Source organism: Streptomyces sp. NPDC092952 (assembly GCF_044754785.1).
GTDB lineage: Bacteria > Actinomycetota > Actinomycetes > Streptomycetales > Streptomycetaceae > Streptomyces.
On sequence record NZ_JBIVPT010000001.1, the window covers coordinates 366,816 to 422,391 of the forward strand.

At 72.1% G+C, this 55,576-nt stretch carries 52 protein-coding genes and 1 CRISPR repeat array (2 of these 53 only partly in view); of the genes, 21 read left to right on the forward strand and 31 right to left on the reverse strand.

Annotated elements, in window-relative coordinates; all coding sequences use genetic code 11:
• Positions 1-190, forward strand: the 3' end of a protein-coding gene (locus tag ACIQGQ_RS01645) for a uridine kinase (RefSeq protein ID WP_402389339.1). The gene continues 524 nt to the left of window position 1, outside the view; only the last 190 of its 714 coding nucleotides appear in the window; its start codon lies off the left edge, out of view; the stop codon is at positions 188-190.
• Between the two features lie 195 nt (positions 191-385).
• Here the strand turns inward: ACIQGQ_RS01645 and ACIQGQ_RS01650 are convergent, their stop codons facing one another.
• The gene (locus tag ACIQGQ_RS01650) at positions 386-1,147 is read right to left on the reverse strand and encodes a SigE family RNA polymerase sigma factor (protein ID WP_402389341.1); all 762 of its coding nucleotides are present in this window, start codon (positions 1,145-1,147) and stop codon (positions 386-388) included.
• A gap of 202 nt (positions 1,148-1,349) precedes the next feature.
• Here ACIQGQ_RS01650 and afsQ1 point away from each other — a divergent pair, with 202 nt between their 5' ends.
• From afsQ1 to ACIQGQ_RS01675, 5 genes are all read left to right on the forward strand, one after another.
• Positions 1,350-2,027 carry a two-component system response regulator AfsQ1 gene (gene afsQ1 / locus ACIQGQ_RS01655; RefSeq protein ID WP_352273629.1) on the forward strand — a complete coding sequence of 226 codons (678 nt, stop codon included), beginning with the start codon at positions 1,350-1,352 and terminating at the stop codon, positions 2,025-2,027.
• Positions 2,024-3,577 (forward strand): sensor histidine kinase, encoded by a 1,554-nt coding sequence (locus tag ACIQGQ_RS01660; protein WP_402389344.1) that lies wholly within the window; start codon positions 2,024-2,026, stop codon positions 3,575-3,577. Before afsQ1 ends, ACIQGQ_RS01660 begins: the two co-directional genes overlap by 4 nt.
• Positions 3,574-4,233 (forward strand): hypothetical protein, encoded by a 660-nt coding sequence (locus ACIQGQ_RS01665; protein WP_402389347.1) that lies wholly within the window; start codon positions 3,574-3,576, stop codon positions 4,231-4,233. Before ACIQGQ_RS01660 ends, ACIQGQ_RS01665 begins: the two co-directional genes overlap by 4 nt.
• Before the next feature lie 184 nt (positions 4,234-4,417).
• Positions 4,418-4,966: a VanZ family protein gene (locus ACIQGQ_RS01670; protein ID WP_402389350.1), complete on the forward strand. Its 549-nt coding sequence runs from the start codon at positions 4,418-4,420 to the stop codon at positions 4,964-4,966.
• A 135-nt stretch (positions 4,967-5,101) separates the two neighbouring features.
• Positions 5,102-5,305, forward strand: a complete 204-nt coding sequence (locus ACIQGQ_RS01675; protein ID WP_385208595.1) for a PspC domain-containing protein — start codon at positions 5,102-5,104, stop codon at positions 5,303-5,305.
• A gap of 178 nt (positions 5,306-5,483) precedes the next feature.
• Here the strand turns inward: ACIQGQ_RS01675 and ACIQGQ_RS01680 are convergent, their stop codons facing one another.
• Together ACIQGQ_RS01680 and ACIQGQ_RS01685 are read right to left on the reverse strand one after the other, a co-directional pair.
• The gene (locus ACIQGQ_RS01680) at positions 5,484-5,801 is read right to left on the reverse strand and encodes a hypothetical protein (RefSeq protein ID WP_366298903.1); all 318 of its coding nucleotides are present in this window, start codon (positions 5,799-5,801) and stop codon (positions 5,484-5,486) included.
• A 137-nt stretch (positions 5,802-5,938) separates the two neighbouring features.
• Positions 5,939-7,093 (reverse strand): adenosine deaminase, encoded by a 1,155-nt coding sequence (locus ACIQGQ_RS01685; protein ID WP_366298904.1) that lies wholly within the window; start codon positions 7,091-7,093, stop codon positions 5,939-5,941.
• Positions 7,094-7,196: 103 nt separating this feature from the next.
• Here ACIQGQ_RS01685 and ACIQGQ_RS01690 point away from each other — a divergent pair, with 103 nt between their 5' ends.
• A complete protein-coding gene (locus ACIQGQ_RS01690; RefSeq protein ID WP_402389355.1) occupies positions 7,197-7,976 on the forward strand; it encodes an alpha/beta hydrolase in 780 nt (259 codons plus the stop codon).
• 37 nt (positions 7,977-8,013) lie between these two features.
• Here ACIQGQ_RS01690 and ACIQGQ_RS01695 read toward each other — a convergent pair whose 3' ends face one another.
• The gene (locus tag ACIQGQ_RS01695; protein WP_402389358.1) at positions 8,014-8,595 is read right to left on the reverse strand and encodes a hypothetical protein; all 582 of its coding nucleotides are present in this window, start codon (positions 8,593-8,595) and stop codon (positions 8,014-8,016) included.
• Between the two features lie 335 nt (positions 8,596-8,930).
• Positions 8,931-10,970: direct repeats of the CRISPR family, unit length 29 nt; unit sequence GTGGTCCCCGCGCGTGCGGGGGTGGTCCC.
• Between the two features lie 62 nt (positions 10,971-11,032).
• Complete coding sequence (locus ACIQGQ_RS01700; protein ID WP_402389360.1) at positions 11,033-11,986, reverse strand: LysR family transcriptional regulator; 954 nt, start codon at positions 11,984-11,986, stop codon at positions 11,033-11,035.
• A 62-nt stretch (positions 11,987-12,048) separates the two neighbouring features.
• Between ACIQGQ_RS01700 and ACIQGQ_RS01705 the strand changes: the two genes are divergently transcribed.
• From ACIQGQ_RS01705 to ACIQGQ_RS01715, 3 genes are all read left to right on the forward strand, one after another.
• Positions 12,049-13,398 (forward strand): MFS transporter, encoded by a 1,350-nt coding sequence (locus ACIQGQ_RS01705; protein WP_402389363.1) that lies wholly within the window; start codon positions 12,049-12,051, stop codon positions 13,396-13,398.
• Positions 13,399-13,510: 112 nt separating this feature from the next.
• Positions 13,511-14,206, forward strand: coding sequence for a L,D-transpeptidase family protein (locus ACIQGQ_RS01710; protein WP_402389366.1), 696 nt, complete (start codon positions 13,511-13,513; stop codon positions 14,204-14,206).
• Between the two features lie 175 nt (positions 14,207-14,381).
• Positions 14,382-15,371, forward strand: a complete 990-nt coding sequence (locus ACIQGQ_RS01715; protein ID WP_402389369.1) for a sigma-70 family RNA polymerase sigma factor — start codon at positions 14,382-14,384, stop codon at positions 15,369-15,371.
• A 78-nt stretch (positions 15,372-15,449) separates the two neighbouring features.
• Here the strand turns inward: ACIQGQ_RS01715 and ACIQGQ_RS01720 are convergent, their stop codons facing one another.
• Entirely contained in the window at positions 15,450-15,836 is a 387-nt protein-coding gene (locus ACIQGQ_RS01720) for an STAS domain-containing protein (protein WP_402389372.1), read from the reverse strand.
• Between the two features lie 299 nt (positions 15,837-16,135).
• Between ACIQGQ_RS01720 and ACIQGQ_RS01725 the strand changes: the two genes are divergently transcribed.
• Positions 16,136-19,420 carry a S8 family peptidase gene (locus tag ACIQGQ_RS01725; RefSeq protein WP_402389375.1) on the forward strand — a complete coding sequence of 1,095 codons (3,285 nt, stop codon included), beginning with the start codon at positions 16,136-16,138 and terminating at the stop codon, positions 19,418-19,420.
• A 122-nt stretch (positions 19,421-19,542) separates the two neighbouring features.
• On the opposite strand, the gene ACIQGQ_RS01730 is transcribed toward ACIQGQ_RS01725, so the two are convergent.
• The 8 genes from ACIQGQ_RS01730 to ACIQGQ_RS01765 form a co-directional block, all read right to left on the reverse strand.
• Positions 19,543-20,133: a Uma2 family endonuclease gene (locus tag ACIQGQ_RS01730; protein ID WP_402389378.1), complete on the reverse strand. Its 591-nt coding sequence runs from the start codon at positions 20,131-20,133 to the stop codon at positions 19,543-19,545.
• Positions 20,134-20,230: 97 nt separating this feature from the next.
• Entirely contained in the window at positions 20,231-21,508 is a 1,278-nt protein-coding gene (locus tag ACIQGQ_RS01735) for a thymidine phosphorylase (protein ID WP_402389381.1), read from the reverse strand.
• A 148-nt stretch (positions 21,509-21,656) separates the two neighbouring features.
• Entirely contained in the window at positions 21,657-22,079 is a 423-nt protein-coding gene (locus tag ACIQGQ_RS01740) for a cytidine deaminase (RefSeq protein ID WP_402389384.1), read from the reverse strand.
• On the reverse strand, positions 22,076-23,338 hold the full coding sequence (locus ACIQGQ_RS01745; protein WP_402389387.1) for an ABC transporter permease: 1,263 nt from the start codon (positions 23,336-23,338) through the stop codon (positions 22,076-22,078). Before ACIQGQ_RS01745 ends, ACIQGQ_RS01740 begins: the two co-directional genes overlap by 4 nt.
• Positions 23,335-24,453 (reverse strand): ABC transporter permease, encoded by a 1,119-nt coding sequence (locus tag ACIQGQ_RS01750; protein WP_402390284.1) that lies wholly within the window; start codon positions 24,451-24,453, stop codon positions 23,335-23,337. Before ACIQGQ_RS01750 ends, ACIQGQ_RS01745 begins: the two co-directional genes overlap by 4 nt.
• Positions 24,453-25,985: an ABC transporter ATP-binding protein gene (locus tag ACIQGQ_RS01755; protein WP_402389389.1), complete on the reverse strand. Its 1,533-nt coding sequence runs from the start codon at positions 25,983-25,985 to the stop codon at positions 24,453-24,455. Before ACIQGQ_RS01755 ends, ACIQGQ_RS01750 begins: the two co-directional genes overlap by 1 nt.
• 364 nt (positions 25,986-26,349) lie before the next feature.
• Complete coding sequence (locus ACIQGQ_RS01760; protein ID WP_402389391.1) at positions 26,350-27,405, reverse strand: BMP family protein; 1,056 nt, start codon at positions 27,403-27,405, stop codon at positions 26,350-26,352.
• A 138-nt stretch (positions 27,406-27,543) separates the two neighbouring features.
• Positions 27,544-28,773 (reverse strand): amidohydrolase, encoded by a 1,230-nt coding sequence (locus ACIQGQ_RS01765; RefSeq protein ID WP_402390287.1) that lies wholly within the window; start codon positions 28,771-28,773, stop codon positions 27,544-27,546.
• Between the two features lie 537 nt (positions 28,774-29,310).
• Here ACIQGQ_RS01765 and ACIQGQ_RS01770 point away from each other — a divergent pair.
• Together ACIQGQ_RS01770 and ACIQGQ_RS01775 are read left to right on the forward strand one after the other, a co-directional pair.
• Positions 29,311-30,294 (forward strand): ArsR/SmtB family transcription factor, encoded by a 984-nt coding sequence (locus tag ACIQGQ_RS01770; protein WP_402389394.1) that lies wholly within the window; start codon positions 29,311-29,313, stop codon positions 30,292-30,294.
• A 147-nt stretch (positions 30,295-30,441) separates the two neighbouring features.
• Complete coding sequence (locus ACIQGQ_RS01775; RefSeq protein ID WP_402389396.1) at positions 30,442-30,825, forward strand: peptidase inhibitor family I36 protein; 384 nt, start codon at positions 30,442-30,444, stop codon at positions 30,823-30,825.
• A 15-nt stretch (positions 30,826-30,840) separates the two neighbouring features.
• On the opposite strand, the gene ACIQGQ_RS01780 is transcribed toward ACIQGQ_RS01775, so the two are convergent.
• Positions 30,841-31,311 carry an SgcJ/EcaC family oxidoreductase gene (locus ACIQGQ_RS01780; protein ID WP_402389399.1) on the reverse strand — a complete coding sequence of 157 codons (471 nt, stop codon included), beginning with the start codon at positions 31,309-31,311 and terminating at the stop codon, positions 30,841-30,843.
• Positions 31,312-31,405: 94 nt separating this feature from the next.
• Between ACIQGQ_RS01780 and ACIQGQ_RS01785 the strand changes: the two genes are divergently transcribed.
• Both ACIQGQ_RS01785 and ACIQGQ_RS01790 read left to right on the forward strand, forming a co-directional pair.
• Positions 31,406-31,870, forward strand: coding sequence for a MarR family winged helix-turn-helix transcriptional regulator (locus ACIQGQ_RS01785; protein WP_402389402.1), 465 nt, complete (start codon positions 31,406-31,408; stop codon positions 31,868-31,870).
• A gap of 196 nt (positions 31,871-32,066) precedes the next feature.
• Positions 32,067-32,285, forward strand: a complete 219-nt coding sequence (locus ACIQGQ_RS01790) for a hypothetical protein (protein WP_402389404.1) — start codon at positions 32,067-32,069, stop codon at positions 32,283-32,285.
• Positions 32,286-32,352: 67 nt separating this feature from the next.
• Here ACIQGQ_RS01790 and ACIQGQ_RS01795 read toward each other — a convergent pair whose 3' ends face one another.
• Positions 32,353-33,051 (reverse strand): nucleotidyltransferase domain-containing protein, encoded by a 699-nt coding sequence (locus ACIQGQ_RS01795; RefSeq protein ID WP_402389406.1) that lies wholly within the window; start codon positions 33,049-33,051, stop codon positions 32,353-32,355.
• Between the two features lie 100 nt (positions 33,052-33,151).
• Positions 33,152-33,352: a hypothetical protein gene (locus ACIQGQ_RS01800; protein WP_402389408.1), complete on the reverse strand. Its 201-nt coding sequence runs from the start codon at positions 33,350-33,352 to the stop codon at positions 33,152-33,154.
• Between the two features lie 293 nt (positions 33,353-33,645).
• On the opposite strand from ACIQGQ_RS01800, the gene ACIQGQ_RS01805 reads away from it, so the two are divergent.
• On the forward strand, positions 33,646-33,987 hold the full coding sequence (locus ACIQGQ_RS01805) for a hypothetical protein (protein WP_402389411.1): 342 nt from the start codon (positions 33,646-33,648) through the stop codon (positions 33,985-33,987).
• A gap of 97 nt (positions 33,988-34,084) precedes the next feature.
• Here the strand turns inward: ACIQGQ_RS01805 and ACIQGQ_RS01810 are convergent, their stop codons facing one another.
• The 5 genes from ACIQGQ_RS01810 to ACIQGQ_RS01830 all read right to left on the reverse strand — a co-directional run bounded on the left by ACIQGQ_RS01810 (position 34,085) and on the right by ACIQGQ_RS01830 (position 39,187).
• On the reverse strand, positions 34,085-34,408 hold the full coding sequence (locus ACIQGQ_RS01810) for a hypothetical protein (protein ID WP_402389414.1): 324 nt from the start codon (positions 34,406-34,408) through the stop codon (positions 34,085-34,087).
• 120 nt (positions 34,409-34,528) lie between these two features.
• On the reverse strand, positions 34,529-35,584 hold the full coding sequence (locus ACIQGQ_RS01815; RefSeq protein WP_402389417.1) for a hypothetical protein: 1,056 nt from the start codon (positions 35,582-35,584) through the stop codon (positions 34,529-34,531).
• Positions 35,585-35,595: 11 nt separating this feature from the next.
• On the reverse strand, positions 35,596-36,528 hold the full coding sequence (locus ACIQGQ_RS01820; RefSeq protein WP_352273507.1) for an N-acetylneuraminate synthase family protein: 933 nt from the start codon (positions 36,526-36,528) through the stop codon (positions 35,596-35,598).
• 50 nt (positions 36,529-36,578) lie between these two features.
• Complete coding sequence (locus ACIQGQ_RS01825) at positions 36,579-37,814, reverse strand: cytidylyltransferase domain-containing protein (RefSeq protein ID WP_402389421.1); 1,236 nt, start codon at positions 37,812-37,814, stop codon at positions 36,579-36,581.
• Positions 37,815-37,834: 20 nt separating this feature from the next.
• The gene (locus ACIQGQ_RS01830) at positions 37,835-39,187 is read right to left on the reverse strand and encodes a DUF6716 putative glycosyltransferase (RefSeq protein WP_402389423.1); all 1,353 of its coding nucleotides are present in this window, start codon (positions 39,185-39,187) and stop codon (positions 37,835-37,837) included.
• A 208-nt stretch (positions 39,188-39,395) separates the two neighbouring features.
• Between ACIQGQ_RS01830 and ACIQGQ_RS01835 the strand changes: the two genes are divergently transcribed.
• The 3 genes from ACIQGQ_RS01835 to ACIQGQ_RS01845 all read left to right on the forward strand — a co-directional run bounded on the left by ACIQGQ_RS01835 (position 39,396) and on the right by ACIQGQ_RS01845 (position 42,450).
• Positions 39,396-40,376 (forward strand): glycosyltransferase family 2 protein, encoded by a 981-nt coding sequence (locus ACIQGQ_RS01835; protein ID WP_402389425.1) that lies wholly within the window; start codon positions 39,396-39,398, stop codon positions 40,374-40,376.
• Positions 40,373-41,770: a polysialyltransferase family glycosyltransferase gene (locus ACIQGQ_RS01840; protein ID WP_402389427.1), complete on the forward strand. Its 1,398-nt coding sequence runs from the start codon at positions 40,373-40,375 to the stop codon at positions 41,768-41,770. The genes ACIQGQ_RS01835 and ACIQGQ_RS01840 overlap by 4 nt, the downstream gene beginning before the upstream one ends.
• Before the next feature lie 92 nt (positions 41,771-41,862).
• On the forward strand, positions 41,863-42,450 hold the full coding sequence (locus tag ACIQGQ_RS01845; RefSeq protein ID WP_402389429.1) for a TlpA family protein disulfide reductase: 588 nt from the start codon (positions 41,863-41,865) through the stop codon (positions 42,448-42,450).
• A 71-nt stretch (positions 42,451-42,521) separates the two neighbouring features.
• Here the strand turns inward: ACIQGQ_RS01845 and ACIQGQ_RS01850 are convergent, their stop codons facing one another.
• The 4 genes from ACIQGQ_RS01850 to ACIQGQ_RS01865 form a co-directional block, all read right to left on the reverse strand.
• On the reverse strand, positions 42,522-42,980 hold the full coding sequence (locus ACIQGQ_RS01850; RefSeq protein WP_402389431.1) for an NUDIX hydrolase: 459 nt from the start codon (positions 42,978-42,980) through the stop codon (positions 42,522-42,524).
• A 256-nt stretch (positions 42,981-43,236) separates the two neighbouring features.
• Positions 43,237-45,588 carry a glycosyltransferase gene (locus ACIQGQ_RS01855; RefSeq protein WP_402389434.1) on the reverse strand — a complete coding sequence of 784 codons (2,352 nt, stop codon included), beginning with the start codon at positions 45,586-45,588 and terminating at the stop codon, positions 43,237-43,239.
• A complete protein-coding gene (locus ACIQGQ_RS01860) occupies positions 45,585-47,102 on the reverse strand; it encodes a hypothetical protein (RefSeq protein ID WP_402389436.1) in 1,518 nt (505 codons plus the stop codon). Before ACIQGQ_RS01860 ends, ACIQGQ_RS01855 begins: the two co-directional genes overlap by 4 nt.
• Before the next feature lie 270 nt (positions 47,103-47,372).
• A complete protein-coding gene (locus ACIQGQ_RS01865; RefSeq protein WP_402389438.1) occupies positions 47,373-48,017 on the reverse strand; it encodes a TetR/AcrR family transcriptional regulator C-terminal domain-containing protein in 645 nt (214 codons plus the stop codon).
• A gap of 38 nt (positions 48,018-48,055) precedes the next feature.
• Between ACIQGQ_RS01865 and ACIQGQ_RS01870 the strand changes: the two genes are divergently transcribed.
• Positions 48,056-49,483, forward strand: a complete 1,428-nt coding sequence (locus ACIQGQ_RS01870; protein ID WP_402389440.1) for an FAD-dependent monooxygenase — start codon at positions 48,056-48,058, stop codon at positions 49,481-49,483.
• Here ACIQGQ_RS01870 and leuE read toward each other — a convergent pair.
• From leuE to ACIQGQ_RS01885, 3 genes are all read right to left on the reverse strand, one after another.
• Entirely contained in the window at positions 49,470-50,129 is a 660-nt protein-coding gene (gene leuE / locus ACIQGQ_RS01875; protein WP_402389442.1) for a leucine efflux protein LeuE, read from the reverse strand. The genes ACIQGQ_RS01870 and leuE overlap by 14 nt on opposite strands.
• A 111-nt stretch (positions 50,130-50,240) precedes the next feature.
• Entirely contained in the window at positions 50,241-50,939 is a 699-nt protein-coding gene (locus ACIQGQ_RS01880; RefSeq protein WP_402389445.1) for a class I SAM-dependent methyltransferase, read from the reverse strand.
• A 96-nt stretch (positions 50,940-51,035) separates the two neighbouring features.
• Positions 51,036-52,616, reverse strand: a complete 1,581-nt coding sequence (locus ACIQGQ_RS01885) for a methylmalonyl-CoA mutase (protein ID WP_402389447.1) — start codon at positions 52,614-52,616, stop codon at positions 51,036-51,038.
• A 220-nt stretch (positions 52,617-52,836) separates the two neighbouring features.
• Between ACIQGQ_RS01885 and ACIQGQ_RS01890 the strand changes: the two genes are divergently transcribed.
• On the forward strand, positions 52,837-53,766 hold the full coding sequence (locus tag ACIQGQ_RS01890; RefSeq protein WP_402390289.1) for a L,D-transpeptidase family protein: 930 nt from the start codon (positions 52,837-52,839) through the stop codon (positions 53,764-53,766).
• 159 nt (positions 53,767-53,925) lie between these two features.
• Here the strand turns inward: ACIQGQ_RS01890 and ACIQGQ_RS01895 are convergent, their stop codons facing one another.
• The gene (locus ACIQGQ_RS01895; RefSeq protein ID WP_402389449.1) at positions 53,926-55,059 is read right to left on the reverse strand and encodes a hypothetical protein; all 1,134 of its coding nucleotides are present in this window, start codon (positions 55,057-55,059) and stop codon (positions 53,926-53,928) included.
• On the reverse strand, positions 55,038-55,576 hold the 3' portion of the coding sequence (locus ACIQGQ_RS01900) for an RNA polymerase sigma factor (RefSeq protein ID WP_402389451.1). Its footprint extends 241 nt past the window's final position; only the last 539 of its 780 coding nucleotides appear in the window; its start codon lies beyond the right edge, outside the window; the stop codon is at positions 55,038-55,040. Before ACIQGQ_RS01900 ends, ACIQGQ_RS01895 begins: the two co-directional genes overlap by 22 nt.

Here is a 55,576-nt window from a genome sequence, read left to right on the forward strand (position 1 = left end):
CCGCAAGTCGGTGCCGTTCCTGCTGCGGCGCGGGTGGCGGCTGATGCGGGCGGAGCGGCGGATCGTGGCGCGCCAGGCGGCGCTGGGGGCGTACCCGTGCGGCAAGGAGGAGGCCCTGGGCCGGCTCGCCGCGGCGGCCGCGGGCCGCTGCCGCCGCGCACCGGTGGGCACCACCCCGGTCCCGGAGTAGACCGGCCCCGTTCGCGTGCGCCCCGGCCGGTACGGGCAGGGCGCATGCGAACGGGGCCGGACAGGCCCCCCGGCCCACCCGACCCCGCAGCTTTTCCCCGTGTTCCCCGTTGTCCCCCGTTCGCCGCCTCCCCCGAAGCGGCGCCCCCGTGGGTTCCCCCGTGGTCCCCCTCCGTTCCCCCGTATCCCCCCAGCCTCAGGCCACCAGCTCGCCGAAGGACTCCTCCTGGTCACGGCCGAAGCTGAGGACCTCGTCCTCGCGCAGCCGGCGGAGCGACCGCCAGATGCTGGACTTCACCGTGCCGACGCTTATGTCGAGAATGGACGCGATCTCCGGGTCCGTGCGGCCCTCGTAGTACCGAAGGACCAGCATCGTCCGCTGGAGTTCGGGCAGCCGGGCCAGCGCCTGCCAGAGCACGGCGCGCAGTTCGGTGCCGCGCATCGCGTCCGTGTCGCCCGCCGTCTCCGGCAGCTCCTCGGTCGGGTACTCGTTGAGCTTGCGCCTGCGCCAGGCGCTGATGTGCAGGTTCGTCATGGTGCGGCGCAGATAGCCGCCGACCGCGGCCTTGTCACTGATCCGGTCCCAGGCCCGGTACGTCGAGAACAGCGCGCTCTGCAGCAGGTCCTCGGCCTCGAACCGGTCACCGGTCAGGTGGTAGGCGGTCGCGTACAGGGAGGCGCGGCGCTCCCTGACGTAGGCCGTGAACGCCGCTTCGGCGTCCTCGTCCCGCGCCGGGGCCGTCCGCTCCCCCGAGCCCTCCCCGTACACGCCACGCCCGTTGTTCCCCCCGGTTCCCCCCACAGGAACGTCGACCACCGTCATGAACGGCGTGTGCTGGCGTCCGGCGTTGCGTACGCAGCCCCGGACACCCACCGTGCCGGACTTCTCGGCCCCCCGGCCGGCATCGTGGAGACGCGTGACAACTGCGCTTGCGGTGATGCTGTGAGTTGCGTTCATCTCGCGCCCCCCATCGGTGGAGTCCGTCCGTTCCTGTGTCCATGAGCTTGGTCGGGCAGTTTCATCACCCTGTCCGCCGACTGTCACAGAGCTGTCACAGCCATCGTCCGCACCGTGTCCGGGGCTTCGGTGGGACGTGAGTGACGCACGAGTAGGGACCAACTGTCGAACTGGGGCTCTGCCATGGGTCAGAATGACCAGCGTGCCTTTCCTGTTGCTGATCGAGGACGACGACGCCATCCGCACGGCCCTCGAACTCTCGCTGTCACGCCAGGGCCACCGTGTGGCCACCGCGGCGACGGGAGAGGACGGCCTGAAACTGCTGCGTGAGCAGCGGCCGGATCTGATCGTGCTGGATGTGATGCTGCCCGGTATCGATGGTTTCGAGGTGTGCCGGCGCATCCGGCGCACCGACCAACTGCCGATCATCCTGCTGACCGCCCGGAGCGACGACATCGACGTCGTGGTCGGGCTGGAGTCCGGCGCCGACGACTACGTCGTCAAACCCGTGCAGGGCCGGGTGCTCGACGCCCGGATCCGCGCGGTGCTGCGCCGCGGCGAGCGCGAGTCCACCGACTCCGCGGTGTTCGGGAGCGTGGTGATCGACCGTTCCGCGATGACCGTGACGAAGAACGGGGAGGACCTCCAGCTCACCCCGACCGAGCTGCGCCTCCTGCTGGAGCTGAGCCGCCGCCCCGGCCAGGCGCTCTCCCGGCAGCAGCTGCTGCGGCTGGTCTGGGAGCACGACTACCTCGGTGACTCCCGGCTGGTGGACGCGTGCGTGCAGCGGCTGCGCGCCAAGGTGGAGGACGTGCCGTCCTCGCCGACCCTGATCCGTACCGTCCGGGGTGTGGGCTACCGGCTGGACTCGCCCCAGTGACCGCTGCCCCCATACGGAGACTCCTCGCCGGGCTCCGCTGGACGAGCCTGCGCCTGCGGCTGGCCGTGGTGTTCGGGCTGGTGGCGCTGACCGCGGCGGTGTCCGCCTCGGGGATCGCGTACTGGCTGAACCGCGAGGCGGTGCTGACCCGTACACAGGGCTCCGCGCTCGGGGACTTCCGCCAGGAGATGCAGAGCCGGGCGGCCACGCTGCCGCTCCACCCCACCCGGGACGACCTGCAGAACGCCGCCGTGCAGATGGCGAGCAGCTCCCCGGGGTACAGCGTGCTGCTGGTCGACGAGCGGGACACCGGGAAGCCGATCGTCGGCAACTCCGACCTGGACACGTTCACACTCGACAACGTGCCGCTCCCGCTCCAGAAGGCCGTCGGCAAGAAGCAGCCGCTGGGCTCGGGCAACAAGGACGAGTACCACCTGTTCTGGCAGCGCACCAGCATCAACGGCACGCCGTACCTGGTGGGCGGCACGAAGATCATCGGCGGTGGCCCGACCGGCTACATGCTGAAGTCGCTCGACCAGGAGCGGCAGGACCTCAACTCCCTGGCCTGGTCGCTGGGGATCGCGACCACGCTCGCGCTGATCGGTTCCGCGCTGCTCGCGCAGGCCGCGGCGACGACCGTGCTGCGCCCGGTGCGGCGGCTCGGCGACGCCGCCCGCAAGCTCGGCGAGGGCAAGCTCGACACCCGGCTCGTGGTGTCCGGAACGGACGAACTGGCCGATCTCTCCCGTACGTTCAACCGGACGGCGGGTTCGCTGGAGAAGCGGGTCGCGGACATGAGCGCGCGGGAGGAGGCGAGCCGCCGCTTCGTCGCCGACATGTCGCACGAACTGCGTACCCCGCTCACGGCCCTGACCGCCGTCACCGAGGTGCTGGAGGACGAGGCGGACGGCCTCGACCCGATGATCGCGCCCGCGGTGCACCTGGTGGTGAGCGAGACCCGCCGCCTCAACGACCTGGTGGAGAACCTGATGGAGGTCACCCGCTTCGACGCGGGCACGGCCCGGCTGGTCCTCGACACGGTCGACGTCGCCGACCAGGTCACCGCCTGCATCGACGCCCGCGCCTGGCTGGACGCGGTGGACCTGGACGCCGAGCGCGGCATGATGGTCCGCCTCGATCCGCGCCGTCTCGACGTGATCCTGGCGAACCTGATCGGCAACGCGCTCAAGCACGGCGGTTCGCCGGTGCGGGTCGCGGTACGGACGGAGGGCGAGGAGCTCGTCATCGAGGTACGGGACCACGGCCCGGGCATCCCCGAGGCCGTCCTGCCGCACGTCTTCGACCGCTTCTACAAGGCGAGCGCCTCCCGGCCGCGTTCCGACGGCAGCGGACTCGGCCTGTCGATCGCCATGGAGAACGCGCACATCCACGGCGGCGACATCACGGCCGCCAACTCTCCGGACGGCGACGGCGCGGTGTTCGTCCTGCGCCTGCCGCGCGACGCCGAACGGCTGACCCGCACCGCCGACGGGGACGACGGCGACGAGGACGGCTCCGGGGGCCGGGACGAGGGGAACGGGGCCACATGACGGGCAGCAGCATCGGGCGCCGGGGCCGGCGCCGTACCGTCCTCGCGCTGGCCGGGGCCCTGGCCGGGGCCGCGCTGGTCACGGGGTGCGGGATCAGGTCGACCACGGTCCCGGTGGACGCCGGGCCCGCCCCGTCCCAGGTGCCGTGCACCGTACCGGCCCAGAGCGTCACCACGCAGTCCCTCCAGGGCGTGCCCGTGGAGGTGTACCTGGTCTGCTCCTCGCAGCTGGTCACGGTGGACCGTACGGTCCGGGCCGACGTGTCCGGACCGGACCGGGCCGCGGTGGCCCGGGCGCTCCTGGACGAGCTGCGCCGCGAGCCGGACGCCGAGGAGCGCCGCGCCGGGTACGCCACGACCGTCCCGGACGGCCTGCGGATCGGCCCGGCCCACCCCGGCGACGGGAAGGACACCCTGCGGCTCAGTGAGCAGCCGGAGGACCTGCGCTCCGAGGCACTGGCCCAGATCGTGTGCACGTACGCGGAGAACGACACGCTGGCCCCGCGCGGCCAGGTGGTGCTGGGCGGCCCGGGGGCCTACCCGGCGCGTGCCTACCTGTGCACCTCGGAGATGAAGGCGCGCCCCAACGCCGACCCGGCCCCGATCGCGGTCCGGACCACGATCCCGGGGAACGGCGCGTCGGCCGGTACCGGCTGACGGCGACCGGTGCGGGGCGCGTGGGGCCGTGAGCAGCGCCTCGCGGGCGGCTGAGCAGCCGTAACGGGGGTGGTCGAGCGCCCGCCCGCAGGCCCGTTCCGGGGCCGGGCGCCGTTACCGTATCCGGACGTACGGATCGTGGGGCGGCGGAACCGATTCCGCCGCCCGCCGCGTCTTGGGGGGCGTGCGTCAAGGTACGGACGGCCAGACCGTCATCCGCTTCCGCGCGACCGGGGTATGCCTGCTCCTCGCGCATCTGCTGCTCGTCGGGTGGCTGACCCTGCGCCCGCTCGACGTCCCCTGGGCGACCGCCTCGAACCTTCATCTCTTCGCCGGGATCCGGGCCGATCTGGCCCTCGGCCCGGTCGAGGCCACCCGGCGGATCGGTGAGGGGCTGCTGCTCCTCGCCCCGCTGGGTGTCCTGCTGCCGATGGCCGGCGGCCGCCTCACCGTGTCCCCGTGGGCCTCGCTGGCCCGTACCGTCGCGGCAGGAACGCTCATCTCCACGCTCATCGAGCTGGCCCAGACCGGAGTGCCCGGCCAGGTCGTCGACGTCGACTCGATGCTGCTGAACACGGTGGGCGTGGCCGTCGCCCACCTGCTCGTCGTCCCCATGTGCCGGGCGCGGCTGCGCCGCCGGAGGGAGGGGCGGGCCGAGACCGCCCCCCGCCCCAGGGACGAGGCCCCCCAGGGTGCTACCCCGACGATTCCCAGGGTCGGGATCGCCCCGTAGAGCGATACTTTGCCCCCGTTCGTCGGAGACCATGGATACATCGGACCGGGAGCCCGACGGAGCGGCTCCCGGCACCACATCCCAGCGACGAATCCGCACGACGGATCCCGCAACGGTTTCGCGAAGGAGCCCACCATGGCCGGACTTGTCCGCCCCCGCGAGGGACGCATGATCGGCGGAGTGTGCGCAGCGCTGGCACGGCGCTTCGGCACCTCCGCCGGGACGATGCGCATCATCTTCCTGGTCTCGTGCCTGCTGCCGGGGCCGCAGTTCCTGCTCTACCTGGCGCTGTGGCTGCTGCTCCCGGCGGAAGGGACGAGGGCGGCCACCGACTGGTGACCTCTTCCGTACGCGTACGCCCGTGGGGCGGCCACCTGGACCGGGTGGCCGCCCCACGGGCGTACAGCGGATGCGGACGCGAATGCGAATGCGGCTACGGATGCTGAGGCGGATCGGATACGGACCGGGTGCCGGTGCGGACCGGGTGCTACCGGTTTCCGGCCGTGGGTGTGGGCTCTCAGCCGCCGAGCGGGAGGCCGTTGGCCGTCAGCCCACCGGCGTTCACGCCGCCCGCGGGCAGACCGCCGAGGAGGCCCTTGACCGGACCGGTGGCGCCGTCGACGAGCTTCTGCTGGTCGGTGCCGAGCAGCTTGGTGGTGGTCTCCTGGAGCGGCAGGCCCTGGGTGGCGGTGTCCACCGCCGAGCTCGCGACGGGCAGGGCCATGCCCACGGCGTTCGCCGGCAGCACGGCGGCGGAGGCGGTGCCCGCGGCAGCGGCGGCGAAGGCGGCACCGAGAGCGGCGACACCGAGAGTCCTGGCAGCAGACTGCTTCATGGAATTCATCCTCGGAGAGAGAAGGAGGGTGTGGGAACAACGAAAAGTAGCCACGGTTTCCCCCTCCTCACAAACAGTCCGACACGCCGGTAACGGCCGGGAATTCGACATCCCGGCCGATACCGCGCAGCCGCCGGTCAGTCCGAGACCGCGGAAGAAACGCTGGTCGCAGCGGTCTGCTCGAAGAGCCACTCCGCCTTCAGCTCGGCGTAACCCGGCTTGATCACCTCATTGATCATCGCCAGACGCTCATCAAAAGGAATGAACGCCGACTTCATCGCATTGACGGTGAACCACTGCATGTCGTCGAGCGTGTATCCGAAGGTCTCGGTCAGCTTCTCGAATTCCTGACTCATGCTCGTACCGCTCATGAGCCGGTTGTCGGTATTGACCGTGGCCCGGAAATGCAGCTTCCGCAGCATTCCGATCGGGTGCTCGGCGTACGAGGCGGCGGCGCCGGTCTGGAGGTTGGAGGTCGGGCACAGCTCCAGCGGGATGCGCTTGTCCCGTACGTAGGAGGCGAGGCGGCCGAGCTTGACCTCACCGTTCTCGGCGACCTCGATGTCGTCGATGATGCGGACGCCGTGGCCGAGCCGGTCGGCGCCGCACCACTGGATGGCCTGCCAGATCGACGGCAGGCCGAACGCCTCGCCCGCGTGGATGGTGAAGTGGTTGTTCTCGCGCTTGAGGTACTCGAAGGCGTCGAGGTGGCGGGTGGGCGGGAAGCCCGCCTCCGCGCCCGCGATGTCGAATCCGGCCACACCCTGGTCGCGGTAGCGGTTGGCCAGCTCGGCGATCTCCAGGGACCGGGCGGCGTGCCGCATCGCGGTGAGCAGGGCGCCGACCCGGATGCGGTTGCCGTCGCGGCGGGCCCGCCGCTCGCCCTCGCGGAAGCCCTCGTTGACCGCCTCGACGACCTCTTCGAGGGTCAGCCCGGCCTCCAGGTGCTGCTCCGGGGCGTACCGGACCTCGGCGTAGACGACACCGTCGGCGGCCAGGTCCTCGGCGCACTCGGCGGCCACCCTGACCAGCGCCTCACGGGTCTGCATGACGGCGCAGGTGTGGGCGAACGTCTCCAGGTAGCGCTCCAGCGAGCCGGAGTCGGCCGCCTCGCGGAACCAGATGCCGAGCTTGTCCGGCTCGGTCTCGGGAAGTCCCTCGTACCCGCTCGCGCGGGCGAGGTCCACGATCGTCCCGGGGCGCAGGCCCCCGTCGAGGTGGTCGTGGAGGAGGACCTTGGGGGCGCGCCGGATCTGATCCTGGCCGGGCACGTGAAGGGGCTGGCTCATCATCTGCGCACTCTAGCCCCTACGCGCGTAGATCGCCGCTTGTCGATGCGTAACAGTGACCGCGAATACGGGTGGAGTACACCTCTCCTTCTGACACTGTTCTGCCATGGCACAGCGCGCACTCCCCCTGCCTGCCCCGAGGCTGGGACGGGCCGTCCGGACGGCCGGAGCCACCACCGCGGTCAGCGGCGTCGTCCTGCTGCTCCCGGACGGCGAGGCCGACTCGCATCGTCGCCCCTCCCCCCTCTCGTACGCCCGTCAGCTACCGCTGGCCCGCACCCTGGCCCGCGCCGGAAAGGAGGACGGCCTCGCCGTGCACGTCGTCCGCTACGGCTGCCGTGGCTGGAACGCGACGGACGCCCGGCTCGCGGCGGACGCCGAGTGGTCGGTGGAGGAGGTCGTACGCCGCTACGGCGACGTCCCCGTCTGCCTGGCCGGCCACGGCATGGGCGGCCGGGCCGCACTCCGGGCGGGCGGCCACTCGGCGGTCAACTCCGTTCTGGCGATGGCCCCTTGGCTCCCGGAGCACGATCCGGGCGGCCCGGAGCCGGAACCCGAACCGGAACCGGTGAAACACCTCCTCGGCCGCCGGGTCCTCCTCGTCCACGGCACCAACGACGCCCGCACCGACCCCGAGCTCTCCTTCCGCCTGGCCGAACGCGCCAAGAAGACCAACCGCGACACCTGCCGCTTCGAGGTCCACTCGGACGGCCACGGCCTCCGCCAGCACCGCGCCGAAGTCATGGCCCTGGCGGTGAACTTCGTCCGCGGTTCGCTCTTCGGCCGCGCCTACGCCCGCCCCGTCACGGACGCCCTGGCGGCCCCACCGCCGCTGGGGCTGCGGATGCCGCTGGCGGCGGGGTTCGGGAAGTCGCTGCGGGACTGAGGGCGGGAGGACGGACCCGGTGGACCGATCCCGCCCGTCAGCCGGCTGCGGCCGTACGCCTCGTGACCCGGAAACGGCGTACGGCCCAGACGGCATCTGCCACGGCGGCCGTCCAGACGATGGCCTCGGCGAGGACGATGCCCGGGGTCATGACCGTGTGCGGCCGGGGCGGCATGACGACCATCTGCGCGGCGGCCCCCACCGGAACCGTCAACGCCGCGAGCAGGCCGACCGCACCGGGCCGCCCGACGGCCGAGCCCACCGCGCCCAGGAGCAGTCCGAGCGGCAGCCCCGCCACCCACCACGTGACCATGTCCGTCTCGGCGTCCGCGACGGCGGCGTCCGTCACGTAGTACGTCCCCGTGGCGGCGAACAGCGCCAGCGCCCCGGTCACCGCACCCCGCACCGGCGTACCGACCAGCCACCCGACCGCCACCGCCAGCGCGGCCCACGCCCAGCCCGCGTCCATCAGCAGGCTGAGCACCTTGGCTGCACCGCCCCAGAGGGTCCCGGTGATCGGTGCGCCGATCTCCGTGTACGGGGAGGAGAGCGCGTTGACGAGCGAGGTGGCCGCCCCGAACCCCGCCCCTATCGCAAGCCCGATCGCCATGATCTTCATATCGGGAGAGTATGCAGGGGCACCCGACAACGCGGCACGCGGGGACGGGGGCACTCACCTCAAGACGGGCTGCGTCAACTGCACTGCATCAGCGCGTGGTTGGGCGCCTCCTTCCCTGACGCCACCGCACGGACGAGCCGGGGCAGGTCACACCTCTGCAGCACTCAATGACAACTTGACGGCTTTGAGGCGCCTTCCGCTCAAGTGGCTGGCATCATCGGGCTACTTGAGAGCGAGCGAACAGGGGTGGATTGAAACCTATGCGCTATATGCCGGATTCAGCGAAGTTGGACGAAACCTGCCTCTCCTCTCGATGAACTTGCAGGTCAAGAAGAGTGGTCCCCGCGCGTGCGGGGGTGGTCCCCAATAGGGACGTGCGAACCGCGACCATTTTCCGTGGTCCCCGCGCGTGCGGGGGTGGTCCCTCCTCGGCGGCGTCGGCCGCCAGGAGCAGCTCGTGGTCCCCGCGCGTGCGGGGGTGGTCCTCTGACTTGACGCATGGGGACGGCCCCCCTTGGGTGGTCCCCGCGCGTGCGGGGGTGGTCCCAGGGGCTCGGAGCCGACCCACGGCGGTCCGGGGTGGTCCCCGCGCGTGCGGGGGTGGTCCCCTCCTCTTCATCTACCGCGACGCGAACGGGAGGTGGTCCCCGCGCGTGCGGGGGTGGTCCCACCCCGCGCAGTCGCACCTTGTCCTGCACCATGTGGTCCCCGCGCGTGCGGGGGTGGTCCCGAACCGTGCCCACAGAAGGAGGCCGACCGTGCGTGGTCCCCGCGCGTGCGGGGGTGGTCCCTGGGCGTACTCGGCGGCGTCGGCCTCCTCGTAGTGGTCCCCGCGCGTGCGGGGGTGGTCCCGGCCACCCGGCCGCGCTGATCGTGCCCTCTCGGTGGTCCCCGCGCGTGCGGGGGTGGTCCCACCAGCCCGGACGCGTCGGCAGTCCGGCCACGGTGGTCCCCGCGCGTGCGGGGGTGGTCCCGCGAGGCCTACGCACGACTGCTCAAGCAGCTCGTGGTCCCCGCGCGTGCGGGGGTGGTCCCACTTCCGGCATCGAGACGGACACGAGCGGCTGGTGGTCCCCGCGCGTGCGGGGGTGGTCCCGCCAGCAGGACGAGGTTGGCGGCGATGGCGGTGTGGTCCCCGCGCGTGCGGGGGTGGTCCCGGCATCCGCTACCTCGTCGACACGATCGAGGGGTGGTCCCCGCGCGTGCGGGGGTGGTCCCATGTCGCCCTTCGAGGTGCTCGGGCGGATCGGGTGGTCCCCGCGCGTGCGGGGGTGGTCCCGCCTCGATCGGCGCGACGTCGAAGCCGAGCTCGTGGTCCCCGCGCGTGCGGGAGTGGTCCCGACTATGAGCGGAAGGGCGATAGCGGCCTGAAGTGGTCCCCGCGCGTGCGGGGGTGGTCCCCGCCAGCACGTGGTCGTGGACGTACGTGACGGGTGGTCCCCGCGCGTGCGGGGGTGGTCCCGGGGGTCGGCCGGGGCCGCCACGCACCCCCGGGTGGTCCCCGCGCGTGCGGGGGTGGTCCCGGCTTCGTGGCCATGCGCGGCATGGTGAAGAAGTGGTTCCCGCGCGTGCGGGGGTGGTCCCTCGATGAATGCGGCCAGCTCCTTATCCGTCGTGTGGTCCCCGCGCGTGCGGGGGTGGTCCGCCGTCGACGCGGACACCACCCTCGGGGCAAGTGGTCCCCGCGCGTGCGGGGGTGGTCCCTCCGCGTACGCGGTCGCCAGCCCGCCCAGCACGTGGTCCCCGCGCGTGCGGGGGTGGTCCCGGCCGCCAGCGGGGAAGCGATGTGCTTCATGGGTGGTCCCCGCGCGCGCGGGGGTGGTCCCCGGGTGAGGTAGACGTGGTCCTTGCCGAGCGTGTGGTCCCCGCGCGTGCGGGGGTGGTCCCGTCTCCACCGACGTCCGCGCCAACTTGCAGGGGCGGTCCCCGCGCGTGCGGGGGTGGTCCCTTGCGCGTGCTGCGCACCCGTGGTGCAGCGTCGCGGTCCCCGCGTGTGCGGGGGTGGTCCCGTGCGGCAGCCTCCCGCTCAGCGGCGGCACGGGCGGTCCCCGCGCGTGCGGGGGTGGTCCCTGGGGCATGGTCAGCAGACAGTCACTCGGCTCGCGGTCCCCGCGCGTACGGGGGTGGTCCCCGGCTCGACCGAGCCAACAAGGCCATCCTCTTGCGGTCCCCGCGCGTACGGGGGTGGTCCCACTCCGGCGGGGACGAAGGCGGGCCGGTTCCGGCGGTCCCCGCGCGTGCGGGGGTGGTCCCATCGCGGCAAGCGCCGTGTCCGCGCCCTGCGTGTGGTCCCCGCGCGTGCGGGGGTGGTCCCACCGAGGACCGGCAGGCCCTGCGGACGCTGCTGTGGTCCCCGCGCGTGCGGGGGTGGTGGGCCTTGCGTAGAGGGATGTGGCAGTGACGCGTGTTGGTGTCACATCTTTTTGTGGGGTGGGGGTCAGTCCGGGAGGAGGTGGCCTCGGCGGGAGAGGAGGAAGCGTTTGAAGGCGGCCACGGGTGGGGTGTCGGGGTGGCCGTCGAGCCAGGCGACGCCGATCTCGCGGGCGGCTCTCGGGGCGGTCACCGTCAGTTCGACGACGCCCGGGCGCGGGACCGCCGGCGGGGGCAGGAGGGCCACGCCCAGGCCTGCCGCCACCAGGCCTCGCAGGGTTTCCGCCTCCTCGCCCTCGAAGGCGACGCGCGGGGTGAAGCCCGCCTCGGTGCACAGGTCGTCGGTGATGCGGCGCAGGCCGTAGCCCGGTTCCAGGGTGACGAAGGTTTCGTCGGCGGCCTCCGCGAGGCGGACGCGGCGGCGGGTGGCGAGGCGGTGGTCCTCGGGGACGACGAGGCGCAGGCGCTGCTCGTCCAGGCGGCGGGCGACCAGGTCGGGGGCGTCCGGGACCGGGGAGGTGAGGCAGAGGTCGAGGCCGCCGGCGCGCAGGCGCTCGATCATCGCCTCGCCGTAGTTCTGCACGAGCTGGAAGCGGACCCCGGGGTGGTCGGCCCGGAAGGCGCGGATGAGGGCGGGTACGGTCTCCGAGCCCATGGTGTGGAGGAAGCCGAAGGCGACCTTGCCGGTGGCCGGGTCGGCGTCGGCGCGGACCGAATCGGCGGCCTTCTCCACCTCGGCCAGGGCACGCTCGGCGGAGACGAGGAACGTGCGGCCCGCCGGGGTGAGCGAGACCGTACGGCCCTTGCGGGCGAACAGGGCGACACCCAGGTCCTGTTCGAGCCGCACCATCGCCCGCGAAAGCGTCGACTGCGGCACGCCGAGCTCCTGCGCGGCGCGCGTGACGTGCTCGTGGCGGGCCACCGCCGCGAAGTGGGCCAGCCTCGGCGCAAGCACGGCGCGAATGTCTTCTTCGTAACTACTCGGTGACAGCCGGAGCTGTGAGCTGCGTTCATGCGCCATGGGATTGATTATGGCCACTTCGTGCATTGGACGCATGAAATGGGAGGGCCTACTTTCGGGGTATGCCTCCTGCCAGTACCGGGGCGTCCACGCTCGTCGTGGCCGCCTCGCCCCAGCCGTCCCCCGTCGCCGACTCCCCCGCGCCCGCCACCACCGCCGCGCCGGCCCGTACTGGGGCGGAGCGCCTCGAACCGGGCCGCCCCGGGTACCGCAGGATGAGCTTCGCGCTCTTCGCCGCGGGTGTCGCGACCTTCGCACTTCTCTACTCCACGCAGGCCCTGCTGCCCGCCGTCTCCGCTTCATTCGGCGCCACGGCCGGGCAGGCCAGCTGGACGGTCTCCGCGGCGACCGGCGCACTGGCGCTGTGCGTGCTGCCGCTGAGCGCGCTGTCCGAGCGGTTCGGGCGGCGGCAGATGATGACCGCCTCGCTGGCGGTCGCCGTACTGGTCGGGCTGTTCGTCCCCTTCGCCCCCTCGCTGGGCTGGCTGATCGCGCTCCGCGCCGTGCAGGGCGCCGCCCTGGCCGGGCTGCCCGCCTCCGCGATGGCGTACCTGGCGGAGGAGGTGCGGCCGAAGGCGCTGGTCGCGGCGATCGGGCTGTTCGTGGCCGGCAACAGCATCGGCGGCATGAGCGGCCGCATCGTCACCGGCTGGATCGCCCAGCTGTGGGGCTGGCGGGCGGCGCTCGGAGCGGTGGGGCTGATGGCCCTGGCCTGCGCGGTCGTCTTCCACTTCATGATCCCCCGGGCCCGGAACTTCACCCCCGGGACGCTCAACCCGAAGGCCCTGGCCCGGACGGTCGGCGGGCACCTCGCCGATCCGCTGCTGCGTCGGCTGTACGCGATCGGCGCGCTGTTCATGACGGTGTTCGGCGCGGTCTACACGGTCATCGGGTACCGGCTGGTGGAGGCGCCGTTCAACCTCCCGCAGGGGGTCGTGGGCTCGATCTTCCTGGTCTACCTCGTCGGCACGGTCTCCTCCGCCGCGGCCGGGAAGCTGGTCGCCCGGCTGGGCCGCCGGGGCGCGCTGTACCTGGCCGTCTCCACCACCGCCGCCGGGCTGCTGCTCTCGCTCGGCGACGGGCTCGTCCCCGTACTGCTGGGCCTGGTCCTGATCACGGCGGGCTTCTTCGCCGGGCACGCGGTCGCCTCGTCCTCCGTGAGCCGCACCGCGACGAAGGGCCGCGCCCAGGCGTCGGCGCTCTACCAGTCGGCGTACTACCTGGGCTCCAGCGCGGGCGGCACGCTCGGCGCGGTCGCCTTCCACGCCGGGGGCTGGGCCGGGACCGTGTCGCTGGGGCTGCTCGCGGTCCTCGGCGTCACCGCGATCACGCTCCACGGGACACGGGCCGCCCGTGCCGAGCGGATCCGGCCGGTCACGGTGTCGCCCGTGCGGGCGTCCGTACAGAACTGAGACATTCGGCGCACAACCAACGACTCCCCGACGCGCGTCCAACAGGCGGAAACACCTCACGGCGCGCGAAGGGGAGTTGGCGTACATGGGAGTCCCGGGGAAGATACGGGGAATGCGGCCGAGGCTGCGGCGCGGGATCGCGCTGTCGGTCGCGGGGCTGACGGCGGTGCCCGCGCTGGTGCTGGCCACCGGCGGATCCGCGCAGGCGGCGTCGTGCACGGCGTCGACCGGGCCGTACCAGAAGCAGGTCGAGAAGTATCTGAAGCGGCCGGTCGACGGGAAGCAGTCGGCCGCAGACTGCAAGGCGATCAGATCGTTCCAGAGCACCTACGGGGTCACCCCCACCATCGGGTACGCCGGGCCGGTCACCTGGCGCACCATGAAGACGCTCACCGCCCAGAAGGCGGCCGGCAAGAACCCGAACAAGGACAGGAAGTGCCCCACCAACAAGGGGCGCATCGCCTGCGTCGACCTGACCCGGCAGCTGAGCTGGATCCAGGACGGCAGCAAACTGAAGTTCGGTCCCGTGCCGGTGCGTACCGGGCGGAACGGGTACGAGACCCGCACCGGGTCGAAGAAGATCTACTGGCGTCACATCGACCACGTCTCGACGCTCTACAACGTGAAGATGCCGTACTCCCAGTTCTTCGACGGGGGCCAGGCGTTCCACGCGGTGGGCGTGAAGATGTGGAACCCACCGGGCTCGCACGGCTGCGTCAACATGCGTACCGCCGACGCCAAGTCGTACTGGAAGCTGCTGAAGAACGGTGACGACGTGTACGTGTACGGGCGCAAGCCCGGTACGTGACGGCCGGCGCCGTCCGCGGCGGCCCGGATCGCCCTCGACGGCCCGGATCACGGTCGCCCGCGCGGCCGTGATCCGGGCCGTTTCGTCGCTTCCGCCCCCGGCTGTCAGTGGCCTGCGGTAGCTTCCGGAGTGCTGGAACGAGCCATGTCGCAGCACAACAGGGGTGGAAAGAACGATGAGCGATCTGACCGCGACGGCGGATGTCGACAGCCGTCTCGAAGGGCACCGGGTCGAGCTGACCGGTTACTGCTACCGGATGCTCGGCTCGGCCTTCGAGGCGGAGGACGCGGTGCAGGACACGCTGGTGCGTGCCTGGCGCAACTTCGACAAGTTCGAGGGCCGTTCCTCGCTCCGCTCCTGGCTGTACCGGATCGCCACCAACGTCTGCCTGGACATGCTGAACGCGGGCAAGAAGCGGGCCCGCCCGGTCGACCTGTCCGGCCCGACCCCGCTCGCCGAGGCGGCGCTCAACCCGCTGCCGGAGAACACCTGGCTGGAGCCGATGCCGGACGGCCGGATCCTGCCGACGGTGGCCGACCCGGCGGAGGCCGCGGTGGCCCGGGAGTCGGTGCGGCTCGCCTTCGTCGCGGCGCTCCAGCACCTGCCGCCCAAGCAGCGCGCCGTGCTGATCCTGCGCGAGGTGCTGGCCTGGAAGGCGAGCGAGGTCGCCGAGCTGCTCGACACCACGGTCGCCTCGGTGAACAGCGCCCTCCAGCGCGCCCGGGCCACCCTCACCGAGCACGAGGGCAAGCCGGCCGACGCCGCCAACCCCCTCGACGAGGAGCAGCGCAAGCTCCTGGAACGGTACGTCGCGGCCTTCGAGGGTTACGACATGAAGGCGCTGACGGCGCTGCTCCACGAGGACGCCGTCATGACCATGCCGCCGTTCGACCTCTGGCTCCAGGGGCACGACGACATCACCGGCTTCATGCTCTCCATCGGCGCGGGCTGCGCGGGTTCCCGCCTGGTGGCGACGGAGGCGAACGGTACCCCGGCGTTCGCGCACTACAAGCCGAACCCGGACGGGCCCGGATTCGTGCCGTGGGCGGTGCAGGTCATCGACATCGCGGACGGGGCGATCACCGGGATGCACTGCTTCCTGGACACCCCGCGCTGGTTCCCGCTCTTCGGTCTGCCCGACCACCTCGACGACGACGCCGCGTAAGGTCCGGCGTACGCGAAAGGCCGGTGGCCGGGGTCCGCGCACGCGGACCCCGGCCCCGGCCACCGGCGGGGGCGGCGGTCAGCCGTCCGCCGCTCCGTCCGCCTCCGGGGCGCACCGTACGTCGACCACGTCGGCGAGGCCGACCAGGTCCAGCAGGCCGCGCAGCTCGGGCGGCGCGTTGCGCAGCCGCAGCTTCCCGCCGCCCGCCCGGCGGGCCACCAGCCCCAACCGCGCCACCGCCTCGACCAGAGCCAGATCCGCCCGCGCGACCCCGCCCACGTCGCAGTCCACCTCCGCGCCCGGACGGCGGACGGTGCCGTCGGGCGCGTACAGCAGTGCTTCCAGCTCGGCGCAGAGTCCCGGCACCACGTCTCTGGTGACATGGCCGGTGACGACGAGGGCGCCCGGGGGGACGGATTCGATGGGTTCCACGAGCGGTTGACCGATGCGGCGGCCGAAACTCATCGCCGGCCCGTTGTCCGTCCGCCGCCGCCCGCCCCGTCCCCGCCCCCGTATCCCATGGTCGCGGCATGAATCGGCGTGCCCGGGCGGGCCTCCGTACCCCCGTCCAACGGGCGATGAACTTCCGTCAACTCTGGTTATCTGTGCGACTCCTGTGAACCTTTTCGAGTGATCTCGACTCTAGGTACATGAACCGGCCCTCGGGGCCGCCTGATTCTCCAGGGGGAGAGTTGCGCAAACACGTGAGAAACGCGTGTGTTTCGACCGTAGCCGCGGCAGCCGCTGTGGCGCTCGCGGCCGGGATGACCAGCCCGGCCGTGGCCCAGCCCGGCGATGGCGGGCCCGCCATCGCCCGCGCGGCCGGTGCCGGATCGGCCGCCGGGCACGAACTGACCCTCATCACCGGCGACCGGGTCACCGTGGACGCCAAGGGCAGGGTCGCCTCCTTCCGCCCGGCCAAGGGGCGCGAGCACATACCCGTGCAGCGGCAGACGCACGACGGGCACACCCTGCTCATCCCGGCCGACGCCCACCGGCTGATCAGCTCGGGAAAGCTGGACCGCCGGCTGTTCGACGTCACGGAGCTGAGCCGGCCGGAGTACCGCCGGTCCCAGAAGTCCGGCCTGAAGCTGATCGTCTCCTACCGGGGCGCCCAGGCCTCGGCCGCCAAGGCGGAGGTCCGCGACGCGGGCTCCACCGAGGTCCGCCGGAACCTGACGACGCTGAACGCCCAGTCGGTGACCACGCCGCAGGAGGACGCGCAGGACATCTGGCAGGCGCTCACCACCCGCCCCGCGAAGAGCGTGCAGCGCACCACCGCCGCCGGGATCGACCGGGTCTGGCTGGACGGTGTGCGTCGGGCCAGCCTCGACAAGAGCGTGCCGCAGATCGGCGCCCCCACCGCCTGGAAGTCCGGGTACACCGGCAAGGGCGTGAAGATCGCCGTCCTGGACACCGGTGTGGACGCCACCCACCCCGACCTCCAGGGCCGCATCCTCGACTCGAAGAACTTCACCGCCTCGCCCGACACCAAGGACCGGGTCGGCCACGGCACCCACGTCTCCTCGATCGCGGCCGGTTCCGGCGCCAAGTCGGGCGGCAAGTTCAAGGGCGTCGCCCCGGACGCCCAGCTCCTTGAGGGCAAGGTCCTCGACGACGACGGCTTCGGCGACGACTCCGGCATCCTGGCCGGGATGGAGTGGGCGGTCGCCCAGGGCGCCGACATCATCAACCTGAGCCTCGGCGGCCAGGACACCCCCGAGGTCGACCCGCTGGAAGCGGCGGTCGACAAGCTCTCCGCCGACAAGGGCGTGCTGTTCGCCATCGCGGCGGGCAACGAGGGCGACGGCGCCGGTACGGTCGGCTCGCCAGGCAGCGCGGACGCCGCGCTGACCGTCGGCGCGGTCGACGACAAGGACGTGCTGGCCGACTTCTCCAGCCGGGGTCCGCGCGTCGGCGACGGGGCGATCAAGCCCGATGTCACCGCCCCCGGCGTGGACATCACGGCGGCCGCCGCCCCCGGCTCCGAGATCGACAAGGAGGTCGGCCAGAACCCGCCGGGCTACCTGACGATCTCCGGTACGTCGATGGCGACCCCGCACGTCGCGGGCGCCGCGGCGCTCCTCAAGCAGCAGCACCCCGACTGGACGTACGCCGAGCTCAAGGGCGCGCTGACGGCCTCGACGAAGCCGGGCGCCTACACGCCGTTCGAGCAGGGCTCGGGCCGGATCGCGGTGGACCGGGCGATCGAGCAGACCGTGGTCGCCGACCCGGTCTCGGTGAGCTTCGGCGTGCACCAGTGGCCGCACACCGACGACGCCCCGGTCACCAAGACCGTGACGTACCGCAACCTCGGCGCCACCGATGTCACCCTCGACCTCTCGGTCACGGCCACCGGCCCGAAGGGCAAGCCCGCCCCGGCCGGCTTCTTCGCCCTCGGCGTCGACAAGGTGACCGTGCCCGCGGGCGGCACCGCCGACGTACCGCTGACCGTGAACACCAAGCTCGGCGGGACGGCGGACGGCAGCTACTCCGCGTACGTCGTCGGCACCGGTGGCGGCCAGACCGTGCGCACCGCGGCCGCGGTCGAGCGCGAGATCGAGTCGTACGACGTCACGGTCAAGGTCCTCGGCCGGGACGGCAAGCCCGCCGCGTACGCCGACACCGATCTCTTCGGCCTGTCCGGTTCGGCGCTCGGTGTCTGGCTCTCGAACGAGACCGACAAGGGTCTCGTCAAGGTGCGCGTGCCCAAGGGCGGTTACACGCTCAACTCGGGCGTGTACCTCGACCAGGAGGACCTCGCCAAGGGCGCCGACTGGATCTCGCAGCCGAAGCTGGACGTCAACAAGAACCTCACCGTGACGTTCGACGCCCGCAAGGCGAAGCCGATCGACATCACGCTGCCGGCCACCGGCACGAAGAGCCTGCTGGCCTCCCCCGACCTCCAGTTCGACAACGCGAACACGGCGTACGGGTACGGCTGGCTGCTGGACACGTTCAAGAGCCTGCGCACCGCGCACGTCGGCCCGTCGGTCACCGACGGCTCGCTCTCCGCGCACTGGGTCGGCAGCTGGACCAAGGGCGCCTCGACCCGGTACGACATCGTGGTCGGCGGCCCGGTGACCAAGGCCCCGACCGGCTACACCCGGAAGTTCACGGCTGCTCAGCTGTCCCGGGTGGACGTCACCATGGGCGCCTCCCGCAAGGGCAAGACCGGTGAGTTCGGCGCCTCGGGCGAGCTGCCCGGTTCCAACGGCGGCTGGTCGGCCTGGTCCCTGCACAAGCTGCCGGGCAAGGTCACGCAGTACCTCTCGACCGCCGACAAGGTGAAGTGGTCCTTCGACTTCGCCCAGGACGGCGCGGTGGACTCCGACGGCATCCCGGCCACCGACGCGATGTACACCGTCGGCAACCCGGCCACGTACAAGGCGGGCAAGAAGTACACGAAGACCGTGAACACCGCGGTGTTCGGCCCGGGTCTCGGCCGGGGCACCGGCATCGTCCGCGACGGCAACGAGATCTTCCCGGCCATCCCGCTCGCGGCCGACGGAAGCGGCAACCTCGGCTTCCAGTCGCACACCTCGGTCAAGACCGTGCTGTACCGCAACGGTGTGAAGTTCGCCCAGAGCAAGGACCCGGTGGAGGGCGAGCCCTTCACCGTCCCGTCCGGCGCCGCCGACTACCGGCTGACGACCTCGGTGAAGCTCGACCCGAAGGCCACCGCCGTCACCAGCCGGATCGACGCGAGCTGGACCTTCCGCTCCAAGAAGGCCACCGAGCAGTACCTGCCGGTCTCCACCGTCCGCTTCACGCCCAACGTGACGACGGACGGCAAGGTGACCGCCGGCCGGACCGCCTCGGTGCCGGTGAAGGTGCAGGGCTCGGCCGCCGGTAAGAACCTCAAGTCGCTGACGGTGTACGTCAGTTACAACTCCGGCAAGACCTGGAAGAAGGTCACGGTCAAGTCCGGGAAGATCTCCGTGAAGAACCCGGGCAAGGGCAAGTCCATCTCCTACCGGGCCAACGTCACGGACAAGAAGGGCAACAAGGCGTCGGTGTCGATCTACGACGCGTACTTCGGTAAGTAGTACCCCGCGGGCGGTGGGCCGAACGGCCGACCGCCCGCGCACCTGAACGACGGCCCGCCGGGAGAGTTCCCCCCTCCCCGGCGGGCCGTTGCGCGTGAGGGCCTGTCGGGACGGCGAACGTCTCAGGACACCGGGAGGACACCGGTGTCGAGGACGAGCCCGAACGGCTCGGGCAGCGTCAGCTTCTCCCCGTACTCGACCGTCTCCAGCACCCGGTAGGTGGCGCCGTCGGGTTCCCCGTAGAGCGTGGCGGTGGGGCGGCCCGAGTGCCACGGGTCGAGCAGCAGGAACAGCTCGACGCCGGCCTTCGCGCAGCCGCGCACCTTGCCGATGCGGTCGTGGTCGGCGTTGGCCTTCGAGGTGATCTCGACGACGAGCCGGGCCTCCTCGGCGGGGATACGGTTCCCCGGGCCGGTCGCCATCGCCCGCGGTACGACGACGAGATCGGGAATGTAGAGCCCGGCCCTTCCCGGTACCGAGACGCCGAGAGTCTGATAGATCTCCCAGTCCTCCGGGATGACGCGGTAGAGCCTGCGCTGCAGCAGGGCCGCGGTGGTGTTGTGGTCCTTGGACGGCGGCGGTGACACGGTGACGATCCCCTCGATGATCTCCACCTTGCAGCCCTCGGGCGCGTCCGTCTCCTCCCAGATCCGGACGAGGTCGTCCCATTCCCGGCCGTGGCCCGGGGCGGGATCGACGGTGAGTGCGCTCATGGCGGTCTCCTTCACAGGTCCGTCACCGAGTCCAGCATGCCGAACGGGACCGGCGGCAGTCCACCGGTCCCGTTCACCCGTACGAGGAAACCGCAGGTCAGGCGATACGTTCCCGCACCACCGGGGTGGCGGTGAAGGCCGTGTCCGGGGCGGCGATGTCGTACGCGCCGGGGAGGGCCTTCAGGGCGTAGTCGAACTTCTCCGGGGTGTCGGTGTGCAGGGTCAGCAGCGGCTGGCCCGCCGTGACCCGGTCGCCCGGCTTGGCGTGGAGCTCGACGCCCGCGCCCGCCTGCACCGGGTCCTCCTTGCGGGCCCGGCCCGCGCCGAGGCGCCAGGCGGCGACGCCGATGTCGTACGCGTCCAGGCGGGTCAGGACACCGGTGGACGGGGCGGTGATCACGTGCTGCTCGCGGGCGACCGGGAGGGCCGCGTCCGGGTCGCCGCCCTGGGCGGAGATCATCCGGCGCCAGACGTCCATCGCGGAGCCGTCGGCGAGGGCCTTCTCCGGGTCGGCGTCCTTGAGGCCGGCCGCGTCCAGCATCTCGCGGGCCAGGGCGAGGGTGAGGTCGACGACGTCCTTGGGGCCGCCGCCGGCCAGCACCTCGACGGACTCACGCACCTCCAGGGCGTTGCCCGCGGTCAGGCCGAGCGGGGTGGCCATGTCGGTGAGCAGGGCGACCGTGCGCACCCCGCTGTCGGTACCGAGCGCGACCATGGTGGAGGCCAGTTCGCGGGCGTCCTCGATGGTCTTCATGAAGGCTCCGGAGCCGACCTTGACGTCCAGGACGAGCGCGCCGGTGCCCTCGGCGATCTTCTTGGACATGATGGAGCTGGCGATCAGCGGGATGGCCTCGACGGTGCCGGTCACGTCGCGGAGCGCGTACAGCTTCTTGTCGGCGGGGGCGAGCCCGTCACCTGCGGCGCAGATGACCGCGCCGGTGGTGTCCAGGACGTCGAGCATCTCCTCGTTGGAGAGGTGGGCCCGCCAGCCGGGGATGGACTCCAGCTTGTCCAGGGTGCCGCCGGTGTGGCCGAGGCCCCGGCCGCTGAGCTGCGGCACGGCGGCGCCGCAGGCGGCGACCAGCGGGGCGAGCGGCAGGGTGATCTTGTCGCCGACGCCGCCGGTGGAGTGCTTGTCGGTGGTGGGGCGGGAGAGCGACGCGAAGTCCATCCGCTCGCCGGAGGCGATCATCGCGGCGGTCCAGCGGGCGATCTCGGTGCGGTTCATGCCGTTCAGCAGGATCGCCATGGCCAGCGCCGACATCTGCTCGTCGGCGACCTCGCCGCGGGTGTACGCGTCGATCACCCAGTCGATCTGCTCGGGGGTCAGCTCGCCCCGGTCCCGCTTGGTGCGGATGACGGAGATGGCGTCCATGTCCTGGGAGTCCTTCCGGCCGGTACGTACTACGTACACACGTGCGGTACGCGAGAGTCCTGGCTGACTCTACGCGCATAGAGGGTGGAGAGGGGTGTGGCCCTCCCGGCGGGCGGGAGGGCCACGGTGGACAGGGCCTCGGAGCCCCCTACTTCAGGTGGTCCGGGCCGAATGACTTCAGGTGGTCCGGACCGAAGGCCTGCGGCAGCATCTCGTCGAGGGTGCGCAGCCCGTCCGGGGTCTCCAGGACCAGCCCGGGGCCGCCGAACTCGTACAGCAGCTGGCGGCAGCGGCCGCACGGCACCAGGACCTCGCCCGCCCCGTCCACGCAGGTGAAGTGGGTGAGGCGGCCGCCGCCGGTGGCCTGGAGCTGGGAGACCAGCCCGCATTCGGCGCACAGGCCGATGCCGTACGAGGCGTTCTCGACGTTGCAGCCGGAGACCGTACGGCCGTCGTCCACGAGCGCCGCGGCGCCGACCGGGTAGTGCGAGTACGGGACGTACGCCCGGGTCATCACGGACCGCGCGGCGCTCCGCAGCGCCGCCCAGTCGACCTCCGCGAGGGCCGTCACTTGCCCTGGCCCTTCCGGTACGGCAGACCGTCCGCCTTGGGCATCCGCAGGCGCTGCGACGACAGGGCCAGCACGAGCAGCGTGGTGACGTACGGGGCGGCGTCGACGAACTGGCTCGGGACCTGGTCCGTCAGCGCGTACCAGGTGAACAGCAGCGCCGAGCAGGCCGCCGCGATCACTGCGGCCACGTACTTCTTCCGGTACAGCTGCCAGGCGGCGGCGATCACCAGCAGGATCGCCAGGAGCAGCAGCATCGCGTGCACGTTCTCCGCGCCACCGCGCAGCTTGAGGCTGTCGGTGAAGCCGAAGAGTCCGGCACCCAGGGCCATACCGCCCGGCATCCAGTTGCCGAAGATCATCGCGGCGAGACCGATGTAGCCGCGGCCGCCGGTCTGGCCCTCCTGGTAGATGCTGGTGGCGACGATGGAGAGGAAGGCGCCGCCGAGGCCGGCCAGCCCGCCGGAGATGACGACGGCGATGTACTTGTACTTGTAGACGTTCACGCCGAGGGTCTCGGCGGCCACCGGGCTCTCGCCGCAGGAGCGGAGCCGCAGACCGAACGCCGTGCGCCACAGCACCCACCAGGTGACCGGGATCAGCAGCAGGGCGACGACGGTCAGCAGGGACAGTCCGGTGACGAGCCCGCCGATGATCCCGGCGAGGTCGGAGACGAAGAACCAGTGGTGTTGCTGGAGGTCCTGCAGCCAGTCGGAGAGGCCCGGGATGGTGATCTTGTCGATCTCCTCCAGGCGGGGGGACTGCTTGGAGGAGCCGCCCGGGTCGTTGGCGAAGGTGAAGTTCGAGAGGTACCGGGTGACGCCGACGGCGAGGATGTTGATCGCCACACCGGAGACGATGTGGTTCACGCCGAAGGTGACGGTCATGACCGCGTGCAGCAGACCGCCGAGCGCGCCGCCGATGATGCCGAACAGGACGCCCACCCAGGGACCCCACTGGAATCCGGCCCAGGCGCCGAACCAGGTCCCGAGGATCATCATGCCTTCGAGCCCGATGTTGACCACGCCGGCCCGCTCGGCCCACAGACCGCCGAGACCGGCGAGACCGATGGGAACAGCCAGTTCCAGGGCGCCCGAGACCTGTCCGACCGAGGTCACATCGTTGGCACCGCTGATCAGGCGGACGAGCGAGACGAGGGCCAGGGCACCCGCGATGACCAGCAGGACGGTGGGCAGGGAGAGCTTGCGACGGCCGCCCTTCGCGGGGGCGACGCGTGCGGCGGAGACTTTGCTGGTGCTCACAGGGCCGCCTCCTTCTCGGTCGTGATGGCGTGGCCGGCGGCGAGCTCTTCGCCGACCTTCTGCTGCTGACGGCGGGTCCCGTAACGGCGGACCAGTTCGTAGCTGATGACGACGGAGATCACGATCAGGCCCTGCATGATCGTGGCGATCTCCTTCTCGAACCCGAACTGGTCGAGCGGGGAGGACGCCTTGTCCAGGAAGGCGATCAGCAGGGCGCTGAGGGCGATGCCCACCGGGTGGTTCCGGCCGAGCAGCGCGATGGTGATGCCGGTGAAGCCGATGCCGACCGGGAAGTCGAGGCTGTACGTGTGGGTGTCGCCGAGCAGCGTCGGCATGCCCGCCAGACCGGCGACCGCGCCGGAGATCAGCATCGAGGTGAGGATCATCTTCTTGGCGTCCACGCCGGATGCCTGGGCGGCGCTCTCGCTGGCGCCGGTGGCCCGCAGGTCGAAGCCGAAGCGGGTGCGGTTCAGGACGAACCAGTACACGAGGCCGCAGCCGGCGGCGACGAAGGTGAAGCCGTAGATCTCTCCGGACTCGGGGCCCAGGGAGAGCCCCGGGAACCAGCCGGACTCATGGATCTCACCGGTGGTGAGGTTGTTGGACCCGGCGGCCTGGTCGCCGAAGTTCTTCGGCAGGATCAGCCAGGCGATCAGCGAGGTCGCGATGGAGTTGAGCATGATCGTCGAGACGACCTCGCTCACTCCCCGGGTCGTCTTGAGGATGCCCGCGATGCCCGCCCAGAACGCGCCGACCAGCATCGCCACGATGACGATCAGCGCGATCTGGAGCGCCCCGGGAAGGTCGACACTCGCACCGACGAGGGCGGCCAGCATCGCCGCGAGGCGGTACTGGCCGTCGACGCCGATGTTGAAGAGGTTCATCCGGAAGCCGATCGCGACCGCGAGAGCGGCGAGGTAGTACGTACCGGCCTGGTTGATGATCAGTACCTGCACGTCGGAGTACGACGCCTGCTCGAACAGCAGCCGGTACAGCTCGAACGGATCACGGCTCGACACGAGCAGCACGAGGGTGCTGAGCGCGAAGGCGACGACCAGGGCGAGCGCCGGTCCCGCGAAGCCGAGGATCAGCCGGTCCTTGTCGAGTTTCTTCATCATGCCTCGTCCTCCGGCGCTGCTTCGAGGTGGCCTGCAGCGGCACCGGTCATGGCCGAGCCCAGTTCCTCGGGGGTGATGGTGGCGGGGTCCGCGTCCGCGACGAGCCGGCCGCGGTACATGACGCGCAGGGTGTCGGAGAGCCCGATGAGCTCGTCCAGGTCCGCGGAGATGAGCAGGACGGCGAGTCCTTCGCGGCGGGCGTCACGGATCTGGTCCCAGATCTGCGCCTGCGCGCCGACGTCCACGCCCCGGGTGGGGTGGGCGGCGATCAGGAGCTTGGGGGCATGGCTCATCTCCCGGCCGACGATCAGCTTCTGCTGGTTTCCGCCGGAGAGCGAGGCGGCGGTGACGTCGATGCCGGGGGTGCGGACGTCGTACTCGCGGACGATCCGGACGGTGTCCTCGCGGGCGGCCTTGGGGTCGAGCAGGAAGCCGCGGCTGTTGGGCTTCTCGGTGACGTGGCCGAGGATCCGGTTCTCCCAGAGCGGCGCTTCCAGCAGGATTCCGTGCCGGTGGCGGTCCTCGGGGATGTAGCCGATGCCGCTCTCGCGCCGCTTGCGGGTGGGCACGCGGGAGATGTCCTCGCCTCCGAGGGTGATCACTCCGCCGTCCACCGTCTTCATCCCGATGAGCGCGTCGATCAGTTCCGTCTGGCCGTTGCCCTCGACGCCCGCGATGCCGAGGACCTCGCCCTTGTGGATGGTGAAGGCGACGTCGGACAGCACGTCGCGGACGACTCCGTCCGGGTCCGTCACGGAGAGGGAGAGCCCCTCGACCTGGAGCATCGGCTCGTCCGTCACCGTGGACTCACGGGTCTCGGGCGACGGCAGCTCGCTGCCGACCATGAGCTCGGCGAGCTGCTTGGTCGTGGTGTGCGCGGGATCGGCCGTGCCCACGGTCGTGCCGCGCCGGATCACCGTGATGTCGTCGGCGACCGAGAGCACCTCGCCGAGCTTGTGCGAGATGAAGATGACAGTGAGGCCCTCGGCCTTGAGCTCGCGGAGGTTCGCGAAGAGCGCGTCCACCTCCTGCGGGACGAGCACGGCGGTCGGCTCGTCGAGGATGAGGATGCGTGCGCCGCGGTAGAGGACCTTGAGGATCTCCACCCGCTGCCGGTCGGCGACCCCGAGGTCCTCGACCAGCGCGTCGGGCCGGACACCCAGGCCGTACGCGTCGGAGATCTCGTTGATCTTCTTCCGGGCCGCGGAGCCGATGCCGTGCAGCTTCTCGCCGCCGAGGACGACGTTCTCCAGGACGGTGAAGTTGTCGGCGAGCATGAAGTGCTGGTGCACCATGCCGATGCCGCGCGCGATGGCCTCGCCCGGGTTGTTGAACGAGACCTGCTCGCCGTCCACCGCGATGGTGCCCTCGTCGGGCTTCTGCATCCCGTAGAGGATCTTCATCAGGGTGGACTTGCCGGCGCCGTTCTCACCGACGAGGGCGTGGACCGTGCCCTTGCGGACGGTGATGCCGATGTCGTGGTTGGCGACGACGCCGGGGAAGCGCTTCGTGATGCCGTGCAGTTCCACGGCAGGGGGGCTACTGGACGCGTTGATGACGCACTCTCCTTGGCCGGACAGGAGCGGGAGCGGAGGGGCAGGGGATGTCTGAGCGATTCCGCGTGGATCACCGGACGCCGCCCGCCCACGCGGGATCGATCGGACACCCGCTGAGGGGCGGGGTGAAGTTATCGCGCCTGAAGGCTGTCTACACGCGTAGTGTTGTCGAATCCTCAAACACATGTGCGCGACAGGGCCGGAACACCGGGATTCGGGCCTGTCCGGAGAATGCACTGCAACGGGCGGAACCACTTCGGGGGTACCCCCGTGGGCCCGGAGCAGCGATGCTGCGCGCTCCGGGCCCACGGGGGTACCAGCCGTACGACTGCGGTCGTTACGGGGCGGTCTTGACGGTGATCTTGCCGTCGACGATCTGCTGCTTCGCCTTGTCCACGGCGGCGATGACCTCGGTCATCTTGGTGAACGCCGGGTTGGACGCGGCCAGGCCGACGCCGTCCTTGTCCAGGCCGTAGCGGACCTCACCGGACTGCGGCTTGCCGTCCTGCACGGACTTGATCAGGTTGGAGACGGAGTCCTCGACGTCCTTGGTGACCGAGGTCAGGATCGACTCCTTGTAGGCGGCGAGGCCCTTCTGGTTGTACTGGTCGGAGTCGACGCCGATGTTCCACTTGCCGGCCTTGGAGACGGCCTCGATCGCACCGGAACCGGCCAGACCGGCCGCCGAGTAGATCACGTCGGCCTTCTTGTCGAGCTGGCCCTGGGCGGCGGCCTTGCCGAGGTCGGGCTTGGAGAAGCCGTCGAAGTTCGGCGGCTGGGTCAGGTACTGGGGGATCACCTTCACCGAGGAGTCGGTGTCCTTGACGCCCTGCGTGAAGCCGGCCTCGAACTTCTTGATCAGCGGGGTCTCGACACCGCCGATGAAGCCGACCGTCTTCGTCTTGGTGACCTTGGCGGCGGCGACGCCGGCGAGGTAGGAGCCCTGCTCCTCGTTGAAGACGATGTTGGCGATGTTCGGGCCGGTCACCGAGGCGTCGTCGATGATGCCGAAGGTGACCTTCGGGAACTTCGGCGCGACCTTCTTGATGGCGGGCGCGTAGGCGAAGCCGACGCCGATGACCGGGTTGTTCCCGGCGCGGGCCAGCGAGGTGAGGCGCTGGACCTTGTCCGCGTCCGACTCACCGTCGGAGGGCTCGGCCTCGGTGCCCTTGACACCGAGGTCCTTCTCGGCCTTGGCCAGACCCGCGTACGCGGCGTCGTTGAACGACTGGTCACCACGGCCGCCGATGTCGTACGCGAGGGCGGTCTTGCTCCCCTTCGAGTCCGAGCTGCTGCTCGACGAGGAGGAGGACGATTTGCCGCACGCTGCCACGCTGAGCGCGAGTGCCGCGGACATGGTGCCCACAGCGGCAATCCTAGTGATCCGGCGCAAGGGAAGGCTCCTTCAAACCTGACCGAAGCGCCTCTTCCGGCGCTGGTTTCGCCGCGATCGTAACGCGCGTAGATGTCAGATAAAGCCCTGTACGGAAGCTGTTATCGGATCGTCGCGAACCTGAGGTGACACTCCCGGTCACGCATGGTTGCGGCTGAGCAACGCGGAGGCAGTGAACAGCTCGACGGCGACCGTGATCGCCTCCTCGTCTGCGTCGAAATCACCGCGATGCAGGTCGAGCCGGGCGGTGTCGCCGGGGGTGCGGACGCCGAGCCGGGCCATGGCGCCGGGGACGTGCTCCAGGTACCAGGAGAAGTCCTCGCCGCCCAGGCTCTGCTCGGTGGACTCGATGGCGTCGGCGCCGCGGCGGGCGGTCATCGCCTCGGCGAGCAGATCGATCATGGCGGCGTCGTTGACGACCGGGGGGACGCCGCGGACGTAGTCGATCACCGTCTTGGCGCCGTGCATCCCGGCCACCTCGTCGATCGCGGCGTGCACCAGGTCGGGCGCCTCGCGCCAGGCGTCCAGCTCCAGGCAGCGGACGGTGCCGGAGAGCTCGGCGTGCTGCGGGATCACGTTGCAGGCGTGGCCCGACTGGAGGCGGCCCCAGGTGACGGCGAGACCGGCGCGGGCGTCGACCCGGCGGGCCAGCAGTGCGGGCACCTCCGTGGCGACCTTGGCGGCGGCGGTGACCAGGTCGGTGGTGAGGTGGGGGCGGGCGGTGTGGCCGCCGGGCCCGTCCAGGCTGACCTCCAGCCGGTCGCAGGCCGAGGTGATCGCCCCGACCCGCAGCCCGATCCGGCCCACGTCCACCTTCGGGTCGCAGTGCACCCCGATGATCCGGCCGACGCCCTCCAGCGCCCCGGACAGGATCGTCTCGGGCGCGCCGCCGGGCAGCACCTCCTCGGCGGGCTGGAAGATCAGCCGCACCGGGTTGGGGAGCAGCCCCTGCCTGTCCAGCTCGGCGAGGACGAGGCCGGCGCCGAGGACCGAGGTCGTGTGGACATCGTGCCCGCAGGCATGCGCCCGGTCGGGGACGGTGGAGCGGTACGCCACCCCCGCCTTGGTGTCCGGAATCGGCAGGGCGTCGATGTCCGCGCGCAGGGCGAGCATGGGCACGGTGGACGCGTCGCGCGTGCCGACGTCGCAGAGGAGCCCGGTGCCGGTGTCGAGGATCCGGGGCTTCAGCCCGGCCTTCTCCAGCCGGGCCTTGATGGCCGCGGTGGTCCGGAACTCCTGGTTTCCCAGCTCGGGGTGCATGTGGAGGTCACGCCGGAAGGCGATCAGCTCGGCACGCAGGGCCTCGGGGAGGGTGCCGGGGAGCGGCTGGGCGTGGGGCGTCGGCTCGGCGTCGGACTCGCGGGACATCAACTGGTTCACCCGGTGAAGGTTATGCCGCTTCCCCCGCCAACTGTCTTCGAAACAGCAAAAGTTCAGCCACTTAGGGGAACGAGGGAGGGCGTGGCGACGGGTGGCCCGCCCGGAGTGTGGGTACACTCCGCCGACGCCCCAGGGGGGCGCACGCCCCCGGGGCATCGGGGTATTCCGGCGGCACATTCACCGAGCCCGGGAACCATGGGCCGCGCCGGGCCCCCTGGACCGCGCGAGAGGTCCGGCGCCCCCGGGCACCCGGGCGACACACCGACCCGAACACCACCGGTGAGATCGGCGCAAAACCATCGCTCTCCCGCCCCCACGCCCCGCGACGGGCCGGGCGGGGCGGCACCCACCTGGGACGGAGCCGCCACCTCTCACCCCCCGGGTACGGGGGCGCAGTCACGATCCCGCCACGCCCAAACCCACCGACTTTACTGCCCTTTGACTCTCCCGCGGAGGGCCGGGATCTTTTTCGTACGGCCGCCCCACCAGGGGGGAGGGGTGCGCCGGCACCCGGGGGGCACCAGAATGCTGCGTATTCATTTCACCGCCGAGGACCTGACCCGCGTCCGGATCGCGCGGACACCCGATCCGTTGTGGGAGATCGCTTTCAGCCTTCATCGGCTCCAGAGCGCGCGGGGCCGCTGGGCCTTCGCCGAGTGGCATCGCGCCGCCCGGCCGAAGCTGACCGGCACCCCGCTCGGTGCCGCCGTCCGCAAGGGCCTGCTCCAGGTCCTGCCCAGGGCGAGCTACTTCCCGGACTTCCTCACCCCGCCGGAGGCCGAGGAGGGGCTGGACGCGGGGTGCGCGGCGATCCTCGACACTCCGCCGGACCGGGTCCGGCGGGAGGTGGAGATCCTGGACCGGGTCGTCGGGGCGCCTCCCTGGGCGGCCCGGCTGGCGGAGCGGCGGGCGAGGGAGGAGCTGGTGGGCACCCTGCGCGCGTACCACTCGGCGGTGATCGCACCGCACCACGACCGGATCCGGGCGAGGATCGACGGCGAACGGGCGGTCCTCGGCCGGGCCGTCCTCGACGACGGCCTCGACGGCCTGCTGACCGGCCTGAAGCCGGGCATGCGCTGGCGGCCCCCGGTGCTGGAGGTCGACTACGTGGACGACCGCGACCTGCGCCTGGAGGGGCGCGGACTGCGCCTGGTCCCCTCGTACTTCTGCTGGCACCGGGCGGTCGCCTTCGCCGATCCGGGGCTCGGCCCGACCCTGCTCTACCCGCTGCACCGCACCAGGGACCCCGGCCCCGCACTCCCCCACGACGCGTCGCTCGGCGCGCTGCTGGGCCGGACCCGCGCCGCCGCCCTGCGCACCGTCGTCCTCGGCGCCACCACCTCGGAGCTGGCCCGCGCCCTGGGCGTCTCCCCGGCCACCGCCACCCACCACGCCTCCGTACTGCGGAACGCGGGGCTGGTCGACAGCAGGCGGTACGCGAACACGGTGCTGCACACGGTGACCCCGGCCGGGGCTGCACTGCTGCGCCCGCCCCGCCGGGCCGCGTAGCCCGCTCGTGAGCTGCCTCTTTGGAACACCGTCGAATGTCCTGTCGGGGCCGCGGACGCCCGCGTCATCGTGGTCCCACGACAACGGGCCGCCCGCCCGGGGGGAATGCCGGGGCGAGGGGCGCGGCCCGCACGAAGGGGGCAACTCATGTGTACGACGAGGAAGTTCGCGGCCGTCGCCGGAGGCATCGCGCTGACCGGCGGCCTGCTGGCCGGGGGCGCGGGCGCGGCCGGGGCGGCGGAGGTCGCACCGACGGCGGCATCGGACTGCGGGGAGGGCTGGTACTGCGTCTGGACCGGGGAGAACTACACCGGCACGAAGGCGCAGATCGCGGGCAACAACGCGGACCTGACCGTCTACCCGATCTTCCAGAAGTTCAAGTCCCGCTACCAGCACGGCAGGAACTGCGACTTCAAGTGGTTCTCGGAGAAGAACTACAAGGGCAACAGCGGCGTCATCAAGCGGGGCTCCAAGCTGACCGGGCCCGAGATCCGCACCATCAAGTCCAACAAGTGGGTCAACTGCGTCTGATCCGTCCGATCCGCGTCAGGCGGCGGGGCGGGGCGCGGGCCTGGTGGCGGGCCGGGCCCGGAAGGAGAGCCTCTCCAGGAGGGGCCGGTGCCTGGTGTTCTGGAACGCCGCGACCTTCCACTCCCCCGCCACCCCTCGGACCAGGGCGTACGTCTGGATCTTGCCGAGCCGGCCGGGCCGGGCGCCCTTGTGGACGTCGCCCCGGGTGACGGCCAGGGCGGTGCCGGGCCCGGTGCGGCGGATGTCCACGGTCTCGCTCGCCAGCCGGGTGCCCTTGAGGAGGCCGCCGAACAGGTCCTGGTGCGCGGCGCCGATCTCGGCCGCGCCGGTGTAGAGGGTGCCGACGTAGGTGATGTACGTGGCGTCGGCGGTGAACTCGGCGCCGTAGGCGGCCCCGTCCCCCGCGTTCCAGGCAGCGGTGAGGCGGTCCAGAAGGGCGATGACGGCGGCTTCGGTGTCGGCGCGGCTGACGGGCTGGGCGTCCATGCGGTCCACTACCTCTCGTGATAACTTCCCCCAGGAATTAACTTCACAGAGGATTTCTCTTCCCTGAGGAAGAGATTAGGGAGGGGTGGATCGCGTGTCAACGTCCGAGCCGATGCCCGAGGACGCCGGGGCCGTCTACCGGCGGTACCTCAGCGCCGTACTGCTGCACGGCCACGCCGGGGCCAAGGCGGTCGGCCTGGGGGCCACCGATCTGTACGCGCTCAACATCCTGGCCCTGGACGGCGCCATGACCCCGGGCGAACTGGGCCGCCGCACCGGCCTGACCACGGGCCCGACCACCCGCCTGATCGACCGCCTGGAGCAGGCCGGCTACGTACACCGCGGCGCCGACCCCCACGACCGCCGCAAGGTCGTCGTCGAACCCACCACCCGCCCCGGCAACCTGGACGAGGCCATGACCCCGGCCCGCGAGCGGATCGGCGCCATCATCGAGGGCTACTCCCCCGAGCAACGCGCCGTCCTCTTCGACTACTTCACCCGCGCCACCGACGCGTACCGGGAGGCCACGACGGAGGTCAACGGCCGACGCGGGCAGTGAGGGCGGCCGCGCGGCCCTCGGAGCACGAGCGGCCGTCGCCGACCGCCCCATGCCCGGTGGCAGGGCCGGCCGGTATGCGGCCGGACAACCACTCGCGGGTTCGGCGGACCGGTCCCGGCGGATCGGGTCGGGACGCGTCGCCGGTGTTCCGCGGGCCCTACCGTCGTCCACGCCGTTCCGATGGTCAGGGGACTCGATGAGGCAGGAACTCGCAGAGCGGGTGCGGGGCTGGACCACACGACGAAAGATCTTGGTCTATCTGATCGCGCAGTCGACTCTGCTCGGTCTGATCGCCGTGATCGTCCGTACCTGGATCACCGACATCCCCGCTCTTGCCTATCTCGGTCCGTGGCTCGGCGCAGTCGTCGGCGGACTGATCGGAATCCTCATCGGCTCGAAGGGGCCGCCCCCGTGACCGCTCAGCCACGCGGCCACCCGCTCGGAACGGAGCCGCGGTGGTGGCGTGACCGCGCCCGGCCGGCTCACCGGATGGCGTACTCGTCCCACAGGGGGCCGCCGCACCGGTCCAGCACCTCTGCCACGGCCTCGGTGAAGACCTTCGCGTCCCCGGCGATCGCCCGCACGGCGGCTTCGGACAACGCGCGGTGCGCCTCGGGGTCGGCCGCGGCCAGCCGCCGCGACAACCACTTGCCGCCGCCGAGCCAGTGGCCGCCGACCAGCAGGACCAGCTCCGAGGCACGCTGGAGCATGTGCGCGACCAAGTACACCTGCTCCGCAGGGTCCGCGCAGCCACGCAGGTCGTCGAGCAGGTCGGTCAGGATGTACCGCTGATAGTCACGCTCACGGTCCGAGAGCGGCGGCGGGCCCGCGGCCAAACGCTTTCGCGCCTCGTCCTGGAGCGAGGCGCCCAGCCCGTCCGTGTCCACCAGGAGCATGCCGTCGGCACACATGGCGAGCAGCGGCGAATTCCGCTTCGCGGTCTCCTGGTCGGCGAAACCGCGCCAGGTGGCCTCCGTCTGCACGAACAGCTCAACCGGCCAGCCGCCATACATCAGGTTCTCCCGGATGGGGGCGGGCGGCCCGTCCAGGAGGACCACGATGTCCAGGTCGGACGTGGGCGTACGGCGGTTGGTCAGCACGCTGCCGGCGAGGAAGGCCGCCCGGGCGGCGGGAAAGCGGTCCCGCACCAGGTCGCGGGCGGTGAGCACGGGGTCGTCCATGATCGCAGCGTACGTTCCGCCTCGGTCCTGCGGAGTGGGCGGGTGTTCCCGGGTGCGCGAGGCCGGTGGCGCCGGGCCGGGGTAGGCAGGAAACCATGATTCAGCTTGAACTCGCCTCCCAGGCGCTGGAGATGTCGCCGTTCAGCGTGCGGCCGACCCGGAGTGCGGTAGTGCTGAGGTCCCAGGTGTTGACCCAAGGCAGGCGGGCGCTCTCGACGCCGTTGACATGGAGCGCCACGTCACCGAAGGAGGCCGAGTGCACGAGGGCCAGGTGATCTCCCGTGGTGCCGGCACTGGGCAAGCAACAGGTCGCGCTTCCCTTGCCCAACAAGCACGTCGGCCTCGTCCCCGCATGAGTGAACCCAGCGATGTTCGCCCTCACCGCCCTTATGGTCAGTGTTCCGGTCCCGCCTCTTCCAGATCACCTCGGACACAGGCACCGGAAACCCTCGCAACAGCGGTACCACTCGCCACCAAGCCGCTCAACCTCCCGGCGAGGGAATCACGCATCACCCCGGGGGCCGATGGCGCTGACCGCCTCCGCTGCAAGCATGTCCGCAGGCTCACCGGCCTCACCGAAGAGGAGGAATTGTCATGAACAAGTCCCGTGCGAAGACCGGAGTAATAGCTTCCGCCGCCGCCCTGCTGGCCTCTGGCGTCACCTTGGGCCTCGCACCCGCCGCCGAAGCGGCGATCCAGCCCACCGGCTGCAGTGCCTACGTCAGTCACGAAAACGCGAATTCCGCCGTCGCATGGTGCAACAGCGGGAATGGATCATGGTATGTGCAGGCCGACTGCACCAGCGCCGGCCGTGTGAACGGGCCGTACCGAGGCAGCAAGGGATGGCGTAAGGGTGCCACCGAGGCAGCTTCGGTCCTGAATTGCGGCACCAACGCCTGGCCCATCAACCTGAAGGTTGTCGGCGTCTCCGGCTGAGTCGTCAGCGGTGCGCCTGGACGTCACCAGTCCCAGGCGCACCGATCCCTCGCCCCGCCATGCGGGCTTCCGCGGACACCTGTCTCCGAGCTGTCTCCTACGCGTCGAAAACGAACATGATCTTCCGGTCGTCCAGGTATCTGATGGCGGTCTCGTGGCCCGGCCGGAGCAGGGGGAAGCGGCGGGCCGGGATGGTGTCGCGGCCTTCCACGGTCTTCCTCCCGCCGTCCTCCTGCCAGGAGAGGCGGTACGCGATCTCGAAGCTTCCGGCGTCGTTGGTGCCGATGTGGCGGACGTCCTCCACCAGGGCCTGGACGTCCCGGCCGTTCCACCGGACGTCGTGGTCGCGCTTGAAGAGGGTGGCCAGGTAGCCGACGAAGCCCACGGCGATGACGGCGGAGACGACGAATACGACGATCACGGAACTCCCCTTGCGGCGGCGACGCGGTGCGGCGTCGCCCGTTGGTGCTGCCCCGAAGATACGACCGGGCCCACCCCCGGGGTTCCGGTGGGTGGGCGGGCCGGGGGTGTGTGGTGCGGGTTACGCCTCGGTCACCGCCGTGGCGCGCCACGGGGCCAGGCGCTGGACGTCGCGGGCGGTCTCGGTGACGCCGGAGAGGAAGCCGTGGGCGCGCGGGGAGGCGGTGTCGCGGAGCCATTCGGGGGCGATGTCGCAGACGGCGACCTTCACCTCGGTTCCGGCGAGGGCCAGGGGGAGGGTGTGGACGACGGTGGAGGGGAAGCTGAGGACCGTGCGGCCGATGGGGCCGCGGCGGGCGATGAGTTCCAGGGGGAGGTCGGGACGGACGATCTCCAGTCCGGTGGCGGCCTCCAGGGCGTGGAGCTTGTCGGTGGATTCGCGGCGGTGGGCGAAGTAGCGGGTGGCCTGGTGGGTGCGGGCCAGGGCGGCCACCGCCTCCAGGTAGCGGTCCTGGTCGACGACGCCCGTCTCGACCAGCGAGGTGCCCACCAGGTCGGCGCCCCTGGTCAGCCGTGGCGGGCCGAAGCGGGCCCGGGTCCAGGCGAAGGTGTTGGAGGTGACGGTCACACCGGGCGGGGCCTCGACCGGCATGGCCGTGAAGACCTCGACCGTACGGTCGGCGGACGGGGTGAAGCGGCTGCGGGCGCGGGCGGTGACCGGGGCCAGGACCAGTTCGCGCGGGCCCTTGCTGCCCTTGCGGTGCCAGCGCACCAGGCGTTCGCCGCGTGCGAGCTGGGCGACGAACTCCATGGTGGCCGTGCCGTCGTCGACCACGGTGAGGTGGCGGGCCCGGACCAGGGTGAGCAGCAGCTGCACGTACCGGGAGAACGGGTCGCCGATCACGACGTGCCGCGCTTGGCGGACGAGTCCGGACAGGTCGCGCAGGCTCTTCAGCGGGGCGCCCGCTCCGCCGCGCGCCTCCTGCCAGCGGACGGTGATGCCCTCGTCGCGGGCCAGCTCCGCCATCCGGCGCAGCTGGCCGCGCGACATCGGGTCGACCGGGGGGAGGACGACGACCGTGATGTCGGTGAGGACCCGGTCGTCGCCTCCCTCTGCGTAGGCCCACTCCAGGACGTTCAGGAGCTGGACCGGGCTCTCGACGAGGGCGAGGTTCACCGGTCGGCCCGTCAGACCGCGACCGGCTCGGCGGCCGGGGCCGCCTCGCTCTCGGCGACGACGCCGGTGACCCGGCGGAGCTTCTTCATCGGGCCGAGCTCGGACTCGTACACCTTCTTGACGCCGTCGCCGAGCGACTGCTCGATGGTGCGGATGTCGCGGACCAGGCGGGTCAGGCCCTGCGGCTCGACGGAGGCGGCCTGGTCGGAGCCCCACATGGCGCGGTCGAGGGTGATGTGGCGCTCGACGAAGGTGGCGCCGAGGGCGACGGCGGCGAGGGTGGTCTGGAGGCCGGTCTCGTGGCCGCTGTAGCCGATCGGGACGTTGGGGTACTCCTGCTGGAGGGTGTTGATGACCCGCAGGTTCAGCTCCTCGGCCTTGGCCGGGTACGTCGACGTGGCGTGGCAGAGCAGGATGTTGTCCGAGCCGAGCACCTCGACGGCGTGGCGGATCTGCTTCGGGGTGGACATGCCGGTGGAGAGGATGATCGTGCGGCCGGTGGCGCGCAGGGCGCGCAGCAGCTCGTCGTCGGTGAGCGAGGCGGAGGCGACCTTGTGGGCGGGGACGTCGAACTTCTCCAGGAAGGCGACGGCCTCGGTGTCCCACGGGGAGGCGAACCAGTCGATGCCGCGCTCGGCGCAGTGCTCGGAGATGGCGCGGTACTCCTCCTCGCCGAACTCGACGCGGTGGCGGTAGTCGATGTACGTCATCCGGCCCCAGGGGGTGTCGCGCTCGATGTCCCACTGGTCGCGCGGGGTGCAGATCTCCGGGGTGCGCTTCTGGAACTTGACGGCGTCGCAGCCGGCTTCGGCGGCGATGTCGATCAGGGCGAGGGCGTTGCCGAGGTCGCCGTTGTGGTTGATGCCGATCTCACCGGTGATGTAGACGCGGTGGCCGGGGCCGGCGGTGCGGGTGCCGAAGGTACGCAGGCGGGAGGTGCTCATGAGATGTGTTTCCTTAGCTGGGACGATGTGCCGGGGGTGGGAGGCCCTGGTCACTCGGGGGACTTGGCGGTCGTGGTGGTCGTGAGGGTGGGGCCGAGCAGCCAGGCCGCGATCTCGCGGATGGCGCCGGAGCCGCCGGGGGTGGTCGTGACGGCGCGGGCGGCCGCCCGGACCGAGTCGTGGGCGCTGGCGACCGCGACGGGCCAGCCGGCCAGCGCGAAGCAGGGCAGGTCGTTGACGTCGTTGCCGACGTAGAGGACACGTTCGGGGGCGACGGAGTGTTCGTCGCACCACTGCTTGAGTGCCAGGTCCTTGCGGTCGATGCCGTGCAGGACCGGGATGCGGAGCTTGTGGGCGCGGGCGGCGACGACCGGGTTCTGCTCGGTGGAGAGGATCAGCAGCGGCAGTCCGGTCCTGCGCAGGGCGGCGATGCCGAGGCCGTCGCCCCGGTGGACGGCGACGGTCTCGCGGCCGTCGGAGTCGATGAACACCCGGTCGTCGGTCTGGGTGCCGTCGAAGTCGAGGACGACCGCGTCGACGTCGTCGAGGGTGGGCAGCGGGGCCGGGTCGAGCAGCGGGGCCAGGGCGCGGGCGCGGTCGAGGTCGTGCGGGTCGTCGATCTCCAGGACCCGGGCGGCGTCGGTGCGGACCAGGGCGGTGTGGCCGAAGAAGCGGTGGCGATGGGTGCGGAAGCCCTGGACGTCCATGGCGTACGCGGCGCCCGTCTCCAGGAGGTCCTCGGGGCGGTCCTGGCGCATCTGCCGTACGGACTTGTCGTGGTTGACCCCGTAGTTGTCCTCCTCGATGGCGCTGCCGTCGCGCCAGAGGAAGCCGTGGAAGGGGGCGACGGTGACGGCGGTGTCCGCGCCGTCCCGGGCGACCGCGGCGGCCACCCCGTCGATGTCCCCGGGCTGGACGAAGGGGCTGGTGCACTGGACGAGCAGCACCACGTCGGCCCTCCGGTCGCCGTCGGCCTCGTAGGCGTCCAGCGCGTGGAGCACCGCGTCCTCGCTGCTCGCCCTGTCCCCGGCGATGGCGGCGGGGCGCTGGAAGACGTGCAGCCGGGCGGGGGTGGCGGACGCGTCCCCGGCGGCGCGGGCGGCGTCGGCGATGGCCGCGTCGTCGGTGGTGACGACGACGTCGGTGACCTCGCGGGAGGCGAGGCAGGCGCGCACCGCGCGGGCGACCAGCGGTACGCCGCCGACCTGGGCGAGGTTCTTGGCCGGTACGCCCTTGGATCCGCCGCGGGCGGGGATCACGGCGAGCACGGTGGGGGTCGGGGTCATCTCTGCTCCTGAGGTGGTGTTCACAGCTCGCCCATCCGTCGGATCACCGGGGCGACCCGCTGGACGCCCTGCCGGTAGGCGCCGCGCGCCGCTTCCCGGACCGCCTCGCGGACCGCCTCGCGGACCGCGCCGCGCACCCGCCCGGTCTCGCGCGGCCGTCCGGCGCCCGGCAGCGGGTGGCCGTCGGGGGCGAGGTGGTGGCGGGCGAGGATGCCGGGGAGGTAGCCGGGGGCGGTGGCGGGCGTGTAGTAGGGCGCGAGGGCGGGCAGCGGTCCGGCGGCGAGCAGGGCGTCGACGCGGGCGCGGGCGTGGTCGTAGGCGGCGGCGTACGTGCCGTCGGCGGCGACGCCCTGGCCGGCCAGCCACCCGGGGTCGGGCTCGGGGCGCAGGCCGCCGTCGAGGTGGTCCCAGGAGGTGAGCAGGCCGGAGCCGACGAAGTGGTGGTTGCCCAGGGCCTCGCGGACGCCGAGGTCGGTGAGGACCGCGGTCGGGATCCGCCGGTGCAGGGACTCCAGGGCTGCGGTCGAGGAGACGGTGACCAGGAGGTCGGTGCGGTCCAGGACCTCGCCCATGTGCCCGTAGACCAGGCGGAAGTTGGGCGGGAGGCCGCCGGGCAGCCTCTCGGCGAGCCGCTGGTACGGGAGTTCCTCGATGTGCGTGGTGTGCTCGCCGGGCTTGGAGCGCAGCTTGAGCAGGACCTCGCGGTTCGGGTGCAGCCTGGCGTGCTCGACGAGCCGGCGCAGCAGGTACGTGCGGTCCGCGCGGGAGGCCGGCACGGAGGGCTGGGCGGCGAAGACGACGGTGTCGCGGCCGGGCTCGGGGGTGTGCGGGGCACCGCCGAGGAAGGGCAGGGCGGCCTCGGTGACGGCCGAGGCGTCGGCGCCGACCCCTTCGTACACGGCGCGGAAGCGGTCCGCGTCGTGGCGGGAGTTGGCCAGGACGATGTCCGCGCCGTGCCGCAGCAGCAGCCCGTCGGCGAGCTTCTCGTAGACGACGCCGACGTAGCCGGTGACGACGGCCGGCCGGGACTCCAGCCGCAGGGCGGCGAGGCCGTGCAGCATCGCCTGGACGCCGCCGCCGACGAGTGCCAGGACGACGACGTCGTACCCCTCGTCCCGCACGGTGTGCAGGAACTCGACGGCCGTCACCTCGCGCACCCGGGCGGTCTCGATGCCGACGTCGCCGACCTCGGCGAGCTGGCGCGGGGTCGGGGTGGCCCGGCCGCGCAGCAGCAGTCCGCTGATCTCGACGCGCCGCGCCGGGTCGCCCGCAGTGAGGCGGCGCGCGGTGAGCGCGCCCCATTTCCACCGGGTGTCGGAGTCGGCGAGCACGGCTACCCGGAGGGCGGTCGTCTTTTCGGTACGTGGGGGCACGTCCCAGACGCTAGGAAGCCATTTCGATTCGCGGCCCAACGTCACGGCAACAGCTGGTTAACAGCCCGACGACGCTCGGCGAATCGCCCTCGCAAAGAGGGCACCGATCCCCCCGCTCCGGCCCGGTTCATCATTCCGACATTCGTCGTTCACCCGTCGTCCTTCCCGGGGTCAGGGCAAATGACGGGCCCGCTCCTAGCGTGGCGGGGTGGTTAAGCTCTCGGTCATCGTGCCGTTCTACAACGTGCGGGCATACGCCCCCGACACTTTGCGAAGTCTTCGGGCGAATGCCCGCGAGGACTTCGAATTCATCCTGGTCGACGACTGTTCGACCGACGGGACCGCGGACGTCCTGCGCCGCGCCGAGGACGAGATCGAGGGGGTGGTCGTCCGCAGACACGAGCACAACGGCGGGCTGGCCACCGCCCGCAACACCGGTCTGGACGCGGCACGCGGCGAGTACCTCGCGTTCCTGGACGGCGACGACTGGACCGCCCCCGGCTACTACGCCGAACTCCTCGCCAGAACCGAGGAGTTGGGCTGCGACTTCGTACGGACGGACCATGTCCAGGTCGAGTCCCGCACCCGCACGGTGCACCGGGTCCCGCACGGCCGGCGCGACGAGGTGATGGACCCGAGGGAGGCGATCCTGCCCGCCGCGCGGACCACCTCGGTCGACTACCCGTACGCCTGGGCCGGGCTGTACCACCGGCGCCTGCTGGACCGCGGGCTGCTGCATTTCACGGACGGGCTGCGCACCGCGGAGGACCGCCCGTGGATCTGGCGGCTGCACCGCGAGGCGGATTCCTTCGCGGTCCTCGGACTCCTCGGGATTTTCTACCGGCGGGGTGTCGCCTCCTCGCTCACGCAGATCGGCGACGTACGCCAGTTGGATTTCATCCGCTCATTCGACCAGGTCGTCCGGGAAACCGCCGAGGACCGTGACGCGAAATCGCTTCTCCCGAAAGCGGTCCGCACGTATTGCGCGATCATTTTCCACCATGTGAGCTCGATCGAAAGGTTCGAACCCGCCGTGGCCCGCACGCTGAAATCGATGAGCGGGGAGGCGCTGAGGCGCATGCCGCAGCAGGTGCTCGACGAGGCCCTCGACTCGATGGACGTGGAACGCGCCACCCTGCTGCGCCGGCTGCGGCGCCGCCCGGCCGGCAAGGAGGTGACGGCCGCGTGAACGCCTCCCGGTCCCGTACCACCCAGATCTTCCTCGCCTCCACGCTCTACGGCACCGCCACCCTGGCCGCCGCGCTCGACGCGGGCTGCTTCCCGGACGCCGACCGACGCGTCCTGCTCGTCGCGAACAACGCGGCCGTGCCGGAGACGACCCCCGCCCTCGACACGATGCCGGGCTTCGACGCGCTGCGCGGCCGCTTCGACGACGTGGTGTCGTGGAACACCACGATCGCCCCGTTCCACCCGGGCGGCTGGGAGCCGCGCCCCGACGACGTACCGCTGTGGGAACGCCATCTGCGCCTCGCCTGGGGGCTGGGCGAGGACCGGGTCGAGCTGGCGGTGGAGTCGATCCAGGTCAACCCGGCACAGGCGGTCGCGCAGATCTTCACCGGTGCCCCGCTCGACGTGTACGCGGACGGGCTGATGAGCTACGGCCCCACCCGCAACAAGCTCGATCCGCTGATCGGCACCCGGGTACGCCGGCTGCTCCACCTGGACCTGGTGCCGGGGCTGCGGCCGCTGCTGCTCACCGAGTTCGGGGTGGCGCCGCAGATCGTGCCGACCGAGGCGTTCCGGAAGGTGCTCGCCGAGCTGGCGGACGCCCCGGGGGCCGGGTACGGCACCGGGACCGGGCTGCCGGACGGGCCGGGGCCCGCGCTTCTGCTCGGCCAGTACCTCTCGGCGCTGGGGCTGATCAGCGCGGCCGAGGAGGAGGGACTGCACCTGCGGATGATGCGAGGCGCGGTCGCTCTCGGCCACACCCGGCTGGTCTTCAAGCCGCACCCGACGGCCCCGGCGCAGTGGTCGGACGCGCTCCGCGAGGAGGCGGGCCGGCTCGGTGCCGAACTGACGGTCCTGGACGAGGAGGTGCTGCCCGCACCCGTCCTGGCCGAGGTGCTGTACCTGCGGATGCGGCCCGCGCTGGTGGTGGGCTGCTTCTCGACGGCGCTGCTGACCGCCTCCGCGTTCTACGGGCTGCCGGTGGCCCGGGTCGGTACGGAGCTGCTGCTGGACCGGCTGGCCCCGTACGAGAACAGCAACCGGGTGCCGGTCACGCTGGTGGACGCGCTGGTCCCGGAGGTGACGGACCGGGCAGCCGTCGAGCGGGCCGCGGCGGGCGACGGACCGGCGGACGACACCCCGGACGGGCTGACCGAGCTGATCACCGCGGTCGGCTTCGCGATGCAGCCGAAGATCTACCCGGAGCTCCGCCCGGCCGCCGAACGCTACCTGGCCGCCCACCTCTCGGACGCGACCTGGCGGTACTTCAAGCGCAGGCGGCTGACCTCACTGGCCCTCCCGGGCGCGGTCCCGGCCCAGCTCGCCTTCCTCCCCCGCAACGCGATGGTGCGCCGGGTGGCCCGCACGGTGCGGCGGCGGGTGGTGCGCCGCTGAGGAGACCGGACGGACGAGGGGGCGGGGCCGCCCGCGTACCGGCGCGTCGGACGGTCTCCGGATGCCCGCAACCGGTGTGCCAGACTCGGCGGATGACCGTCCCCAGCCGCAGCCGATCCGTTCTGTTCGCCGCGGTCGCGGTGATGGTCCTGTCCGCGTGCGGTTCGGGCGGGACCTCCGGTTCGGGCGGCTCCGCCGCCGATCGCCCCGCTGCCGATGCCGGGACGGTCCCGGTGCGGGAGGCCGACCGGCCGGCGTTCCCGGGGCTCGACGGCGAGACCCTGGACGGCAAGGCCCTGGACACGGCCGACTACCGGGGAAGGATCCTGGTCGTCAACGTCTGGGGCTCCTGGTGCGGTCCGTGCCGCGCCGAGGCCGATCACCTCGTCAGGGTCTCGAACGATCTGGCCGACGACGGTGTGCGGTTCATCGGTATCAACACACGCGACGCACGGACCGGTCCCGCGCTGGCCTTCGAGAAGAACCACGGCATCCCGTACCCGAGCCTGCGCGACCCCGCGGGCAAGCTCCTGCTGAGGTTTCCCAGAGGAACCCTGAACGTTCAGACCATCCCGACCACGGTCTTCGTCGACAGGAAGGGCAGGATCGCCGGGCGGATCATCGGAGGCACCGACGAGGAACGGCTGCGGAAGATGCTCGATCCGCTCCTCGCCGAGTGACGGGCGCGCTTCCCGGCCTGACGGACGAAGGGGCGGGTTCGCGGTCGGCGTGAGCCCGTCCGATCGATCCCTCACGCTTTCTCGCGCCAGGTGGCCAGAACGGACCGCACGGCGCCGGAGACCCGCTCCTGCTCCGTGCGGTCGGCCCACAGGTGCGCGTCGTGCTCGGTGAGCCTGACCGTGTCGCTCTCATGGGTCGTGGCGGTGATGAAGTTGAACTGGCGGGTCTTCTTGCCGCTCCTGGAGAGGTAGTCGAAATGCCCGAGGTAGGTCTCGACCTCGGTGACCGCCAGTCCGGTCTCCTCGGCGACTTCGCGGCGAAGGGCCTCCGTCAGGGTCTCGTCCGCGTCGACGCCGCCGGAAGGAAGCTCCCACAGACCGCCGAGGTAGTCGTCGGCGGCGCGGTGCAGCAGCAACACCCTGCCCTCCCCGTCGGGGACGACGGCGCCGACGACGTGCTTGGTGATGCCGTCGGCGTCGGCGGCGTGCAGGAGCTCGCCCAGTAGGGCGGCGTCGACGGGTCCGTTCACTTCACGAGTTCCTTGTGGTGTGCGGCGACCTTGATGACGGCCGCGGTGTACGAATCTGCGAGGCGGAGATCCTGGTCGCGGTGCCACACCGGAAGCTTCACCGTGCTGCCGTGCACACGCCGGGGTTGACGAAGCTGTCGGCGGCCGGACTCCGGTGGTCAGCGTAGCCGGGCGGGTCGACCGCGCGGCCTGGCACGAGGGGCGGGGCCGGACGACACACGTCCCGCCCCGCCCCCGTCCCCCGTCCCCCGTGCCGTCAGAAGGCGGCGCCGCCGAGGATGACCCGCAGGTCGGCCGCGTTGGCCTCGGTGACCTTCCACAGCTCCCGCTGGCGGGCGTGGACGTCGGCGACGGTCGCCGCGTGGTCGTCGAGGAGTCCGGCGGCCCGCTCCACGAGCCGGGCGCCGAGGTGCCGGTCGTGGACGGAGATGCCCCACTCGGGGCGGTCGATGTCGGCGAGGAAGTACGCCATCTTCGGGTGCGAGATCAGGCTGATGATCGGCGTCCCGCAGCCGAACGGGATCATCCCGGCGTGCCCGCGCATCCCGACGACCAGCTTCGTCCGGGCGTAGGTGTCCCGGATCGCGTCGTTGTCGAAGTCGTACATCGGGATCACCGGCAGCGAGATCCCGTGCTCGCGCCGCAGGTCGAAGGCGATCCGCTCGTCGTCCAGCGAGTGGGCGACGCACTTGACCTCGGCGTGTTCGCCGAGCCCGCGCACCGCGGTCGCCATCTCGCGCAGGAAGTGGTCGTAGTCGTGGCCGAAGCGGAGCCCGGCCCGGTCGTACGCGGCGTTGACCAGCACGGTGTCCTCGCGCCGGTCCGGGTCGGTCCAGCCGTCGACCAGCTGCCGGGTGACCGTGGTCGGGCAGGGCTGGAAGCGCACCTTGTCGTGGAGCCGGGCGGGCAGCAGCGCGCGGACCTTCTCGATGGAGCCGTGGTTGCGCAGCCCGAAGAACGAGGCCCGCTCGACGAGGGTGCGCAGGCTGGAGAGGAAGGCCTCGCGGCCGTGCCCGTAGGCCTGGCCGTCGAAGGCGTTGAAGCCGACCGCGTACACCATGACCGGTACGTCGATCCGGTCGAGCAGCTTCTCGGGGACGTTCCACTGCCAGCCGCTGTTGCCGTTGGGCGCGGTGTCCGGGATGAAGAGGCCGCCGCCGCCGATGACCAGGCCCCGGCGCTCGTTGACCCGCTCCAGGGCGGCCTCGTCGAAGAGCCGGTGGGCGTGGACGGAGTGCCAGCGCTTCGGGCCGGTATCCCGGCCGAAGGCCAGCCGGACGCTCTCCGGCAGCAGCTTGTCCCCGGCGTTGCCCTGGCGCTCCATGTAGAAGGCGACATGGGCGAGCTGGTCGGCGGCGGGGCCCTCCACGGGCGGGGTGACGTCCGCGGTGCGCAGGTGCATCAGGCGGTTGCCGCGGTGCGTGGGGTCGACGGAGAGGCCCTTGAGGGCGTACGCGGCGGCCTCCTCGTCGTCGCCGTGGATCCAGGAGATCTGGGCGAGCCGGGCGAAGGCGGTCGCGGCCCGGTTGGGGGCGGCGGTGGCGAGCAGCAGCCGGGCGCGGGCCTCCTCGTAGCGGGAGACGCTCATCAGGGCGTGGCCGAGCACCTCGTGCGGCCAGGACTCGTCGACCGGGATGGTGATCCGGCCCAGCAGGTCGGCGGCCTCCTGGTACTCGCCGGCCGCGATGTGGGCGGCGGCGACCTTGCGGGCGGCCTCGGCCGAGCCGGTGCGGGCCACGTGCGGGGTGCCGTAGTGGACCAGCAGGTCGTGGTGCTTGGCGCCGGGCAGCTCCAGGTAGGCGGCGTGGAAGTCGGCGTCGGACAGCTCGAAGTCGCGCCAGCGGGCCTCCGCCTCGCCGTACCCGGCCTCGCCGCCCTGCCAGGGCTTGTGGCGCCCGGTGAAGTGCAGGATCGCGGTGGACCCGGGGACCGGGAGGTCGCCGGAGAGGCGCCGCTTGACGAAGTTGTAGCGGGAGTCGAGCTGGACGAAGTCACCGTCGAGCACGGCGTTGAGGATGCCCTGGTCGTGCTTGTCCAGCTCGTACGTGCCGGCCCGGCCGACCTCGTCGATCCGGGCGCAGAACGCGTCACTCAGGAACTCCCGCTGGATGACGAGGAGTCCGCTGTTGAGCTTGTGCTGCCCGTAGAAGAACTGCGGTACGGCGGCCAGTCCGTCGCGCAGGGCGAGCAGTTCGCCGAGGTCGCCGAGGACCACCATGTCGGTGTCCAGGGTGATCACGGTGTCGTAGTCGCGGACCTTGAAGATGTCGAGGATGAAGTACGCCTTGCGGACCAGGTAGTTGTCCTGGTCGCCCTTGGCGTAGGAGTCGTAGTGGTCGGCGTCCACGCGGCGGAAGTCGACGCGCGGGTGCAGGGCCCGGATCTGCGCGACGGAGGCCGGGCGCAGTCCGTCGTGCAGGACGAGGAAGTCCTCGCAGACGTTCGGGTTGGACAGGGCCAGGCTGCGCAGCAGGGCGAGGAAGCCGGGGAGGTAGTTCTCGTCGACGAAGCTGGCGAAGGCGACCTTGCGCTTGCCGGTGAGCGGGTTGGCGGTCGCGGCCGGCGCGGGGAGGGCCGCCGCGGACGGGGGTGTGGCGGTCGTCGTCATCGCAGTCGGATCCTCATGTCGGTGACGTCCTGGGCGCGTTCCATGACCCACGCCTTCTCGCTGGTGTATTCGTGCACGGAGGTGATGGGCATCTTCATCGCGTCGGCCAGGCGGTAGGCGCCGCTCTCGTAGAAGTCGAAGCCGATCAGGTCGATCCGGCTGCTGACGTCGAGGTGGTCCAGGAGCCACAGCATGTTGAAGCCGCTGGTGGGGATGGCGGGCCAGACGTCGGTGCCGACCCGGCCGAGGTCGCGCAGCGGCCAGCGCAGCGATTCGTCGCCCAGGTACTCCTGGGCGCCGGGGACCAGGCGGTTGCGCAGGGAGTGCTTCCAGTCGTTGGCGAGTCCGCCGAAGACCAGCCGGGTGTGCACCTTCTGGTCCCAGTTGAAGCCGTGCTTGTGGATGGTGGCGTGGATGTCGGTGCGCCGCCCGGTGGCGGCCGGGTCGATCCGGTACGAGTTGAAGCGGACGACCAGGTCGTAGCCGTCGATCTCCTGGCCCATCGAACTGGTGCCGACGCGCTGCGAGTTGGCTATCAGGCAGATCGTCTTCCCGGCGATCCGGTTGCGGAACTCACCGACGGTGGTCCACTTCACACCGCCGAAGGTGGGGTCCGGGACCGGGCCGCGCATCCGGTTGCGGCGCTGTTCGGCGTAGAGGCCGGCGAGCGCGGTGATCCGGGTGGTGGCCGCCGGGTCCGTGCCGGCCGTCGCCAGGGCGAGGGCCAGGTACTGGCCGGCGGCCTCCTGGATCTCCTGGACCGGGGCGCCGGAACGCTCCTGGGCGAGCAGGGCGCCGACCAGCCGGGGTTCGGCCCCGGCCAGGTCGCCCCGGGCGTGGCGGGCGAGGCCCTCGGCCCAGGACTCGGTGACGGGCCGGTCGGCGTACTCGGCGGCGGCCGGGCAGTCGCGCTCCAGGCGGCGCAGTAGCTCGTCCTGGCGCTCGGCACCGGCCCGGATCCCGGCGACCCGGTTGGCGACGCCGAAGCCGTCGTCCTTGGTGAACGAGAGGTAGCGCTCGTACGCCTCGACGGCGGCGGTCTCCGCGCCCATCGCCTCCAGCGTCCTGGCCCGCAGCCGCCAGCCGGCCCGGGAGCCCTTGCGCTGGGTGAGGACGGTGTCGGCGATGCGCAGGGCGAGCTTCAGCTCGTCCTCGTAACCGCAGTCCAGGGCCTTGTTGCCGACCGCGAGCAGCGGGTCGACCAGGGCGTCGGGGAGGGCCGCGGAGCCGCTGCCCGGCTTGCCGGTGCGGCGGATCAGCGCGAGGGCGGAGGCGGCGGCCGGGGCGGGTGCGGCGGCGGGCTGGGCGGCGTACGTGGCGAGCAGCTGGCGCAGTGCCTCGGCGAGGGCGGTGCGCCGGCGGTCGAGCCCCGCGACCAGCTTGGTGCTGTGCGCGGCGCAGGCGCGCAGGCACACCTCCACATCGGTCGGGTCGACGGAGGCGTGCCGGACGGCGACGCTCTCCGCGTCGGCCGCCTCGCGCTGCCGTGGCGGGCGGGTGCGGGCTTCTCTCATGGCGCTCCAAGCGTCTGGTGCCCGTGGGGGGAGGGGGCGGTCCGGGCGTACGGTCACGTCACCGGGCGCACGCCGAGGGGGTGCCCGGCGAACGAGTGCGACGCCGCAGGCATGCGTCGGACACTCCCCGGGGCGCATCCGGCCCGGGCGGGCGGATGCGCGGCGCGCTGGATCGGTTCCGGGCCACGCTAGGAAAGCTGAACGGCCTCCGGATGAACTCGCCCTGTCGGAACGGGAAACGGCGCACCGACCCCGCAGGTCGGAGCCCTGTCAGTGCGTTGCGCGGCGTGCTTCGATGCCCGCGACGATCAGTCGCAGCCCGTCCTCGAAGCGTTCGTCGTAGTGGGCGAAGATCTCGGCGCCGGCCGCCGCAGCGAGCGGGTACGCGGCCATCCGGGCGGCCCGCTCGTCGATGTCGAAGCCGTCGCGCCGCTCGTCCGGCATCGGCCGGACGCCCTGTTCCTCGGTGACGAAGCCCATCGTGTACGCGTAGGCGGTGGTGCTCGCCCGGACGGCCTGGGCCAGCTCGAACCCGGCGTCGACCATGGTCCGCAGATGGGTTTCGAGGCCGGCCGCGTGGTCGGTCCCGGTGAATCTGGCGCCGCTGTAGACCTTCGCCCCGTCGCGGTAGCGGAGCAGGGCGGTGCGCAGGGCGGTGTTGTACGCGACGAGCTGGTCCTGCCAGCGCTCCGGGCCCGGGTGCGGCAGGTCCTCGGCGAGCATCCGGCGGTACATCACCGTGGCCATCTCGTCGAGGAGTGCCTGCTTGTCCTTGAAGTGCCAGTAGAGCGCGGGCGCCTTGACGTCCAGCTCCCGGGCGATGGCGCGCAGGGTGAGGCCGTCGAGGCCCCCCTCGTTCAGCAGCCGCAGCCCGGTGTCGGCCACGCGTTCCCGGTCGATCTTCGACGTACCCACCTTGACAATTTAACACCGTTAAGCAGACACTCCGGACCATGGAACTTAACAGCGTTAAGGAAACCGGGGTCCTGATCGTCGGCGCCGGGCCCTGCGGTCTGGCCCTCGCCTGCGACCTGGCCCGGCGCGGTGTGGACGCCCTCGTCGTCGAGCAGGCGCCCACGCTCTTCCCCGGCTCGCGCGGCAAGGGCATCCAGCCCCGCACCCGGGAGGTCCTGGACGATCTCGGCGTCGGCGACGCGGTGCGCGAGCACGGCGGCCCGGCCCCGACCGTGATGGTCTGGCGGGACGGGCGGCGGCAGGGGGAGCAGGACCGGTTCCGCCGCGCCGCCCCGACGGAGTCCGAGCCGTACGGGGAGCCGTGGATGATGCCGCAGTGGCGCACCCAGGAGATCCTCCTGGCCCGGCTGCGCGAGCTGGGCGGTGACGTCGCCTTCTCCACCGCGCTGACCGGCCTCGACCAGGACGCGGACGGTGTCACCGCCCGGCTGTCCACGGGTCCGGTCCGGGCCTCGTACCTGGTCGCGGCGGACGGCGGGCGCAGCACGGTGCGGCGCGCGCTGGGGATCGCGATGGCCGGCGAGGAGGTGGATCCGGCGCCGATGCTGGTCGCCGACGTGCGGCTGGCCGAGGGCGCGCTGGACCGGCTCAACTGGCACGCGACCGACGGGGAGCAGGGCTTCCTCACGCTCTGCCCGCTGCCCGGCACGGCGGACTTCCAGCTGGCGGCCCGGTTCCGGGAGGGCGCCCCCGACACGTCGCCGGAGGGGGTGCGCGCGCTGGTCGCCGCCCGTACCCACCTTTCGGCCGGGGACGTCACCGAGGTCCTCTGGTCCTCCGACTTCCGGCCGCGCGCCGCGCTGGCCGAGCGGTTCCGCGAGGGCCGGGTCTTCCTCGCGGGGGACGCCGCGCACGTGCACTCCCCCGCCGGTGGCCAGGGCCTGAACACCAGCGTGCAGGACGCGTACAACCTGGGCTGGAAGCTCGGCCTCGTCCTGCGGAACGGGGCGCCGGAGTCGCTGCTCGACAGCTACGAGCGGGAGCGCCGCCCGGTCGCCGCCGACATGCTCGGCCTGTCCACCCGGATCCACCGGGGCGAACAGGAACGCGGCGCCGAGGCCCAGCAGCTCGGCCTCGGCTACCGGGAGGGGCCGCTGTCGGTCGGCCGGGCCGGTGCCCTGCGCTCCGGGGACCGCGCCCCGGACGGCCCCGCCGCCGACGGCCGGCGCCTCTTCGACGTCTTCCGGGGCCCGCACTTCACCCTGCTGGCCGTCGGCACGGACGCCCCGCTCCCCGTCGGGGACGGGGAGCTGGTCCGCGTACACCGAACGGACGCCTGCGAGCCGTACGGGAAGGGCCTGTTCCTGGTCCGCCCGGACGGCTACGTCGGCTGGGCCGGCGAGGACGCCGCGGGGCTGGCGCCGTACCTGGCCCGGTTCGGGCCCGCCGCGGTCACACGCCGCTGAGCGAGAGCTTCGCCGCGAACCCGAGGAAGAGCAGCCCGGCCGCCGAGGTCGCCCCGGCCGAGAGGCGCCTACGGCGGCGGAAGGCGGCGGCGAGCCGGGTGCCGCCGAAGATCAGCGCCGAGAGGTAGAGGAAGCTGGCGATCTGGAGCAGGGTGCCCAGCACCAGGAAGGAGAGCGCCGGGTAGGCGTACGCGGGGTCGACGAACTGGATGAAGAAGGAGATCAGGAAGAGGATCGCCTTCGGGTTGACGAGGCTGACCACGAGCGCCCGCCGGTAGGGCCGCTCCGTCGGCGCGGTCTCCTCCCCCGCCTCCTCGGACAGCTCGGCCGCCCGCCGGTGCCGCTCGCGCCACATGGTCAGCGCGGTGCGCAGCATGCCGATGGCCAGCCAGGTGAGGTAGGCCGCTCCGGCGTACTTGACGACGGCGAAGAGCACCGGCGTCGTCCGCAGCAGCGAGGAGGCGCCGAGCGCGGACAGCGTCATCAGCACGGTGTCCCCGGTCCACACCCCGGCGGCCGCCGCGTACCCGGTGCGCACCCCGCGCCGGGCGGCGACGGAGAGCACGTACAGCGAGTTCGGCCCGGGCAGCAGAACGATCAGCGCCAGGCCGGCGAGGTAGGTCGGAAGGTCGGTGACACCCAGCATGGGACGGAGTGTCGCACGCCCGCGCACGCCCCCTCGTCCGAGGGGTCCGGTTCCCCGTTCAGAGGGTGTCCGCGGGCACGACGTACCGGCCCCACGACCTCGCCGACCGCTTCAGGTGCGCCGGACAGCGGTCACGAGCAGGGTGTCCGCGCCGCGAGCCGTACTGTCGTCCGGCGGCAGCCTGTCGATGCCGATCCCGGTGAACCCGGACGCGGCCAGCAGCTTCGTCCAGACATGCTCCTGGAGCACCCAGCGGCGCATCGTCGTCTCCTCACCCTCCGGGGTCCTCGCCGGGATGTCGGCGGGTACGGCGTCGGGTTGCGCGGGTGCGCCGCCCGGGTAGTGGCCCAGCGTGGAGAAGACCAGCCTCCCTCCGGGACGCAGCGCGGCCGCCGCTGCCGGGAGCAGTTCGGACGGATCGGTGAAGTCGAGCGCGCCGAAGACGCTGTACAGCACGTCGTAGGTGTCGGCCGCCGTCCGCGTGTGCTCCACCGCGTCGGACCGGACGACGCGCAGACGCGGCGCGAGACGGCCGAACAGGTCGTCGGCCATGGCGCACTGCGCGGGCGAGGCGTCGACGGCATCGACCCGGGCGGGGGCCCGACGGACGGCGAGGTGGGCGGCGTTCCGGGCGGCTCCGGCGCCGAGGTCGCCGACGACCTTGCCCCTCAGATCGCCGAGGATCTCGGAGCCGGGGCCGCCGCCCTGCCCCCAGAGCCAGCGAAAGGTGTCCGGCACGGTGCGGTCCCGCTCGGCACGGACACGGCCGTAGTGGTACCAGAGGTCTGCGGTGGTGGGCGTCACCCGCATCATCCTGGCGCGCGCGGCCCGGGAGCGGGCCGGCTCCGGGACATCCCACCCGCACGCCCGCGCACGCCCCCTCGTCCGAGGGGTCCGCTTCCCCGTTCAGAGGGTGTCCGCGGGCACGTACCGGCCCCACACCTCACGCAGCGCGTCGCAGACCTCGCCGACCGTCGCGCGGGCCGCGAGCGCGTCCTTCATCGGGTACAGGACGTTGTCGCCGCCCCCGGCGGCCGTGCGCAGCCGGGTCAGGGCGGCGTCCACCGCGTCCCGGTCGCGTTCGGCGCGCAGTTCGGCGAGGCGGGCGGTCTGCCGGGCCTCGATCGCGGGGTCGACGCGGAGGGGTGCGTAGGGCTCCTCCGCGTCGAGCCGGAAGCGGTTGACGCCGACCACGACGCGCTCGGCGCTCTCGGTCTCCAGTGCCGCCCGGTACGCGGAGCGCTCGATCTCGCCCTTCTGGAAGCCCTGTTCGATCGCGCGGACCGCGCCGCCCATCGCCTCGACCCGGTCCATCAGCTCGACGGCGGCGGTCTCGATGTCGTCGGTCATCCGCTCCACGGCGTAGGAACCGGCGAACGGGTCGACGGTGGCGGTGACGTCCGTCTCGTACGCGAGGACCTGCTGGGTGCGCAGGGCGAGGCGGGCGGACTTCTCGGTGGGCAGGGCGATCGCCTCGTCGAAGGCGTTGGTGTGCAGCGACTGGGTGCCGCCGAGGACCGCGGCCAGCCCCTGGACGGCGACCCGGACCAGATTGACCTCGGGCTGCTGGGCAGTGAGCTGGACGCCCGCGGTCTGGGTGTGGAAGCGCAGCATCAGCGACCGGGGGTTCCGGGCGCCGAACTCCTCCTTCATCACCCGGGCCCAGATCCGGCGGGCCGCGCGGAACTTGGCGACCTCCTCCAGCAGCGTCGTACGGGCGACGAAGAAGAAGGAGAGCCGGGGCGCGAAGTCGTCGACGTCCATCCCGGCCGCGATGGCGGTGCGTACGTACGCGATGGCGTCGGCCAGGGTGAAGGCGATCTCCTGCACGGGCGTGGCCCCGGCCTCGGCCATGTGGTAGCCGGAGATCGAGATGGTGTTCCACTTCGGGATCTCGGTCCGGCAGTACTGGAAGGTGTCGGCGACCAGGCGCAGCGAGGGCCCCGGCGGGAAGATGTACGTGCCGCGCGCGATGTACTCCTTGAGCACGTCGTTCTGGACGGTGCCGGTCAACTCGGCCGCCGATACGCCCTGTTCCTCGGCGACCAGTTGGTAGAGGAGCAGCAGGAGCGCGGCCGGGGCGTTGATCGTCATCGACGTGGAGACCCGGTCCAGCGGAATGGAGTCGAACAGGATCCGCATGTCGTCGATCGAGTCGATCGCCACCCCGACCCTGCCGACCTCGCCGGACGCGATCGGCGCGTCCGAGTCGTGGCCCATCTGGGTGGGCAGGTCGAAGGCGACGGAGAGGCCGGTGGTGCCGTCGGCGATCAGCTGCCGGTAGCGGGCGTTGGATTCCGCGGCGGTACCGAATCCGGCGTATTGCCGCATCGTCCACGGGCGGCCGGTATACATCGTGGGGTAGACGCCGCGTGTGAAGGGGTAGGTGCCGGGTTCGCCCAGCTTCTCGCCGGGGTCCCAGCCGTCGAGCGCGTCCGGCCCGTAGACCGGTTCGACGGGCAGCCCCGACTCCGTCCCACGCGTCATCCGCCGTACCTCCCGCCGAAAGCGTTGAAGCCGATCCCCGCCGTCCCATCATGCGCGGGCTTTGGCGACCGGGCAGAGCGGGAATCCGACCAGGGACACCGGACACACACCGGACGCAGGGGGCAGAGAGATGAGGGACCGCACCACCAGCACCACCGACAGCACTGGCAGCACCGGCACTTCGAGCACCGCGGGCACCACGGACATCGCAGGTCCGGTCCTGACCCGGGCGGGAACGGCGGGCCCCGGCGGACCGGGCCGTACGGGGGCCCTGGCGGTCCTCGCCGCGCTCACCGTCGCCGCCGCCACGGCCGGCTGCACGGCCCAGGCCGTCGGGCAGCCGCACGCGGCCGCACCGGCGCCACCGGCTCCGGCGCGGTCCGCCGCCACCGGCACGCCGGACGCCGAGCCGCCCGTGCCACCGACCCCGACCCCGGCCGCGTCCTCACCCGAGGCGCCGGAGGTCTCCGAGGTGCCGCAGGCCTCGGAGTCGCCGTCCCCCGCCCCCGACCCGCAGGGCGAGACGCTGATGGCCGACGGGTCCCGGGGCGAGCGGGTGCGCGAACTCCAGGCCAGGCTGCGGCAGATCGGCCACTTCGACCGCAACCCGACCGGCTACTACGGCTCCGTCACCGCCGCCTCGGTCAGCTCCTTCCAGGGAAAGCGCGGCCTCGTCCGCACCGGCCGGACCGACACCGTCACCTGGCGGAAGCTGCTCGACATGACCCGTGTGCCGACCGCCACCGAACTGGACCCGCCGACCACCCGGCCGGTCGCCAAGCCGGACAAGCGCTGTCTGACCGGCCGGGTCCTGTGCATCAGCAAGAACAGCCGGACGCTCTCCTGGATGATCGACGGCCGTGTCGTCTCGTCGATGGACGTCCGCTTCGGCTCCCAGTACACGCCGACCCGCGAGGGGACCTTCTCCGTCTACTGGAAGTCCCGCGACCACGTGTCGACGATCTACCACACGGCCATGCCGTACGCGATGTTCTTCAGCGGCGGCCAGGCGGTGCACTACTCGGCGGACTTCGCGGCCCGCGGCTACGCCGGCGCCTCGCACGGCTGCGTCAACGTCCGGGACAAGGCCAAGATCGCCGCGCTCTTCGACCAGGTGAAGAACGGGGACAAGGTCGTGGTCTACGGGTGACCACGACGGCCGGACGGAGAGATGGCGCGGGCGGGACAGGGGGAACACGTCCCGCCCGCGCCGGGTGCGCCGAGCCGTAGGTACGGGGGGAACCCCGGCTCACTGCGCGGCCGATGACCAGTCGGCTCATTCTGTTCAGCGTCACGGGGCCGAAAAGTGTCACACCCCGCGGGCCGACAGGGTGTCCACGGCCCCGGACGGCACCGGGGAGCCGGACGCCGCGGCGTCACCGGGGACTCCGGACGGGGTGGGCGACGCGGTGTAGCCGATGCCGCTGTTCCGGCCCTCGTCCTCGTCGTCCCCCTGGCCGTCGCCCCGGCCGCTGCCCGCGCCGTTGCTGCCGTTTCCGCTGCTGCCGTTCCCGTTGTTGCCGTTGCCGTTTCCGCTGCCGCCGCCCTTGTTGTCGTCCTGCTCGTCCCCGGACTCCCCCAGGAGCCGGTCGCAGAACCGGTCCAGGTTGGCGGCCCCCTTCGCCAGCTCCTCCAGCTGGCGCCTGCGCTGCTCGCCCAGCTTCCCGTCGCGGTAGTCGCGGCAGGCCTGGACCGCCTTGGCGTACCAGCCGTTGGTGCCGGGGGTCACGGGCCGGCCGGTCCGGTGGCTGTCGGCGGAGCCGGGCGTACGGCCGCCGCCGTCGTCCTTCTCCCCGCCTTGGCCGTCGTCGTCGCCCCGGCCCTTCGGGCGGTCCGGTCCGCCGGACGCGTGGCCGGGGGCGGAGGGACTGGCGGGGGACGTGGTGGTGTCCGGGGAGGCGGACGGCTTCGCGGGCGGTTCCCCGGCGGGGTCCGGCGCGAGCCCCTCGGGCGTCGCCGCGGCCGATACGGAGCTGGCGGGCTGCGCGCTCCCGCCGAACGGGACCGGAAGGATCCCGGTCCCCGCCGCCACGGCCACCCCGCCGAGCGCGCACCCCGCGAACGAGGCGACCAGCCCGAGTCGGACCGGACGGCTCCAGCGAGCCCGGCGCGCCCGCCCGAGAACGGCGGCCGGGGCGGGCCCGATGCGCACCGGATCCAGCGTCCCGGCCCGGACATCCGTACCGTCGGCGGCGCCCCGCGCCCGCGCGGCCCGGGGCGTCGCGCGGAAGGCGGCCAGCGCGGCGGCCTCGCCGGGCAGTTCGGTGGTGGCGGGGCGGGCGGTGCGGGCGGCGGCCTCCAACGCGGCCGCCAGCCTCTCGGCATCTCTGCCCGACGGGCCTTCGACGGGGTCGACCGGCTCACCCCGGAGCAGTCGCTCCGCGGTTTCCTTGTCAAGCCATTCGTACCGCTCGTCGGCCATCACATGTCCTTCTGCGTCCATGGACGCGAATGCGTCACACCCGCCGGCGCCACCAGGCCGTCGCGGGCCGGACGCTGGGCGGGCATCCCGTCGAGTTCCGCCGTCCGGGCCACCGGGCCCTGCTGCGCGTGCGGATGCGGGTGTACGTGCGGGGCCGGATGCGGGTGGACGTGCGCGTGGCGGGCGCCCGCGCCGTCGCCGGGGACGCCCCCGTCGCCGGTGGTGTCGTCGTCCGAGCGCAGCAGCTCGGCGAGCCGCTTCAGGCCACGGTGTGCGGCGGTGCGCACCGCGCCGGGGCGCTTGCCCAGCGTCTGCGCGGCGCTCTTCGCGTCCAGGCCGACCACCACCCGGAGCACCACGGCCTCGGCCTGGTCCCGGGGCAGCTGGGCGATGAGCGACAGGGTACGGCCGGTGGCCAGGGCCTCCATCGCCTCGCCCGCGGTGTCGGACTCGGCGGGCCGCTCGGTCAGCTCCGACTCGTCGCCGCCGATCGCGGGGCGTCTGCCGCGCATCCGTATGTGGTCCAGCGCGCGGTTGC

Coding starts and splice junctions, on each gene's coding strand:
- ACIQGQ_RS01735 (WP_402389381.1), bottom strand. CDS start 21,508: ATGGACGCCATCTCCGTCATCCGCACCAAGCGGGACCGGGGCGAGCTG.
- ACIQGQ_RS01770 (WP_402389394.1), top strand. CDS start 29,311: ATGCTGCGTATTCATTTCACCGCCGAGGACCTGACCCGCGTCCGGATC.
- ACIQGQ_RS01675 (WP_385208595.1), top strand. CDS start 5,102: ATGGCCGGACTTGTCCGCCCCCGCGAGGGACGCATGATCGGCGGAGTG.
- ACIQGQ_RS01790 (WP_402389404.1), top strand. CDS start 32,067: ATGAGGCAGGAACTCGCAGAGCGGGTGCGGGGCTGGACCACACGACGA.
- ACIQGQ_RS01775 (WP_402389396.1), top strand. CDS start 30,442: ATGTGTACGACGAGGAAGTTCGCGGCCGTCGCCGGAGGCATCGCGCTG.
- ACIQGQ_RS01780 (WP_402389399.1), bottom strand. CDS start 31,311: ATGGACGCCCAGCCCGTCAGCCGCGCCGACACCGAAGCCGCCGTCATC.
- ACIQGQ_RS01705 (WP_402389363.1), top strand. CDS start 12,049: ATGCCTCCTGCCAGTACCGGGGCGTCCACGCTCGTCGTGGCCGCCTCG.
- ACIQGQ_RS01750 (WP_402390284.1), bottom strand. CDS start 24,453: ATGAAGAAACTCGACAAGGACCGGCTGATCCTCGGCTTCGCGGGACCG.
- ACIQGQ_RS01855 (WP_402389434.1), bottom strand. CDS start 45,588: ATGACGACGACCGCCACACCCCCGTCCGCGGCGGCCCTCCCCGCGCCG.
- ACIQGQ_RS01730 (WP_402389378.1), bottom strand. CDS start 20,133: ATGAGCGCACTCACCGTCGATCCCGCCCCGGGCCACGGCCGGGAATGG.
- ACIQGQ_RS01665 (WP_402389347.1), top strand. CDS start 3,574: ATGACGGGCAGCAGCATCGGGCGCCGGGGCCGGCGCCGTACCGTCCTC.
- ACIQGQ_RS01685 (WP_366298904.1), bottom strand. CDS start 7,093: ATGATGAGCCAGCCCCTTCACGTGCCCGGCCAGGATCAGATCCGGCGC.
- ACIQGQ_RS01680 (WP_366298903.1), bottom strand. CDS start 5,801: ATGAAGCAGTCTGCTGCCAGGACTCTCGGTGTCGCCGCTCTCGGTGCC.
- ACIQGQ_RS01870 (WP_402389440.1), top strand. CDS start 48,056: ATGGAACTTAACAGCGTTAAGGAAACCGGGGTCCTGATCGTCGGCGCC.
- ACIQGQ_RS01710 (WP_402389366.1), top strand. CDS start 13,511: ATGCGGCCGAGGCTGCGGCGCGGGATCGCGCTGTCGGTCGCGGGGCTG.
- ACIQGQ_RS01720 (WP_402389372.1), bottom strand. CDS start 15,836: ATGAGTTTCGGCCGCCGCATCGGTCAACCGCTCGTGGAACCCATCGAA.
- ACIQGQ_RS01795 (WP_402389406.1), bottom strand. CDS start 33,051: ATGGACGACCCCGTGCTCACCGCCCGCGACCTGGTGCGGGACCGCTTT.
- leuE (WP_402389442.1), bottom strand. CDS start 50,129: ATGCTGGGTGTCACCGACCTTCCGACCTACCTCGCCGGCCTGGCGCTG.
- ACIQGQ_RS01690 (WP_402389355.1), top strand. CDS start 7,197: ATGGCACAGCGCGCACTCCCCCTGCCTGCCCCGAGGCTGGGACGGGCC.
- ACIQGQ_RS01820 (WP_352273507.1), bottom strand. CDS start 36,528: ATGAGCACCTCCCGCCTGCGTACCTTCGGCACCCGCACCGCCGGCCCC.
- ACIQGQ_RS01715 (WP_402389369.1), top strand. CDS start 14,382: ATGAGCGATCTGACCGCGACGGCGGATGTCGACAGCCGTCTCGAAGGG.
- ACIQGQ_RS01825 (WP_402389421.1), bottom strand. CDS start 37,814: ATGACCCCGACCCCCACCGTGCTCGCCGTGATCCCCGCCCGCGGCGGA.
- ACIQGQ_RS01805 (WP_402389411.1), top strand. CDS start 33,646: ATGAACAAGTCCCGTGCGAAGACCGGAGTAATAGCTTCCGCCGCCGCC.
- ACIQGQ_RS01895 (WP_402389449.1), bottom strand. CDS start 55,059: ATGGACGCAGAAGGACATGTGATGGCCGACGAGCGGTACGAATGGCTT.
- ACIQGQ_RS01725 (WP_402389375.1), top strand. CDS start 16,136: ATGACCAGCCCGGCCGTGGCCCAGCCCGGCGATGGCGGGCCCGCCATC.
- ACIQGQ_RS01695 (WP_402389358.1), bottom strand. CDS start 8,595: ATGAAGATCATGGCGATCGGGCTTGCGATAGGGGCGGGGTTCGGGGCG.
- ACIQGQ_RS01650 (WP_402389341.1), bottom strand. CDS start 1,147: ATGAACGCAACTCACAGCATCACCGCAAGCGCAGTTGTCACGCGTCTC.
- ACIQGQ_RS01765 (WP_402390287.1), bottom strand. CDS start 28,773: ATGTCCCGCGAGTCCGACGCCGAGCCGACGCCCCACGCCCAGCCGCTC.
- ACIQGQ_RS01880 (WP_402389445.1), bottom strand. CDS start 50,939: ATGCGGGTGACGCCCACCACCGCAGACCTCTGGTACCACTACGGCCGT.
- ACIQGQ_RS01845 (WP_402389429.1), top strand. CDS start 41,863: ATGACCGTCCCCAGCCGCAGCCGATCCGTTCTGTTCGCCGCGGTCGCG.
- ACIQGQ_RS01700 (WP_402389360.1), bottom strand. CDS start 11,986: ATGGCGCATGAACGCAGCTCACAGCTCCGGCTGTCACCGAGTAGTTAC.
- ACIQGQ_RS01860 (WP_402389436.1), bottom strand. CDS start 47,102: ATGAGAGAAGCCCGCACCCGCCCGCCACGGCAGCGCGAGGCGGCCGAC.
- ACIQGQ_RS01885 (WP_402389447.1), bottom strand. CDS start 52,616: ATGACGCGTGGGACGGAGTCGGGGCTGCCCGTCGAACCGGTCTACGGG.